The sequence below is a fragment of the Pseudomonas sp. GW821-FHT03A09 genome (assembly GCF_059421065.1).
In genome coordinates this window covers 1-57,671 of record NZ_JBWKUX010000013.1, presented here as the reverse complement: position 1 = coordinate 57,671, position 57,671 = coordinate 1, and the positions used below count along the sequence as shown (strand labels likewise).

General features: G+C 58.5%; 50 protein-coding genes and 2 tRNA genes (1 of these 52 running past the window's edge). 33 read left to right on the top strand and 19 right to left on the bottom strand.

What is annotated here, in order from left to right; all coding sequences use genetic code 11:
- The 3 genes in view from carB to AC07V4_RS21475 are tightly spaced (at most 28 nt apart) and all read left to right on the top strand, a layout consistent with a single transcriptional unit that may run on beyond the window.
- Nucleotides 1–2,567, top strand: the 3' portion of a protein-coding gene (carB, locus tag AC07V4_RS21485; protein ID WP_492638144.1) for a carbamoyl-phosphate synthase large subunit. 655 nt of this gene lie to the left of the window's left edge; the window shows 2,567 of its 3,222 coding nt (coding positions 656–3,222); its start codon lies beyond the left edge, outside the window; its stop codon occupies nt 2,565–2,567.
- A complete protein-coding gene (gene greA / locus AC07V4_RS21480) occupies nt 2,564–3,040 on the top strand; it encodes a transcription elongation factor GreA (RefSeq protein ID WP_017139258.1) in 477 nt (158 codons plus the stop codon). The genes carB and greA overlap by 4 nt, the downstream gene beginning before the upstream one ends.
- 28 nt (nt 3,041–3,068) lie before the next feature.
- Nucleotides 3,069–3,473, top strand: coding sequence for an MFS transporter (locus AC07V4_RS21475; protein ID WP_492638143.1), 405 nt, complete (start codon nt 3,069–3,071; stop codon nt 3,471–3,473).
- A gap of 6 nt (nt 3,474–3,479) precedes the next feature.
- Here AC07V4_RS21475 and AC07V4_RS21470 read toward each other — a convergent pair whose 3' ends face one another.
- Nucleotides 3,480–3,788: a YhbY family RNA-binding protein gene (locus AC07V4_RS21470; RefSeq protein WP_010206607.1), complete on the bottom strand. Its 309-nt coding sequence runs from the start codon at nt 3,786–3,788 to the stop codon at nt 3,480–3,482.
- Between the two features lie 105 nt (nt 3,789–3,893).
- On the opposite strand from AC07V4_RS21470, the gene rlmE reads away from it, so the two are divergent.
- The 16 genes from rlmE (at nt 3,894) to AC07V4_RS21390 (ending at nt 19,844) form a co-directional block, all read left to right on the top strand.
- Nucleotides 3,894–4,544: a 23S rRNA (uridine(2552)-2'-O)-methyltransferase RlmE gene (gene rlmE / locus AC07V4_RS21465; RefSeq protein ID WP_010206606.1), complete on the top strand. Its 651-nt coding sequence runs from the start codon at nt 3,894–3,896 to the stop codon at nt 4,542–4,544.
- Nucleotides 4,545–4,744: 200 nt separating this feature from the next.
- On the top strand, nt 4,745–6,655 hold the full coding sequence (gene ftsH / locus AC07V4_RS21460) for an ATP-dependent zinc metalloprotease FtsH (RefSeq protein WP_492638142.1): 1,911 nt from the start codon (nt 4,745–4,747) through the stop codon (nt 6,653–6,655).
- An 8-nt stretch (nt 6,656–6,663) separates the two neighbouring features.
- Nucleotides 6,664–7,515: a dihydropteroate synthase gene (gene folP / locus AC07V4_RS21455; RefSeq protein ID WP_492638141.1), complete on the top strand. Its 852-nt coding sequence runs from the start codon at nt 6,664–6,666 to the stop codon at nt 7,513–7,515.
- A 16-nt stretch (nt 7,516–7,531) separates the two neighbouring features.
- Nucleotides 7,532–8,869, top strand: a complete 1,338-nt coding sequence (gene glmM, locus AC07V4_RS21450) for a phosphoglucosamine mutase (RefSeq protein ID WP_431753333.1) — start codon at nt 7,532–7,534, stop codon at nt 8,867–8,869.
- Between the two features lie 66 nt (nt 8,870–8,935).
- Nucleotides 8,936–9,691, top strand: a complete 756-nt coding sequence (tpiA, locus tag AC07V4_RS21445; RefSeq protein WP_492638140.1) for a triose-phosphate isomerase — start codon at nt 8,936–8,938, stop codon at nt 9,689–9,691.
- A 4-nt stretch (nt 9,692–9,695) separates the two neighbouring features.
- Entirely contained in the window at nt 9,696–10,079 is a 384-nt protein-coding gene (gene secG / locus AC07V4_RS21440; protein ID WP_492638139.1) for a preprotein translocase subunit SecG, read from the top strand.
- 22 nt (nt 10,080–10,101) lie between these two features.
- Nucleotides 10,102–10,187, top strand: a tRNA-Leu gene (locus tag AC07V4_RS21435).
- Between the two features lie 96 nt (nt 10,188–10,283).
- A tRNA-Met gene (locus tag AC07V4_RS21430) sits at nt 10,284–10,360 on the top strand.
- Between the two features lie 140 nt (nt 10,361–10,500).
- Nucleotides 10,501–10,959, top strand: a complete 459-nt coding sequence (rimP, locus tag AC07V4_RS21425) for a ribosome maturation factor RimP (protein ID WP_032873230.1) — start codon at nt 10,501–10,503, stop codon at nt 10,957–10,959.
- 47 nt (nt 10,960–11,006) lie between these two features.
- Nucleotides 11,007–12,488, top strand: a complete 1,482-nt coding sequence (gene nusA, locus AC07V4_RS21420; RefSeq protein WP_492638138.1) for a transcription termination factor NusA — start codon at nt 11,007–11,009, stop codon at nt 12,486–12,488.
- Between the two features lie 27 nt (nt 12,489–12,515).
- A complete protein-coding gene (infB, locus tag AC07V4_RS21415) occupies nt 12,516–15,038 on the top strand; it encodes a translation initiation factor IF-2 (RefSeq protein ID WP_492638137.1) in 2,523 nt (840 codons plus the stop codon).
- A 159-nt stretch (nt 15,039–15,197) separates the two neighbouring features.
- Nucleotides 15,198–15,593 carry a 30S ribosome-binding factor RbfA gene (rbfA, locus tag AC07V4_RS21410; RefSeq protein WP_431753474.1) on the top strand — a complete coding sequence of 132 codons (396 nt, stop codon included), beginning with the start codon at nt 15,198–15,200 and terminating at the stop codon, nt 15,591–15,593.
- A 3-nt stretch (nt 15,594–15,596) separates the two neighbouring features.
- Nucleotides 15,597–16,514, top strand: coding sequence for a tRNA pseudouridine(55) synthase TruB (truB, locus tag AC07V4_RS21405; RefSeq protein WP_492638136.1), 918 nt, complete (start codon nt 15,597–15,599; stop codon nt 16,512–16,514).
- Between the two features lie 115 nt (nt 16,515–16,629).
- Nucleotides 16,630–16,899, top strand: a complete 270-nt coding sequence (rpsO, locus tag AC07V4_RS21400; protein WP_003177875.1) for a 30S ribosomal protein S15 — start codon at nt 16,630–16,632, stop codon at nt 16,897–16,899.
- A gap of 196 nt (nt 16,900–17,095) precedes the next feature.
- A complete protein-coding gene (pnp, locus tag AC07V4_RS21395) occupies nt 17,096–19,201 on the top strand; it encodes a polyribonucleotide nucleotidyltransferase (RefSeq protein ID WP_492638135.1) in 2,106 nt (701 codons plus the stop codon).
- Nucleotides 19,202–19,496: 295 nt separating this feature from the next.
- On the top strand, nt 19,497–19,844 hold the full coding sequence (locus AC07V4_RS21390; RefSeq protein WP_492638134.1) for a BON domain-containing protein: 348 nt from the start codon (nt 19,497–19,499) through the stop codon (nt 19,842–19,844).
- Nucleotides 19,845–20,036: 192 nt separating this feature from the next.
- On the opposite strand, the gene AC07V4_RS21385 is transcribed toward AC07V4_RS21390, so the two are convergent.
- The 14 genes from AC07V4_RS21385 to dksA form a co-directional block, all read right to left on the bottom strand.
- Nucleotides 20,037–22,970: a DUF748 domain-containing protein gene (locus AC07V4_RS21385; protein WP_492638133.1), complete on the bottom strand. Its 2,934-nt coding sequence runs from the start codon at nt 22,968–22,970 to the stop codon at nt 20,037–20,039.
- Between the two features lie 87 nt (nt 22,971–23,057).
- Entirely contained in the window at nt 23,058–24,074 is a 1,017-nt protein-coding gene (locus AC07V4_RS21380; protein WP_492638132.1) for a class I SAM-dependent rRNA methyltransferase, read from the bottom strand.
- A gap of 71 nt (nt 24,075–24,145) precedes the next feature.
- Nucleotides 24,146–25,015 (bottom strand): oxygenase MpaB family protein, encoded by an 870-nt coding sequence (locus AC07V4_RS21375; RefSeq protein WP_431750598.1) that lies wholly within the window; start codon nt 25,013–25,015, stop codon nt 24,146–24,148.
- 16 nt (nt 25,016–25,031) lie between these two features.
- On the bottom strand, nt 25,032–26,969 hold the full coding sequence (acs, locus tag AC07V4_RS21370) for an acetate--CoA ligase (RefSeq protein ID WP_492638131.1): 1,938 nt from the start codon (nt 26,967–26,969) through the stop codon (nt 25,032–25,034).
- A gap of 104 nt (nt 26,970–27,073) precedes the next feature.
- Nucleotides 27,074–28,738 carry a glucose-6-phosphate isomerase gene (gene pgi / locus AC07V4_RS21365; RefSeq protein ID WP_492638130.1) on the bottom strand — a complete coding sequence of 555 codons (1,665 nt, stop codon included), beginning with the start codon at nt 28,736–28,738 and terminating at the stop codon, nt 27,074–27,076.
- A gap of 214 nt (nt 28,739–28,952) precedes the next feature.
- Nucleotides 28,953–29,804 carry a pantoate--beta-alanine ligase gene (gene panC, locus AC07V4_RS21360; RefSeq protein WP_492638129.1) on the bottom strand — a complete coding sequence of 284 codons (852 nt, stop codon included), beginning with the start codon at nt 29,802–29,804 and terminating at the stop codon, nt 28,953–28,955.
- On the bottom strand, nt 29,801–30,601 hold the full coding sequence (gene panB / locus AC07V4_RS21355) for a 3-methyl-2-oxobutanoate hydroxymethyltransferase (protein ID WP_492638128.1): 801 nt from the start codon (nt 30,599–30,601) through the stop codon (nt 29,801–29,803). Before panB ends, panC begins: the two co-directional genes overlap by 4 nt.
- A 329-nt stretch (nt 30,602–30,930) precedes the next feature.
- Complete coding sequence (folK, locus tag AC07V4_RS21350) at nt 30,931–31,416, bottom strand: 2-amino-4-hydroxy-6-hydroxymethyldihydropteridine diphosphokinase (protein ID WP_492638127.1); 486 nt, start codon at nt 31,414–31,416, stop codon at nt 30,931–30,933.
- Between the two features lie 2 nt (nt 31,417–31,418).
- On the bottom strand, nt 31,419–32,807 hold the full coding sequence (locus AC07V4_RS21345; protein ID WP_492638126.1) for a polynucleotide adenylyltransferase PcnB: 1,389 nt from the start codon (nt 32,805–32,807) through the stop codon (nt 31,419–31,421).
- Nucleotides 32,808–33,516: 709 nt separating this feature from the next.
- Nucleotides 33,517–34,947: a sigma-54-dependent transcriptional regulator gene (locus AC07V4_RS21340; RefSeq protein WP_492638125.1), complete on the bottom strand. Its 1,431-nt coding sequence runs from the start codon at nt 34,945–34,947 to the stop codon at nt 33,517–33,519.
- Between the two features lie 22 nt (nt 34,948–34,969).
- Entirely contained in the window at nt 34,970–37,924 is a 2,955-nt protein-coding gene (locus AC07V4_RS21335; RefSeq protein ID WP_431751801.1) for a sensor histidine kinase, read from the bottom strand.
- A complete protein-coding gene (locus AC07V4_RS21330) occupies nt 37,908–38,084 on the bottom strand; it encodes a hypothetical protein (RefSeq protein ID WP_003176118.1) in 177 nt (58 codons plus the stop codon). Before AC07V4_RS21330 ends, AC07V4_RS21335 begins: the two co-directional genes overlap by 17 nt.
- Nucleotides 38,085–38,146: 62 nt before the next feature.
- Nucleotides 38,147–39,034: a tRNA glutamyl-Q(34) synthetase GluQRS gene (gluQRS, locus tag AC07V4_RS21325; RefSeq protein ID WP_492638124.1), complete on the bottom strand. Its 888-nt coding sequence runs from the start codon at nt 39,032–39,034 to the stop codon at nt 38,147–38,149.
- An 83-nt stretch (nt 39,035–39,117) separates the two neighbouring features.
- Complete coding sequence (dksA, locus tag AC07V4_RS21320) at nt 39,118–39,558, bottom strand: RNA polymerase-binding protein DksA (RefSeq protein WP_431751799.1); 441 nt, start codon at nt 39,556–39,558, stop codon at nt 39,118–39,120.
- A 318-nt stretch (nt 39,559–39,876) separates the two neighbouring features.
- Between dksA and AC07V4_RS21315 the strand changes: the two genes are divergently transcribed.
- Entirely contained in the window at nt 39,877–41,049 is a 1,173-nt protein-coding gene (locus AC07V4_RS21315; protein ID WP_492638123.1) for a pyridoxal phosphate-dependent aminotransferase, read from the top strand.
- Entirely contained in the window at nt 41,049–41,762 is a 714-nt protein-coding gene (gene sfsA, locus AC07V4_RS21310; RefSeq protein WP_492638122.1) for a DNA/RNA nuclease SfsA, read from the top strand. The genes AC07V4_RS21315 and sfsA overlap by 1 nt, the downstream gene beginning before the upstream one ends.
- Here sfsA and AC07V4_RS21305 read toward each other — a convergent pair.
- A complete protein-coding gene (locus AC07V4_RS21305) occupies nt 41,759–42,076 on the bottom strand; it encodes a Rieske (2Fe-2S) protein (protein WP_492638121.1) in 318 nt (105 codons plus the stop codon). The genes sfsA and AC07V4_RS21305 overlap by 4 nt on opposite strands.
- 156 nt (nt 42,077–42,232) lie before the next feature.
- Between AC07V4_RS21305 and AC07V4_RS21300 the strand changes: the two genes are divergently transcribed.
- From AC07V4_RS21300 to AC07V4_RS21290, 3 genes are read left to right on the top strand one after another with little or no spacing between them, the layout of a single operon-like run.
- Complete coding sequence (locus AC07V4_RS21300; RefSeq protein WP_492638120.1) at nt 42,233–43,111, top strand: heme/hemin ABC transporter substrate-binding protein; 879 nt, start codon at nt 42,233–42,235, stop codon at nt 43,109–43,111.
- Nucleotides 43,108–44,145 (top strand): FecCD family ABC transporter permease, encoded by a 1,038-nt coding sequence (locus tag AC07V4_RS21295; RefSeq protein ID WP_431752296.1) that lies wholly within the window; start codon nt 43,108–43,110, stop codon nt 44,143–44,145. Before AC07V4_RS21300 ends, AC07V4_RS21295 begins: the two co-directional genes overlap by 4 nt.
- Before the next feature lie 8 nt (nt 44,146–44,153).
- Nucleotides 44,154–44,912: a heme ABC transporter ATP-binding protein gene (locus tag AC07V4_RS21290; protein ID WP_492638201.1), complete on the top strand. Its 759-nt coding sequence runs from the start codon at nt 44,154–44,156 to the stop codon at nt 44,910–44,912.
- A 243-nt stretch (nt 44,913–45,155) separates the two neighbouring features.
- Here AC07V4_RS21290 and AC07V4_RS21285 read toward each other — a convergent pair whose 3' ends face one another.
- The 3 genes from AC07V4_RS21285 to AC07V4_RS21275 all read right to left on the bottom strand — a co-directional run bounded on the left by AC07V4_RS21285 (nt 45,156) and on the right by AC07V4_RS21275 (nt 47,626).
- Nucleotides 45,156–45,428, bottom strand: a complete 273-nt coding sequence (locus AC07V4_RS21285; protein ID WP_016973739.1) for a TfoX/Sxy family protein — start codon at nt 45,426–45,428, stop codon at nt 45,156–45,158.
- A 203-nt stretch (nt 45,429–45,631) separates the two neighbouring features.
- Nucleotides 45,632–45,976, bottom strand: coding sequence for a pentapeptide repeat-containing protein (locus tag AC07V4_RS21280; RefSeq protein ID WP_492638119.1), 345 nt, complete (start codon nt 45,974–45,976; stop codon nt 45,632–45,634).
- A 93-nt stretch (nt 45,977–46,069) separates the two neighbouring features.
- Nucleotides 46,070–47,626, bottom strand: coding sequence for a bifunctional aminoglycoside phosphotransferase/ATP-binding protein (locus AC07V4_RS21275; RefSeq protein WP_492638118.1), 1,557 nt, complete (start codon nt 47,624–47,626; stop codon nt 46,070–46,072).
- A gap of 118 nt (nt 47,627–47,744) precedes the next feature.
- Here AC07V4_RS21275 and mrcB point away from each other — a divergent pair, with 118 nt between their 5' ends.
- The 9 genes from mrcB to msrQ all read left to right on the top strand — a co-directional run bounded on the left by mrcB (nt 47,745) and on the right by msrQ (nt 57,566).
- Entirely contained in the window at nt 47,745–50,069 is a 2,325-nt protein-coding gene (gene mrcB / locus AC07V4_RS21270; protein WP_492638117.1) for a penicillin-binding protein 1B, read from the top strand.
- 16 nt (nt 50,070–50,085) lie between these two features.
- Nucleotides 50,086–50,823 (top strand): tetratricopeptide repeat protein, encoded by a 738-nt coding sequence (locus AC07V4_RS21265; protein ID WP_492638116.1) that lies wholly within the window; start codon nt 50,086–50,088, stop codon nt 50,821–50,823.
- Nucleotides 50,823–51,152: a YqcC family protein gene (locus tag AC07V4_RS21260; protein ID WP_124527732.1), complete on the top strand. Its 330-nt coding sequence runs from the start codon at nt 50,823–50,825 to the stop codon at nt 51,150–51,152. The genes AC07V4_RS21265 and AC07V4_RS21260 overlap by 1 nt, the downstream gene beginning before the upstream one ends.
- Nucleotides 51,153–51,583: 431 nt before the next feature.
- Nucleotides 51,584–53,308, top strand: a complete 1,725-nt coding sequence (locus AC07V4_RS21255; RefSeq protein WP_492638115.1) for an acetolactate synthase 3 large subunit — start codon at nt 51,584–51,586, stop codon at nt 53,306–53,308.
- 2 nt (nt 53,309–53,310) lie between these two features.
- On the top strand, nt 53,311–53,802 hold the full coding sequence (gene ilvN / locus AC07V4_RS21250; RefSeq protein WP_003176102.1) for an acetolactate synthase small subunit: 492 nt from the start codon (nt 53,311–53,313) through the stop codon (nt 53,800–53,802).
- Nucleotides 53,803–53,849: 47 nt separating this feature from the next.
- The gene (ilvC, locus tag AC07V4_RS21245) at nt 53,850–54,866 is read left to right on the top strand and encodes a ketol-acid reductoisomerase (RefSeq protein WP_003194132.1); all 1,017 of its coding nucleotides are present in this window, start codon (nt 53,850–53,852) and stop codon (nt 54,864–54,866) included.
- Nucleotides 54,867–55,011: 145 nt separating this feature from the next.
- Nucleotides 55,012–55,869, top strand: a complete 858-nt coding sequence (pssA, locus tag AC07V4_RS21240; RefSeq protein WP_431752851.1) for a CDP-diacylglycerol--serine O-phosphatidyltransferase — start codon at nt 55,012–55,014, stop codon at nt 55,867–55,869.
- A 63-nt stretch (nt 55,870–55,932) separates the two neighbouring features.
- Entirely contained in the window at nt 55,933–56,946 is a 1,014-nt protein-coding gene (gene msrP / locus AC07V4_RS21235; protein WP_492638114.1) for a protein-methionine-sulfoxide reductase catalytic subunit MsrP, read from the top strand.
- Nucleotides 56,946–57,566, top strand: coding sequence for a protein-methionine-sulfoxide reductase heme-binding subunit MsrQ (msrQ, locus tag AC07V4_RS21230; protein WP_492638113.1), 621 nt, complete (start codon nt 56,946–56,948; stop codon nt 57,564–57,566). Before msrP ends, msrQ begins: the two co-directional genes overlap by 1 nt.
- The last annotated feature ends 105 nt before the right edge of the window (nt 57,567–57,671 follow it).

The window sequence follows — 57,671 nt, the reverse complement described above, 5'->3', positions numbered from 1 at the left end:
AGGTTGTCCGCGATAAGAAGGACAACTGCATCATCGTCTGCTCTATCGAAAACTTCGACCCGATGGGCGTGCACACCGGTGACTCGATCACCGTGGCTCCAGCACAGACCCTGACCGACAAGGAATACCAGATCCTGCGTAACGCCTCCCTGGCGGTACTGCGTGAGATTGGTGTGGAAACCGGCGGTTCCAACGTTCAGTTCGGCATCTGCCCGAACACCGGCCGCATGGTCGTGATCGAAATGAACCCACGTGTATCCCGTTCGTCGGCCCTGGCTTCGAAAGCCACCGGCTTCCCGATTGCCAAGGTCGCGGCCAAGCTGGCTGTGGGTTACACCCTGGATGAGCTGTCGAACGACATCACCGGCGGCAAGACTCCGGCGTCCTTCGAACCGTCCATCGACTACGTCGTCACCAAGCTGCCACGTTTTGCCTTCGAGAAGTTCGCCAAGGCTGACGCGCGCCTGACTACCCAGATGAAGTCGGTGGGTGAAGTCATGGCCATCGGCCGTACCTTCCAGGAATCCCTGCAGAAAGCCCTGCGCGGCCTGGAAGTAGGCGTTTGCGGCCTGGACGAGAAACTCGACCTGAGCAATCCGGAAAGCATGAGTGTGCTCAAGCGCGAGCTGACCGTGCCGGGCGCCGAGCGTATCTGGTACGTGGCTGACGCATTCCGTGCCGGTATGACCGTCGAAGATATCTTCGGCATGAACATGATCGATCCGTGGTTCCTGGTACAGATCGAAGATCTGATCAAGGAAGAAGAGAAGGTCAAGACCCTGGGTCTGGCCAGCATCGACCGCGACATGATGTTCCGCCTCAAGCGTAAAGGCTTCTCCGACCAGCGCCTGGCCAAGTTGCTGGGTGTGACCGAGAAGAACCTGCGCACCCATCGCCACAAGCTGGAGATCTTCCCGGTCTACAAGCGCGTTGATACTTGCGCCGCCGAGTTCTCCACCGACACCGCTTACCTGTACTCCACCTATGAGGAAGAGTGCGAAGCCGCGCCGTCGGGTCGCGACAAGATCATGATCCTGGGCGGCGGTCCAAACCGTATCGGCCAAGGTATCGAGTTCGACTACTGCTGCGTACACGCCGCTCTCGCCCTGCGCGAAGACGGGTACGAGACCATCATGGTCAACTGCAACCCGGAAACTGTTTCCACTGACTACGACACCTCCGATCGCCTGTACTTCGAGCCAGTGACCCTGGAAGACGTGCTGGAAATCGTGCGCGTCGAGAAGCCAAAAGGTGTGATCGTCCAGTACGGCGGCCAGACCCCGCTGAAACTCGCCCGCGCCCTCGAAGCAGCCGGCGTGCCGATCATCGGCACCAGCCCTGATGCTATCGACCGTGCCGAAGACCGTGAGCGCTTCCAGCAGATGGTTGAGCGCCTGAACCTGCGTCAGCCGCCAAACGCCACCGTGCGCAGCGAAGACGAAGCCATCCGTGCCGCCAGCAAGATCGGCTACCCGCTGGTGGTGCGTCCGTCCTATGTGCTGGGCGGTCGTGCGATGGAAATCGTCTACGAAGAAGAAGAACTCAAGCGTTACCTGCGTGACGCGGTAAAGGTGTCCAACGACAGCCCGGTGCTGCTGGACCACTTCCTCAACTGCGCCATCGAAATGGACGTGGATGCTGTTTGCGACGGTACCGACGTGGTGATCGGCGCGATCATGCAGCACATCGAACAGGCTGGCGTTCACTCTGGTGACTCCGCTTGCTCGCTGCCGCCGTACTCGTTGCCGGTGCACATCCAGGATGAGATGCGTGAGCAGGTCAAGAGAATGGCCCTGGAGTTGGGCGTCGTCGGCTTGATGAACGTACAGTTGGCGCTGCAAGGCGAAGACATCTACGTGATTGAAGTCAACCCGCGTGCTTCGCGTACCGTGCCGTTTGTATCCAAGTGCATCGGTGTGTCCCTGGCCATGATCGCTGCTCGTGTGATGGCAGGTAAGACCCTGAAGGAAATCGGTTTCACCAAGGAAATCATTCCGAACTTCTACAGCGTGAAAGAGGCGGTATTCCCATTCGCCAAATTCCCTGGCGTGGACCCGATCCTGGGCCCAGAGATGAAGTCCACCGGTGAAGTGATGGGTGTGGGCGATACCTTCGGTGAGGCATTCGCCAAGGCTCAAATGGGTGCCAGCGAAGTGCTGCCGACAGGCGGTACTGCGTTTATCAGCGTGCGTGATGACGACAAGCCACTGGTTGCGGGCGTGGCCCGTGATCTGATCAACTTGGGCTTCGAAGTCGTGGCCACTGCCGGGACCGCCAAGCTGATCGAAGCTGCCGGCCTGAAAGTGCGTCGCGTGAACAAGGTGACGGAAGGCCGTCCGCACGTGGTCGACATGATCAAGAATGACGAAGTCACTCTGATCATCAACACCACCGAAGGTCGCCAGTCGATCGCGGACTCGTACTCTATTCGCCGTAACGCCTTGCAGCATAAGATCTACTGCACCACCACCATTGCTGCTGGCGAAGCCATCTGCGAAGCGCTCAAGTTCGGTCCGGAAAAGACCGTGCGTCGCTTGCAGGATCTACACGCAGGATTGAAGGCATGACCAAATACCCAATGACCGTCCAGGGCTTCAAGGCCCTGGAAGAGGAGCACGCCCATCTGACCAAGGTCGTCCGTCCGAAGCTGAGCCAGGACATCGGTACGGCCCGCGAGCTGGGTGACTTGAAGGAAAACGCCGAATACCACGCTGCTCGCGAGCAGCAGGGTATGGTCGAGGCGCGTATTCGTGATATCGAAGGCCGCCTGCAGAACTCGGTGGTCATCGATGTGACGACTATTCCGAAGACCGGCAAGGTGATTTTCGGCACTACCGTGGAAATCGCCAACGTCGAGACTGATGAAAGCGTGGTCTACCACATCGTGGGCGAAGACGAAGCTGACTTTAAGCTCGGCAAGATCTCCGTCGGTTCGCCGCTGGCCCGCGCCTTGATTGCCAAGGAAGAGGGTGATGTGGTGACCGTCAAAACGCCTGGCGGCGTGACCGAGTACGAGATTGTTGAAGTTCGTCACGTCTGAAAGGTGGCGCCCGCTTCGTGCGGGCGCCATGCTTTGGCAGCTTGCCCAGATGCTGTGGGTGGGTGGCCTGTGGTTGTTTCATATTGGCGTGTTGCCGGTGCTGGGTCTGATTGGCCTGGCGCCGTTGCTGATCGATGAGATCGATGGATTACTGAGTGCGCTGCTGGTGGGTTTTGCGGCGGCGTGCGTAACGCTCCAGGTGCTGGTGCTGATCAAGGCCGAAGGCTTGGGGAGTTTGTGGCAGGATATTCGCGGCCAACTGCTGTTGATGGCGCTGTATGCATGCGCAATGTTTTGCGTGGTGCATGTGTGGCTGCCGGAAGCGTTGCGCTGGCAGCTATTTAGCTATCTTGTGCTAGGGTTTTCCGGCCTGGTGCTGGTTATGCAACCGGCGCCTGGATGGAGTGGCGGGGCGCGCGAAGCACGCCCGTGACCCTTGTTACTTGAAACGGTGTACGTTCGACAGTTGCTTGTTGACGCTGAAGTTCTTGCGATACAGCAGCGCCATCTTGCCGATGACCTGAACCAGGTCCGCTTTGCCAACCTTGCACAGTTCTGCAATGGCAGCCAGGCGTGCTTCGCGATCAAGGATGTTGACCTTGATTTTGATCAGTTCGTGATCGTTCAGTGCGCGTTCGAATTCGGCTAACACACCTTCAGTCAAACCGTTGTCTGCCACAATCAGAACTGGTTTCAGATGGTGGCCAATGGATTTGTACTGTTTCTTCTGCTCTTGAGTGAGCGGCATAATCTGACCCCTGCGTCTGATCTTGTAAAAAGCGGCGGCCAGTTTACCCGAGGGAGTCCGGGACCGCCCAGTTAATCACGACCCGTTTTATTTTCGAGGTGGCCCGTGGCCCGTTCCAAAACTAGCCTTAAGTGGCTGCAAGAGCATTTCAACGATCCTTACGTCAAAAAGGCACAGAAGGACGGCTACCGTTCCCGGGCCAGCTACAAACTGCTGGAACTCCAGGACAAGGACAAATTGTTTCGTCCTGGCATGAGCGTGATCGACCTCGGCGCCGCCCCGGGTGGGTGGTCCCAGGTGGCCAGTCGTCTGATTGGTGGGCAAGGTCGGCTGATCGCGTCTGACATTCTTGAGATGGACAGCATTCCGGACGTGACCTTCGTCCATGGCGATTTTACCCAGGACGCCGTATTGGCCGAGATCCTGGAGGCCGTAGGAAATTCGCAGGTAGACCTTGTGATTTCCGACATGGCCCCCAATATGAGTGGATTACCGGCTGTTGATATGCCGCGAGCCATGTTCCTGTGCGAGTTGGCACTGGATCTGGCGGGTCGGGTATTGCGTCCGGGTGGTGACTTCCTGGTCAAGGTCTTCCAGGGTGAAGGTTTCGACGAGTACCACAAGAACATCCGCAAGCTGTTCGATAAGGTGCAGATGCGTAAGCCGGACTCTTCTCGAGACCGTTCGCGTGAACAGTATCTGTTGGCGCGGGGGTTCCGTGGCATCGAAGGCGCCGCCAGTGATGAGCGTCTTTGAAGGTTTTGACCGAGTCGATAGGTTTTTTTATATCGCTTTCGTCACGAAGCTTTACGAATATTGTGTAGTCAAAGTTTCACAAAGGGTTACAGACGGCGCCTGCCAGAGTTGTAGGTAATGTAGTAAGTTAGGCCGGTGAATATCATGCGAAGCGCGCGCCAGTAGCGGAGCTTGCTTCAGAGGGTAGTTAATTGAACGATATGGCAAAGAATCTGATCCTGTGGTTGATCATCGCGGCTGTCCTGGTGACGGTGATGAACAACTTCTCCAGCCCTAACGAGCCGCAGACCCTCAACTATTCCGACTTCATCCAGCAAGTTAAGGATGGCAAGGTCGAGCGCGTAGCGGTTGATGGCTACGTGATTACCGGTAAACGCAACGATGGCGACAGCTTCAAGACCATTCGTCCGGCCATCCAGGATAACGGTCTGATCGGCGACCTGGTGGATAACCACGTCGTTGTCGAAGGCAAGCAGCCTGAGCAGCAGAGCATCTGGACCCAATTGCTGGTCGCCAGCTTCCCGATCCTGGTGATCATCGCCGTGTTCATGTTCTTCATGCGCCAGATGCAAGGTGGTGCGGGAGGCAAGGGCGGGCCGATGAGCTTTGGCAAGAGCAAGGCGCGCCTGCTCTCCGAAGATCAGGTGAAAACCACCCTGGCTGACGTTGCCGGTTGTGACGAAGCCAAGGAAGAAGTGGGCGAGCTGGTCGAGTTTCTGCGAGATCCGGGCAAGTTCCAGCGCCTGGGTGGCCGCATTCCTCGCGGCGTCCTGATGGTAGGCCCTCCGGGTACGGGTAAAACCTTGCTGGCCAAGGCGATTGCCGGCGAAGCCAAGGTTCCATTCTTCACCATTTCCGGTTCTGATTTCGTCGAGATGTTTGTCGGTGTGGGTGCCAGCCGTGTTCGCGATATGTTCGAGCAGGCCAAGAAACACGCGCCATGCATCATCTTTATCGATGAAATCGACGCCGTTGGTCGCCATCGTGGTGCCGGCATGGGCGGCGGTCATGATGAGCGTGAGCAGACCCTTAACCAGTTGCTGGTTGAGATGGACGGCTTTGAAATGAATGACGGCATCATCGTGATTGCCGCCACCAACCGTCCGGACGTATTGGACCCAGCGTTGCTGCGTCCGGGTCGTTTCGACCGTCAGGTAGTGGTTGGCTTGCCGGATATCCGTGGCCGCGAGCAGATTCTGAAAGTGCACATGCGCAAAGTGCCGATGGGTGACGACGTGGCTCCGGCCGTGATTGCCCGTGGTACTCCAGGCTTTTCCGGTGCCGACCTGGCCAACCTGGTCAACGAGGCCTCGCTGTTCGCTGCCCGTACCGGCAAGCGCATCGTCGAAATGAAAGAATTCGAACTGGCGAAAGACAAGATCATGATGGGTGCCGAGCGCAAATCCATGGTCATGTCCGAGAAAGAGAAGCAGAACACCGCTTATCACGAAGCCGGTCACGCTATTGTTGGTCGCGTTGTGCCTGAGCACGACCCGGTCTACAAGGTGTCGATCATTCCTCGTGGTCGGGCGCTGGGTGTCACCATGTTCCTGCCCGAAGAGGACCGTTACAGTCTCTCCAAGCGCGCACTGATCAGCCAGATCTGCTCTCTGTACGGCGGTCGGATTGCTGAAGAGATGACCTTGGGCTTCGACGGCGTGACTACCGGTGCTTCCAACGACATCATGCGTGCCAGCCAGATTGCGCGGAACATGGTGACCAAGTGGGGCTTGTCGGAAAAACTGGGCCCATTGATGTACGCCGAGGAAGAAGGCGAAGTCTTCTTGGGTCGTGGTGGTGGCGGTCAGAGCGCCAGCTTCTCCGGTGAGACAGCCAAGCTGATCGACTCCGAAGTGCGCAGCATCATTGACCAGTGCTATGGCACGGCCAAGCAGATCCTGACTGACAACCGTGACAAGCTGGATGCCATGGCTGATGCGTTGATGAAGTACGAGACCATTGATGCCGATCAGATCGACGACATCATGGCGGGTCGCGCACCTCGTGAGCCTCGTGATTGGGAGGGCGGTTCGGGCACTTCTGGCACCCCGCCAGTGGTTCAGAGCGAGCGTCCTGAAACCCCGATCGGTGGCCCGGCAGCTGACCACTAAGGTTTGAAATGACTTCTGTGTTGTCCTCCACCCGGTTGCCTTGCGGCAATCGGGTTCTTGATTTGGCCCATACGCATGTCATGGGCATTCTCAATGTAACCCCCGATTCCTTTTCCGATGGCGGTCGTTTCAGCCAGCTTGATGCAGCATTGCGTCATGCCGAGGCGATGGTGGCGGCTGGCGCGACCTTGATTGATGTCGGTGGTGAATCGACTCGGCCTGGCGCCCGCGTGGTTTCTCCCTTGGAGGAGTTGGAGCGGGTGGCGCCGATAGTCGAGCGCATTGCACGCGAGCTGGATGTGATCATCTCGGTTGATACCTCAACGCCGGCCGTGATGCGCGAAACTGCGCGCTTAGGGGCGGGGTTGATCAACGATGTGCGTTCCCTTCAGCGTGACGGTGCGCTTGATGCCGCTGCCGCTACCGGTTTGCCGGTGTGCTTGATGCATATGCTGGGGGAGCCCGGCAATATGCAGGACAGTCCTCGCTATGACGATCTTGTTGGCGAAGTGAGTGGTTTTCTCGCCGAGCGGGTTGCTCAATGCGCTGTCGCGGGGATTGCTGCGGAAAAGATCATCCTCGACCCCGGCTTCGGCTTCGCCAAGACCCTGCAACACAACCTAAGCCTGTTCAAGCATATGGAGTCCCTGCATGCCCTTGGTCGGCCTCTTCTGGTCGGCGTTTCGCGCAAGAGCATGATAGGGCTGGCCCTGAATCGTCCGGTAGGTGAGCGGCTGTACGGAGGTCTTGCGCTGGCGGCACTTGCAGTAAGCAAAGGCGCGCGTATCTTGCGTGTGCACGATGTCGCCGAGACCGTGGATGTGGTGCGTATGATTGCCGCTGTAGAATCAGCCGAATAAGAATGATGGAGCACTTATGACTAAAAAATACTTTGGCACCGACGGTATCCGTGGTCGGGTCGGCGAATTTCCGATTACTCCTGATTTCATGCTCAAGCTGGGCTGGGCGGCAGGTATGGCGTTCCGCAGCATGGGCGCGTGCCGCATCCTGGTGGGTAAGGACACCCGGATTTCGGGTTACATGTTTGAGTCTGCGCTGGAGGCCGGTTTGTCCGCCGCAGGTGCTGATGTAATGCTGCTGGGCCCTATGCCGACGCCGGCGATCGCTTACCTGACGCGTACCTTCCACGCTGAAGCCGGTATTGTGATCAGTGCTTCGCACAATCCTCATGATGACAATGGCATCAAGTTTTTCTCGGGGCAGGGCACCAAGCTGCCTGACGAGATCGAGTTGATGATTGAAGAACTGCTGGATGCGCCAATGACGGTGGTCGAGTCCGGCAAGCTGGGTAAAGTGTCGCGTATCAATGACGCTTCTGGCCGTTATATCGAATTTTGCAAAAGCAGTGTGCCTACCAGTACCAATTTCGCCGGGCTCAAGATCGTTGTGGACTGTGCTCATGGTGCCACCTACAAGGTAGCACCTAGCGTCTTCAAGGAACTGGGAGCTGATGTGACAGTGCTGTCGGCCCAGCCCAACGGTTTGAACATCAATGAAAATTGTGGCTCCACCCATATGGGGCAGCTGCAGGCCGCGGTCCTCGCGGAGCATGCTGATCTTGGGATCGCTTTTGATGGTGATGGCGACCGAGTTCTAATGGTGGATCACACCGGTGCAGTGGTCGATGGCGATGACCTGTTGTTCATCATCGCTCGCGACCTGCATGAGCGTAATAAGCTGCAAGGTGGTGTTGTCGGCACGCTGATGAGCAACCTGGGCCTTGAATTGGCCTTGGCTGAGCTGGGGATTCCGTTTGTACGTGCCAATGTGGGCGACCGTTATGTCATCGCTGAGCTGTTGGAGCGCAATTGGCAGGTAGGTGGCGAGAACTCCGGGCATGTGGTCTGCTTCCAGCACACGACGACGGGAGATGCGATTATCGCGGCTTTGCAGGTTCTCCTGTCCCTGCGCCGTCGTGATGAGAGCCTGGCTCAGGCGCGTCAGGCCCTGCGCAAGTGTCCTCAGGTTCTGCTCAATGTGCGCTTTGCTGGTGGCGACAACCCAATCGAGCACCCTGCTGTCAAAGAGGCCTGCGAGCGCGTGACGCTGGCAATGGCGGGGCGTGGGCGGGTGTTGCTGCGTAAGTCCGGCACAGAGCCTTTGGTGCGTGTCATGGTCGAAGGCGAAGACGAAGTGCAGGTTCGCGGCCATGCCGAAGACCTGGCAAAACTGGTAACTGAAATTTGCGCCTGAATTCGGCTTGCCAGTGAGGGTGTGGTTGGGTAACATCTGCGCCCACTTTGACCGACGGGGTACAGCATGCGTCGCACTATGGTAGCTGGTAACTGGAAGATGCACGGTACCCGCGCCAGTGTCGCTGAGCTGATCAATGGCCTTCGTCACTTGGCCTTGCCAAGCGGTGTTGATGTCGCGGTTTTCCCGCCTTGCCTGCATATCAACCAAGTGGTTGATGGCTTGAAAGGTAAGTCGATCCAGGTTGGCGCACAGAACTCCGCAGTCGAGCCGATGCAGGGTGCGTTGACCGGTGAGATTTCGCCGAGTCAGCTGGTTGATGCGGGTTGTTCCTATGTGCTCGTTGGGCACTCCGAGCGTCGTCAGATGATGGGCGAGCGTGATGGGACACTCAATCGCAAGTTCGCGGCAGCACAGGCTTGTGGCTTGATTCCAGTGCTGTGCATAGGGGAGACCCTTGAGCAGCGTGAGTCGGGCAAAACCATTGAAGTTGTCTCGCGTCAGCTGGGCAGCATCATAGAAGAGCTGGGTGTTGGTGCGTTTGCAAGGGCAGTAATCGCTTACGAGCCGGTCTGGGCCATTGGTACCGGGCTGACTGCTACACCGCAACAGGCGCAGGATGTGCATGCAGCCATTCGCGCGCAGTTGGCGGCAGAGAATTCTGAAGTCGCACAAGGTGTGCGACTTCTATACGGCGGCAGCGTGAAGGCGGCCAATGCGGTCGAACTGTTCGGCATGCCGGATATCGATGGGGGGCTCATTGGTGGGGCTTCCCTGAATGCAGATGAGTTCGGTGCGATCTGTCGCGCCGCGGGAAACTGAAAAAATGCTGGAAACAGTCGTAGTCGTTTTTCATCTGTTGGCTGCCCTGGGCGTAGTTGCCCTGGTTTTGTTGCAACAGGGTAAAGGTGCGGATGCTGGTGCGTCTTTCGGTGCAGGTGCTTCAAATACTGTGTTCGGAAGCCAAGGTTCCTCTACCTTTCTTAGTAAGTTTACTGCTATACTTGCCGCAGGTTTCTTCATAACCAGCTTAGGGTTAGGTTACTTTGCTAAAGAGAAAGCTCATGTGCTGACTCAAGTAGGTTTGCCAAACCCAGCAGTGTTGGAAGTGCCAAAAGCAAAACCGGCTTCTGATGATGTCCCGGTGCTTCAAGAGCAAAAGTCGGCTGCTCCAGCGACTGACGTACCTCCAGCTCAAGAGCAGAAGTAAGAAGGGTTGTAATCGCTGTATTGCCGAGGTGGTGGAATTGGTAGACACGCAACCTTGAGGTGGTTGTGCCCATAGGGTGTAGGGGTTCGAGTCCCCTTCTCGGTACCAATTATCAGGAGAGCCCGCTGTTGCGGGCTTTCTTGTAGGTGGAAGGTTACATTGACCCTGTAAGGGATCGGTCGTATACTTCCGCCCCAGCTTTGTCGCGGGGTGGAGCAGTCTGGTAGCTCGTCGGGCTCATAACCCGAAGGTCGTCGGTTCAAATCCGGCCCCCGCAACCAGTTTTAGCGGAGCCCCTTTTAAGGGGCTTTTTGTTAGCTGGACACTTTCAACGCCGCTGTTCGACGGCGTTTCAAGGATGGGCGTTTCGCCCATTTTTTTATTTTGCACAGCATGCACATACATGCACGAGGGGGTTCAGGTGTCGAGCAAGCTAGAAGAGTTGCAGGCCTTGTTGGCCCCGGTGGTCGTGGCCCTAGGCTATGAATGCTGGGGTATTGAGTTTTCGGCTCAAGGTCGCCACTCAATGTTGCGCGTTTATATCGATAAAGAGGGCGGCGTGCTGGTGGACGATTGTGCCATTGTCAGCCGTCAGATCAGCGGTGTCCTGGATGTTGAAGATCCGATTTCCGTTGAGTACACCCTTGAAGTTTCCTCGCCAGGCATGGAACGCCCACTGTTCACTATCGAGCAGTTTGCTAAATATGCCGGTGAACAAGTGAAGATCAAGCTGCGTTCCCCGTTTGAAGGGCGGCGCAACTTTCAGGGCCTTCTGCGCGGTGTAGAAGAACAGGATGTCGTGGTGCAGGTAGAAGACCATGAATTCCTGTTGCCGATCGATATGATCGACAAGGCCAACATTATTCCCAGTTTTGACTGAGACGCGGATCCCGCGGATCCAATGGCTTGCGAAAGGCGAGGCGTACGATGAGCAAAGAAGTACTGCTGGTTGTTGAGTCGGTATCCAACGAAAAGGGTGTACCGGCAAGCGTGATTTTTGAAGCGTTGGAGCTGGCCCTGGCCACTGCTACCAAAAAGCGTTTTGAAGACGAAGTTGATCTGCGTGTGGAAATCAATCGCCACACCGGTGCCTATGAGACTTTCCGTCGCTGGACGGTCGTCGAAGAGGACGATCTTGATGATCCGGCTATCGAGACCTGGCCAAGCAAGGTTGCTGAAACGCACCCTGGCGCCAAGGTCGGTGATGTCGTCGAAGAAAAGATCGAGTCGATCGAGTTCGGCCGTATTGCTGCACAGACCGCCAAACAGGTCATCGTGCAAAAGGTTCGCGAAGCCGAGCGCGCTCAAGTCGTTGACGCCTATCGCGAGCGCCTGGGGGAGATCATCTCCGGCACCGTGAAAAAAGTGACCCGTGACAACGTGATCGTCGACCTGGGTAACAACGCTGAAGCGTTGCTGGCCCGCGAAGACATCATCTCTCGCGAAACCTTCCGTGTTGGCGTGCGTCTGCGTGCGCTGCTCAAGGAAATCCGCACCGAGAACCGTGGCCCTCAGTTGATCCTGTCGCGTACCGCGCCGGAAATGCTGATCGAGCTGTTCCGTATCGAAGTGCCGGAAATTGCCGAAGGCCTGATCGAAGTCATGGCTGCGTCCCGCGACCCGGGTTCGCGCGCCAAGATCGCGGTCCGCTCCAAGGACAAACGCATCGACCCGCAGGGCGCTTGCATTGGTATGCGCGGTTCGCGCGTCCAGGCAGTGTCGGGCGAGTTGGGCGGTGAGCGTGTGGACATCGTCCTGTGGGATGACAACCCGGCGCAGTTCGTGATCAACGCCATGTCGCCGGCTGAAGTGGCGGCAATTATCGTTGACGAAGATGCCCATGCAATGGACATCGCCGTTGGCGCAGACAATCTGGCTCAGGCCATTGGTCGTGGTGGTCAGAACGTGCGTCTGGCCAGCCAATTGACCGGCTGGACCCTGAACGTGATGACCGAATCGGACATCCAGGCTAAGCAGCAAGCTGAAACCGGTGACATCCTGCGCAACTTCATCGAAGAGTTGGAAGTCGATGAAGAGCTGGCTCAGGTGCTGGTAGATGAAGGCTTCACCAGCCTGGAAGAGATTGCCTACGTACCGTTGGAAGAAATGCTCAACATCGACGGCTTTGACGAAGACATCGTCAACGAGCTTCGCGCTCGGGCCAAGGATCGCTTGTTGACTAAAGCCATCGCTACTGAGGAAAAGCTGGCAGACGCCCATCCGGCCGAAGACCTGCTCTCGCTTGAGGGTATGGACAAGGATTTGGCGATGGAACTGGCGGTGCGCGGCGTAATTACCCGCGAAGACCTGGCCGAGCAGTCTATTGACGACCTGCTCGACATCGACGGCATTGACGATGATCGTGCCGGCAAGTTGATCATGGCCGCCCGAGCCCATTGGTTCGAGTAATTAGGCGCGGCCTGAGGAGAGAAGTGCATGACGCAAGTCACGGTGAAACAACTGGCCGATGAGGTCAAAACACCGGTAGAGCGCCTGTTGCAGCAGATGCGTGAGGCAGGTCTGCCGCACACCGCCGCCGATGAAGGTGTGAGCGATAGTGAGAAGCAGTCTTTGCTGACTCACTTGAAGAGCAGCCACAAGGCGAAAGTGGAAGAACCGCGCAAGATTACATTGCAGCGCAAAACCACCAGCACCCTGCGTGTTGCTGGTAGCAAGAGCATCAGCGTTGAAGTACGCAAGAAGAAAGTCTTCGTACAGCGCAGCCCGGAAGAAATCGAAGCCGAGCGCAAACGCGAACTGGAAGAACGTCGCGCAGTAGAAAATGCTGCCCGTCAGAAGGCTGAAGAAGAAGCCAAGCGTCGCGCCGAAGAAGAAGCGCGTCGCCAGCCTGCTGCTGCGCAACCTGCTACCACTGAAGCGGTTGCCGCGCCTAGCGCGCCTGTTGAAGCTGTGCGTGAGGCCGCTCCGGTTGCCGCTGCACCAGCACCTGCAGCGGATCGCAAGCGTGACGAGCCTCGTCGTCCGGACAAGCCCCGTGCCGACGATAACAATCGTCGCGGTGGTGGTGGCGATGGTGAGCGTAAAAACGCTCCGCATCGTGCCTCGGTCAAAGAGAAAGCACCTGCTCCACGCGTTGCCCCACGTACTACCGACGAAGAAAGCGATGGCTTCCGTCGTGGTGGTCGCGGCAAGGCCAAGCTGAAAAAGCGCAACGCCCACGGTTTCCAGAGCCCAACCGGCCCTGTCGTGCGTGAAGTGAAGATCGGCGAGACCATCACTGTGGGCGACCTCGCCCAGCAGATGTCGGTCAAGGCTGCTGAAATCATCAAGTTCATGTTCAAGCTGGGTACTCCGGCCACCATCAACCAGGTACTGGACCAGGAAACTGCCCAACTGGTTGCTGAAGAGCTGGGCCACAAAGTGACCCTGGTCAGCGACACCGCCCTGGAAGATTCCCTGGCCGAGTCCCTGAAGTTTGAAGGCGAGGCGGTTTCCCGTGCTCCGGTCGTGACCGTAATGGGCCACGTTGACCACGGTAAAACTTCCCTGCTCGACTACATCCGTCGTGCCAAGGTTGCTGCTGGCGAAGCCGGCGGTATCACCCAGCACATCGGCGCGTATCACGTTGAAACAGACCGTGGCATGGTGACGTTCCTCGACACCCCTGGTCACGCCGCGTTTACCGCAATGCGTGCCCGTGGTGCCAAGGCGACCGACATCGTGATCCTGGTGGTTGCAGCCGACGACGGCGTGATGCCACAAACCATCGAGGCTGTTCAGCACGCTCAGGCGGCTGGCGTTCCTCTGGTGGTTGCTGTGAACAAAATCGACAAGCCGGGCGCTGATCTCGATCGCATCCGTAGCGAACTGTCGGTTCACGGCGTGACCTCCGAAGAGTGGGGTGGCGACACTCCATTCGTACCGGTCTCCGCGAAGATGGGTACTGGCGTTGACGAACTGCTCGAAGCTGTTCTGTTGCAAGCTGAAGTACTGGAACTGACCGCTACGCCATCGGCTCCTGGCCGTGGTGTCGTGGTTGAGTCCCGTCTCGACAAGGGCCGTGGCCCGGTTGCAACCGTTCTGGTTCAAGACGGTACCCTGCGCCAAGGCGACATGGTGCTGGTTGGTTCGAACTACGGCCGTGTACGTGCCATGCTCGACGAGAACGGCAAGCCAATCAAAGAAGCTGGCCCGGCTATTCCGGTCGAGATTCTCGGCCTGGACGGTACCCCGGACGCTGGCGACGAGATGAGCGTAGTTGCCGACGAGAAGAAAGCCCGTGAAGTGGCTCTGTTCCGTCAAGGCAAGTTCCGTGAAGTCAAGCTGGCCCGTGCTCACGCCGGCAAGCTGGAAAACATCTTCGAGAACATGGGCCAGGAAGAGAAGAAGACGCTTAACATCGTCCTCAAATCTGACGTACGTGGTTCCCTCGAAGCGTTGAACGGCGCCTTGAATGGCCTGGGTAACGACGAAGTGCAAGTGCGCGTTGTCGGTGGCGGTGTCGGTGGTATCACCGAGTCCGACGCCAACTTGGCACTGGCTTCCAACGCTGTACTGTTCGGCTTCAACGTGCGTGCCGATGCTGGCGCTCGCAAGATCGTCGAGCAGGAAGGCCTGGACATGCGTTACTACAACGTCATCTACGACATCATCGAAGACGTCAAGAAAGCCCTTACCGGCATGCTTGGCAGCGACGTCCGTGAGAACATCCTGGGTATCGCCGAAGTGCGTGACGTGTTCCGTTCGCCGAAGTTCGGCGCGGTCGCCGGTTGCATGGTTGTCGAAGGCACCGTGTACCGTAACCGTCCAATCCGTGTACTGCGTGAAGACATCGTTATCTTCGAAGGCGAGCTGGAATCCCTGCGCCGCTTCAAGGATGACGCTTCCGAAGTACGTGCCGGCATGGAATGCGGTATCGGCGTCAAGAGCTACAACGACGTCAAGGTTGGCGACAAGATCGAAGTCTTCGAGAAGGTTCAGGTTGCTCGCAGCCTCTAACTCGCGCACTTCCGGAGCCACGCGGCGTGTGGGCATGCAAATGCCCCGCACAGCGTACGGACTCTAAACGCAACGCCCGGTCTGGCTTTTGTCAGGCCGGGCGTTTGCCGCTTTCAGACCCCACGGGTTTCACCGTGTGGCAGTAACAGGTAACAAGACATGGCAAAAGAATACAGCCGTACCCAGCGTATCGGCGATCAGATGCAGCGTGAGCTGGCCCAACTGATCCGTCGCGAAGTCAAAGACCCCCGCGTTGGCCTGGTCACCATCACTGCGGTTGAAGTGAGCCGTGACGTGGGTCACGCCAAGATCTTCATCACCGTGATGGGCCAGGACAACAACGAAGAAATTGCGCAAAGCATCAAGGTGCTCAACTCGGCTGCAGGGTTCCTGCGCATGCAGTTGGCCCGCGAAATGAAGCTGCGCAGCGTTCCTCAGTTGCACTTCCACTACGACGAAAGCGTCGTGCGTGGTGCGCACCTGTCGGCACTGATCGAGCGCGCCGTGGCTGAGGACAGCCAGCACCCGTCCACACCTGAAGACGCCAAGGAGTAAGCGGTGGCTCAGGTCAAACGTATCCGCCGTAATGTCAGCGGCATCATTCTGCTCGACAAGCCCATTGGCTTTACCTCCAATGCCGCGTTGCAGAAGGTCCGCTGGCTGCTCAACGCCGAAAAGGCCGGGCACACCGGCAGCCTCGACCCTCTGGCCACCGGTGTATTACCGTTGTGCTTTGGCGAGGCCACCAAGTTTTCGCAATACCTGCTCGATTCAGACAAGGGTTACGAAACCCTGATGCAACTGGGCAAGACCACCACCACGGCCGATGCCGAGGGTGATGTTCTGCAGGTTCGCGACGTGACCGTTGGTCGTGCTGATATTGAAGCGGTTTTACCCGGTTTTCGTGGGCAAATCAGTCAGATACCGCCGATGTACTCGGCGCTCAAGCGTGATGGCCAGCCTCTTTACAAGCTGGCACGTGCGGGCGAAGTAGTGGAGCGCGAACCGCGTTCTGTTACTATTGCGCGCTTGGAATTGCTCGCCTGCGAAGGCGACACCGCCCGATTGTCGGTGGACTGCAGCAAAGGCACCTATATTCGTACCCTGGTGGAAGATATTGGTGAGCAACTGGGCTGTGGTGCATACGTTGCAGAATTGCGACGTACTCAAGCCGGACCTTTCACCCTGGCCCAAACGGTCACGCTGGAAGAGTTGGAAGCAGTACACGCCGAGGGCGGCAACGAAGCGGTTGATCGCTTCCTGATGCCATCGGACAGCGGTTTGCTCGATTGGCCATTGCTGCACTTTTCGGAGCACAGCGCGTTCTACTGGCTCAACGGCCAGCCGGTACGTGCCCCGGAGGCTCCGAAGTTCGGTATGGTGCGGGTACAGGATCATAACGGTCGCTTCATCGGTATCGGTGAAGTGAGTGAAGACGGGCGCATCGCGCCGCGTCGACTGATTCGGTCAGAATGACCGGACGAGTGTGGCTGTTAACAGGCACGGTCAACACTCATTTTTAGATACAGGGATTTGTCCCTGGCCTGTTGAAACTACCCTTTGGGTGGTTTCCTGAAAAAAGGATTGCCTCATGGCTCTCGACGTTCAAGAAAAAGCACAAATCGTTGCTGACTATCAGCAAGCTGTTGGTGACACTGGTTCGCCAGAAGTGCAAGTTGCACTGCTGACCCACAACATCAACAAGCTGCAAGGTCACTTCAAGGCCAACGGTAAAGATCACCACTCCCGTCGTGGTCTGATCCGCATGGTAAACCAGCGCCGTAAGCTGCTGGACTACCTGAAAGGCAAGGATCTGGGTCGTTATCAGACTCTGATCGGTCGCCTGGGTCTGCGTCGCTAATAAGCGATTGCGCTAGAGGTTGGTTGTCTGCCGTGTGTCAGTGGGATTCCCGCTGGCTCATGGTAGGCTCCCAGCCTCAAGTTTTATCTGGATACATGTTTTACCCCTGGACCAGGTTCGGGCCGATTCCCGACATTGCCCAAGAATTTCGCAAGAAGACAAGTTCCCCCAAGAGCCACAAAGAAGGTAGGACACCGTGAACCCGGTTATCAAAAAATTCCAGTTCGGTCAGTCGACCGTTACCCTCGAGACAGGCCGTATCGCCCGTCAAGCCTCCGGCGCAGTGCTGGTTACCGTTGACGATGACGTGACCGTATTGGTGACCGTTGTTGGCGCCAAGACCGCTGACCCGAGCAAAGGCTTCTTCCCTCTGTCCGTTCACTACCAGGAAAAGACTTACGCTGCCGGTAAGATCCCTGGCGGTTTCTTCAAGCGTGAAGGCCGTCCTTCCGAGAAAGAAACCCTGACTTCCCGACTGATCGACCGTCCGATCCGTCCGCTGTTCCCAGAAGGCTTCATGAACGAAGTGCAGGTTGTCTGCACCGTCGTTTCCACCAGCAAGAAGACCGATCCGGACATCGCTGCGATGATCGGCACCTCGGCTGCCCTGGCCATCTCCGGTATTCCTTTCGATGGTCCGATCGGCGCAGCTCGCGTTGCTTTCCACGAAAGCACCGGCTACCTGCTGAACCCGACTTACGAGCAACTGAAAGCATCGAGCCTGGACATGGTCGTTGCCGGTACTTCGGAAGCCGTGTTGATGGTTGAATCGGAAGCCAAAGAGCTGACCGAAGACCAGATGCTGGGCGCCGTGCTGTTCGCCCACGATGAATTCCAAGCGGTCATCAAAGCCGTCACCGAGCTGGCTGCCGAAGCCGCCAAGCCAACCTGGACCTGGGCTGCTGCCCCGGAAGCCACTGAACTGCTGGGCGCTATCCGCTCCGAGTTCGGCGCTGCCATCTCCGATGCCTACACCATCACCGTCAAGGCCGACCGTTACGCACGCCTGGGCGAGCTGAAGGATCAGGTTGTAGCCAAGCTGTCCGGTGAAGAAGGCCAGCCTTCTTCCAGCGACGTCAAAGCGGCTTTCGGCGAAATCGAATACCGCACCGTTCGCGAAAACATCGTTAACGGCAAGCCACGTATCGACGGTCGCGACACTCGTACCGTACGTCCGCTGAACATCGAAGTCGGCGTTCTGCCGAAGACTCACGGTTCGGCGTTGTTCACCCGTGGTGAAACTCAGGCTCTGGTAGTCGCGACCCTGGGTACTGCCCGTGACGCACAGCTGCTGGACACCCTGGAAGGCGAGAAAAAAGACCCGTTCATGCTGCACTACAACTTCCCTCCGTTCTCGGTGGGCGAGTGTGGTCGTATGGGGGGCGCTGGTCGTCGCGAAATCGGTCACGGTCGTCTGGCCCGCCGTTCGGTACAGGCCATGCTGCCTGCTGCTGACGTGTTCCCGTACACCATCCGCGTTGTATCGGAAATCACCGAGTCCAACGGTTCCAGCTCCATGGCTTCCGTTTGCGGTGCCTCCCTGGCGCTGATGGACGCTGGTGTGCCGATGAAGGCGCCGGTTGCCGGTATCGCCATGGGCCTGGTTAAAGAAGGCGAGAAATTCGCCATCCTGACCGACATCCTGGGCGACGAAGACCACCTGGGCGACATGGACTTCAAAGTAGCCGGTACCGCCAAAGGTGTGACCGCGCTGCAGATGGACATCAAGATCAAGGGCATCACCGAAGAAATCATGGAAATCGCTCTGGGCCAAGCCCTGGAAGCGCGCCTGAACATCCTCGGTCAGATGAACCAGATCATTGGTCAGTCCCGTACCGAACTGTCGGAAAATGCTCCGACCATGATCGCGATGAAAATCGACACCGACAAAATCCGTGATGTTATCGGTAAAGGCGGCGCGACCATTCGTGCGATCTGTGAAGAGACCAAGGCTTCGATCGATATCGAAGACGACGGCTCGATCAAGATCTTCGGCGAAACCAAGGAAGCGGCTGAGGCTGCACGCCAGCGCGTTCTGGGCATCACCGCCGAGGCAGAGATCGGCAAGATCTATGTCGGTAAAGTTGAGCGCATCGTCGACTTCGGTGCATTCGTCAACATCCTGCCGGGCAAGGACGGTCTGGTGCACATCTCCATGCTGAGCGACGCTCGTGTTGAGAAAGTGACCGACATTCTGAAAGAAGGTCAGGAAGTGGAAGTGCTGGTACTGGACGTGGACAACCGCGGCCGTATCAAGCTGTCCATCAAGGACGTAGCAGCAGCCAAGGCTTCGGGCGTTTAATCACCCTTAAGCTGCACGCTGAAAAAAGGACTCTTCGGAGTCCTTTTTTTATGGCGACTGGAATGTGAGGCGAAATTAGCCGTTTAGCCTGAACCAAAAGCCGCAACTTGCATGCAGGAACGATGGGGTTCATGCAACTTGCACGATTTCGAAGAAAGTAAAACTCTATAACTCATTGTTTTTAAATGACTTTGTTTTGTCATGATACTTGGCACAGCGCCTGCAACAGTACTGGTAGCCCTGCGGCATTAACGTTGAAACGCTGCAGACCTCAGAAAAAACAGGAGTTACTCGTATGAAGAAGTTCGCTATTGCTGCTGCAACTGCCACCGCGCTGACCCTGACCATGGCTAACGTTGCGTTTGCCCAAACTTCCCAGTCTCCTATGGTTGTAGCCGCTGGTGAAGTGACCAAGGCCAAAGAAGCGACCTCCGACACCTGGATCACCACCAAAGTGAAAAGTGACCTGGTAACCGAGAAAGGCATTCCTGGCACCGACATCAAAGTCGAAACCAACAAAGGTGTGGTTTCCCTGTCGTCGACTGTCGCAGTGACCGCAGCACAAAAAAACACCGCGGTGAACATCACCAAGAATATCAAGGGCGTTAAAGCTGTATCGGCCGACGGCCTGAAAGTAGAGTAACGCTCAACGAATCGTCTGAACTAGGCGGCGGCGGCGCGTGAGTTAGTTATCCACTCAATGCACCTCCGAGGTTCATGCGACCGACCACACGGATGTGGTCATTACAGGCCCCGGCACTTGTGCCGGGGCCTGTTCTATTGTGGGGTAAGTAAAAGCGCCAAGACTAAGTGTGGGAGCTGTACTGCCTGGTGATTATTCGGCATCCAGATGCATCGGTGTTACCACCCGACCATCTTTCTCCGCCTGCCCCAGATTGGCATCGATGAAGTACACCCGATCATCTTCCAATTGCGCTTTATCCACCAGATAGTCCTTGATGGCGCTGGCCCTGTCCTGGCCCAGTTGGCGCAACAGCACATCACTGGTGCTCCAGAACTTGATCACGCCGTCTTTGAGCTTCGCGGTGCGGTCATTGCTGCTCAGGTCTTTCCATTCGGCCGGCGGTTGTTGTTTCAAACGTGTGCGGTAGATGCCTTCCAGCAATGGCGCCTTTTCCTTCTCCGGCACAACCAACAATGAGGCCTGGGCCGGGACTTTGTCGCCACGACGTTGCAGCATCTTGTAGTAGTTGTATTGGTATTCACGCTCCAGGCGCTCGGCGGCCAGGAACGGGCCGTCGCTGCTGGCCGCTGCGGTACCTTCGATTTCCAGGCGCAGGGCAGGGCGCTCTTTAAGTGCCTTGGCCAAGGTGTTCAAGGCGCCTTCGGCCTCCTTGCTCAACGCGCTGGAGCCGGCATCGAAAGACACATTGCCGAGGTCTTCCGGGCCGCCGCCGGTAATCAGTCCACCAATGAATTTGAATGGCGCTGTTGCTGCGCGTACCACCAGGTTGCGCAGGGTCTGCCACACAATTGGCATCACGCTGAATTGCGGATTATTCAGGTCACCGGTCACCGGCAGTTCGATGGAGATTTTGCCATCACTGTCTTTGAGCAGCGCAATCGCCAGGCGAATCGGCAAGTCCACGGCATCGGCGCTGTCGACTTTCTCACCCAGTTGCAGTTGCTCAACCACCACTTTGTTTTCAGCCTTCAACTGGCCTTTGGTGATCACATAGTGCAGGTCGAGGTTCAAGCGGCCCTTGCGGATGCGGAAGCCGGCGAACTTGCCCGAGTACGGCGTCAACGTCGTCAGCTCGACCCGCTTGAAGCTGGTGGCAATATCCAGTGCGGCCATCGGATCGAACGGGTTCACGCTGCCTTTGATGGTCACTGGTGCGTAGCGGTCCACCTTGCCGTTGATGTCAACGCTGGCCGGTTTGGCCTGGCGGCTGTCGATGGTGCCGATTTGCCCGTTGAGCTGTTGAATGGCTGTGGCGAAATTGGGTGTGAGGCTGAAGTCGGCAAAGTTGGCCGAGCCGTCGTTGATCGCAATCTGCCCGATGTGAATGCCCAGAGGCTTCTCATTGCTCGCTGTCGGTTTGGCAGCAGACTTGGCGCCGCTGCTGGCCGGTTGTGGGATCAGCAAGTCATCGACGTTGGTGGTGCGGTCATCGTTGATCATGAAGCGCACGTAGGGCTGCAGCAGGTTGACCTTGTCGATCGACAGGCTCTGGCCGTGTTGATAATTCACGCCTTCCAGCACCAGGCGCTGCCACTTCAGGAAGTCGCGGGTCTTGAGGGTGTCCAGCGTATGCAACTGGTCGACTTGTGCACGGCCAGTGACTTGCAGGGCCAGTGGCTCGGTGCTTTTGAGGTTCACATCGAGGTTGCTGCCCAGCATGCCGCTGCGCAGTTCAAGGCGAATGAATGGGCTGATGTAGGACTGGGCGACCCGCAGGTCGATGTCCTGGGTGTTCACTTTAAGCTTGGCGCTGACCGGGCTGAGGTTGACCTCACCGGTTGCCTGGATCTTGCCTTGCTTGCCCAAGCCAGTGTCGACTTTCAGGGTGAAGGGGCTTTGGTTGAGGCTGTCGAAGTTCTGCACGTCGACATTCAACGGGCCCAGTTCCAATGCTACCGCTGGCTTGACCGCACGGTCAGCCAGGTGCACCTGATAATTGCGCAGTTGCACATCCTTGAGCAGCACTTGCCAGGGTTTGCTCGGCGCAGCGGGTTCGGGTTTTGGTGCGTCGGCAGTGGCTGGCGCGGTTGCCGGTTCCGGCGCCTTGGCCGGTTTGCTTGGCTGGCTGGCGAACAGTTTCTGCCAATCCAATTGCCCATCGGCTTCGCGGGCGGCCCAGGTTTCCAGCTTGTTGCTGCGGATCTTGCCCACAACCACTTGCTGCTTGGCCAGGTCTACCGAGGTCTCGCTGACATCCAGACGTTCCAGGCGTGCCAACGGGCGGCCGTCCGGGGCCTTGATCGCAAAGGGCGCGATGCTGGCAGCGGTGTTGGTCAGGTTCAGTTCGGTTTCTTTGGCCAGGCTGAATGTGTAGTCGGTGCTGAAGTTGAGTACACCATCTTCAAGCACCAGTGGTAGGGCGTCACGGACATAGGGCCACCAGGCTTTCATCTTGCCATCGGTGACTTTCAGCGTGCCCTGAGACGTGATCGGCACCAGGCTGAAATTACCTTTCCAGTCGATTTGCCCACCTGCGGGCCCTGCGGCCACCAAGGTCATGTCGGCATTGTCTTCGGGCAAGGTGCTGAGGTTTTTCAGCTCGAAGTCGAGTTTGTCGTAGAGGAACTCGATGGGCTCGCTAGGGCGCAGGTCTTGAAAATGTACATAGCCGCTCGCCAGTTTGATGCTGTCGATGCGTACAGGGAACGGTTTGGCGTTGGGGTCGGCCGGGGTCGGTTCGCTCGGCGGCAGCTTGAACAGCTGCGCCAGGTTCAACTGGCCGGACTTGTCGAACAGAAGCTCGGTCTTGGGCTTGTCCAGCTGTACGTCGGCCAAGTGCAGGGCGCGGGTCCAGAGACTGTCGATCTGCAGGTTGGCATAAAGGCGTTCGAAGCCCACTTGTTCCTTGCCGGGTTCGCCGATCTTCAGGCCCCATGCCGTGACTTCCAAGCTGAATGGGTTGAGTTCGATACGCTCAAGGCGTGCCGGCACCGTGGCGTAATTGGCCAACTGTTGGTTGGCGATGCGAAGAGCAATGCCGGGCAAAATCAGGAAGCCCAGCAAGCTGTACAGGGCTAGAGCAGTCAACACGGCGCCGATGGCGCGAATCAATCCTTTGGGCATGGGTGACGCCATCTATATCGAACGAGAGTGCCTTGGAGTATGGCACGGGATTTCGGTTCCGAAGAACAGGGCTTGTTGGGATAACTCTTACAGTTGCAGGATCAAGGTCTTCAACGGAGGCTGTTGGTCCTGTGAGGGGAAGTCCGCCCCGGGTGTCATGATCTGCCAATCGCGTACCGGGCGGCCGGCCTTTTCGGCGCAGCGCAGCACCTGTTCGCGCCAGTCGTCCATGCTGACTTTTGCCAGGTTGTTGCAGCAGATCAGCACGCCGTTGTCGGCGGTGGCCAGCAGTGCAGGCTTGAGCAGGCTTTGATAGTCGCGCAGCAGGTCGACGGTGCCGAAGGCGCTTTTGGCCCAGGCCGGTGGGTCGAGCAATACCAGGTCATATTGGCGTTGCTCAAGGCGCGGATAGCTCGGCAGCTTCTGCCCTCGGCGCTGGGTGATCGGCAGGCCTGCCAGCTGGCGAATTGCCGGGAAGTAATCGGATTGCACAAATTGCATGGTCGGCAACTGGGGGTTCAACAGGCCGTTTTCACGACCGACCGCCAGGTTGCCCTCGGCGAAGTCCAGGTTGCACACCTCACGTGCGCCACCGGCGGCTGCGCTCAAGCCTACGCCGCAGGTATAGGCGAACAGGTTCAGTACGCTCTTGCCGGCGCTGTGGTTCTTGACCCAGCCACGGGTATTGCGCAAGTCGAGGAATAGCAGCGGGTCCTGCCCGGCATGGCGCCCGCGCACACGGTAATTGAGGCCCCACTCATGGCCGACCAGGTCTTCCAGCGCCGCAGGCTCGGCGCGGTACACCGTGTCTTCGCGGTCGATCCGCGAGTTGCCACGGGAACGGTCGTTGTACACCAGCAGCAATTCCAGGCCCATGAACTGGTTGATCAGTTGATGCAGGTCCAGCAGCTCGTTGGTTTCCAGTGACTGGTGAAAGCTCTGCACCAGCAATTGCGGGCCATAGCGGTCAATGGCCAGGCCACCGGCGCCTTCCTGGCTGCCGTGGAACAGGCGATAGCAGTCGGTGCCTTGGGCATGCAGTTCGTTGATCAGGTCTTGGCGTTGATCGAGAGCGGCGCGCAGCGCCTGATTCAGGGGGGACATGGAGCGCGCCTTGCTTGTTAGGGAAAAGAAGATAAATAAGGCCGCGGAGTTTAACAGCTATGAACGGCCCCCTACATCAACCCCATCCGCCGATGGGCGCGCTGCACCGAACCATCACGCATCGCCCAACGCAACAACGGCGCGCTGCGCTTGACCCCGGCGCGGATTATCTGGCGTTGCAGCGGGCTTTGGTGTTGCTCGAGCATGGCGCTGGCCCAGTCCGGCAGCAGGTCGATGCCGGCCTGCATCATCAGGCTGCCGAAAGGCTTGGCCAAGGTGCTGGGAGCAGGGGCGTTGACCAGTAAGCGCAGGACTTCACGACTGCGCTCGTCGCACAGCAGCTGTGGGCGGATGCGTGCCAGATAATCCGAGACTTCCTGCCGTGAGCGCGGCACATGCCGTGCACCCAGACGCTCGGCCACCAAGGCTATTTCGCTGTAATACCGATCCTGGTCCCGTCCCGGCAGATGTGGGTTGCGATAACGCAGGTGCGCCGCCAGGAAGTTGCTGACTTCTGCCACATGCACCCAAGTCAACAGCTCAGGGTCGCTGGCCGCATAAGGTCGACCATCTGGCGCATGGCCGACCACTTGCAGGTGAATGGTTCGAACCTTCTCGATCAACCATTCGGCATCTTTGCGTGAGCCAAACGTGGTGCCGGAAATAAACTGCGAGGTGCGGCGCAGGCGCCCAAGCATGTCCTGGCGGAAGTTCGAGTGGTCCCACACCCCGGCCAAGGCCAGCGGATGCAAGGCTTGCAGCATCAACGCGCTGATGCCGCCGATAAGCATGCTGCTGAAGTCGCCATGCACTTGCCAGCTCACCGAATCCGGCCCGAACAGGCCGGGATCGCCCTTGGGGTTTTCCAGGTCCAGTTGGCCCAATGACAGACCGGTCAGGCTCATCAGTTGGGTTTCGATACGGCTGCGTATGAATTCCATGGCGACTCGAGGTTTCCTATCGGTTCAGGCGTTTGTCGATGAGGCCGTCGACGACGCTGGGGTCGGCCAGTGTTGAAATATCACCGAGGCTGTCCAGTTCGTTGCAGGCGATCTTGCGCAAGATACGCCGCATGATCTTGCCCGAGCGGGTTTTCGGCAAGGCCGGTGCCCATTGGATCAGTTCCGGTTTGGCAAAGCTGCCGATTTCCTGGCTCACCAGCTCCAACAAATGTTTTTTCAGGGCGTCGTTGGGCTCGACGCCGTTCATTGGCGTGACGAACGCATAAATGCCCTGGCCTTTGACGTCATGGGGGTAACCCACCACGGCGGCTTCTGCCACCTGGTCATGCAGCACCAGGGCGCTTTCCACTTCAGCGGTGCCGATCCGATGGCCGGACACATTGATCACGTCGTCGATACGCCCAGTGATCCAGTAGTCGCCGTCTTCATCGCGCCGTGCGCCGTCACCGGTGAAGTAGTAGCCGGGGTAGGGTTTGAAATAGGTGTCGATCATGCGCTGCGGGTCGCCATAGACGCTGCGGATCTGTCCCGGCCAGCTGGCTTTGATCGCGAGCACGCCACTGCCGGCGCCGTTGAGTTCCTTGCCGTGCTCATCCAGCAGCACCGGCTGCACGCCAAACATGGGTTGGGTCGCGCAGCCAGGTTTGATGCGCAGGGCGCTGACCAACGGGCTGAGCATGATGCCTCCGGTTTCGGTCTGCCACCAGGTATCCACGATGGGGCAGCGCTGCTCGCCCACCGCATTGAAGTACCAATCCCAGGCTTCCGGGTTGATCGGCTCGCCGACACTGCCCAGCAGGCGCAGGCTGGCGCGTGAAGTGTTTTCCAGTGGTCCGTGGCCCTCACGCATCAGGGCGCGTAGCGCGGTGGGGGCGGTGTAGAAGATATTTACCTGATGTTTGTCGATCACCTGCCAGAAGCGGGAACTCGTGGGGTAACTCGGCACGCCTTCGAACATCAGTGAGGTGGCGCCGTTGGCCAGCGGGCCATACACGATGTAACTGTGGCCGGTGACCCAGCCCACGTCGGCGGTACACCAGAACACTTCGCCATCGCGGTAATCCAGCACGTACTTGAAGGTCATCGCTGCTTGCAGCAGGTAGCCGCCGGTGGTGTGCAGCACGCCTTTGGGTTTACCGGTGCTGCCGGAGGTGTAGAGGATGAACAGCGGGTCTTCGGCGTCCATCGGCTCGGGCGGGCAGTGGTCGCTGGCGGCATCCAGGGCTTGTTGATACTTGAGGTCGCGGCCTTCGCCCCAATTCACGGAAGCGCCTGTGCGTTCTACCACCAACACGGTGCTGACGTTCGGGCAACTGGCCAGGGCCTTGTCGACGTTCTTTTTCAGCGCCACCGGTTTACCGCCGCGCACGCCTTCATCGGCAGTAATCACGGTGCGGCAGTCGGCGTCGAGAATGCGGTCACGCAGGGCATCCGGCGAAAACCCACCAAACACCACCGAGTGCACGGCGCCGATTCGCGTACAGGCCAACATGGCGTAGGCGGCCTCCGGAATCATCGGCATGTAGATGCATACCCGGTCGCCCTTCTTCACACCACGGCTTTTCAGCACGTTGGCCAAGCGGCTGACGTTTTGGTGGAGTTGGCGGTAGGTGATGTTGGAAGACGTTGCCGGATCGTCACCTTCCCAGATGAAGGCGGGTTGATCGGCGCGTTGCGCCAGGTGGCGGTCGATGCAGTTGTAACTGACGTTCAGTTGGCCGCCGGCAAACCATTGGGCTGCACCGGTGTTGATGTCTGAATGCTGGACGGTGTGCCAGGGTTTGATCCAGTCGAGAAAGGCTTTGGCCTGTTCGGCCCAGAAGAGGTCCGGTTGCTCAGCGGATTGGCGGTAGAGGCGCTGGTAGTCCTCCTGACTGAGCTGCGCAGCCCGGCGGACGGCATCGGCATGGGGAAATGTGCTGATATCGAACATGAGCGGTCCTTATTCTTGTTTTGGGACAAGTCATAAAGATGCACGCTGGGGGAAGAGGGTTCAAGGCCAACGTCCAAACGGGCGTTGGCCTTGGATGACCAGCATCAGCCGCGGTGACGACCGCGGAAGTAGTTGATCAGGCCCTGGGTCGAAGCGTCCTCGGCCGAGGTTTCCTCGGAACCGGTCAGGCGGTTGTAAACGCCTTTGCCCAGCTCTTTGCCCAGCTCAACGCCCCATTGATCGAAGGCGTTGATGCCCCAGACCACGCTCTGCACGAACACTTTGTGCTCATACATCGCCACCAGTGCACCCAGGCGGCGGGGGCTGATGCGCTCGACCACAATGGTGTTGCTCGGGCGGTTACCCGGGATCACCTTGTGCGGGGCCAGCTTCTGGACTTCAGCTTCCGGAAGACCCTTCTCGCGCAGCTCGGCTTCGGCTTCGCTGCGGGTTTTGCCAAGCATCAGCGCCTGGCTCTGGGACAGGCAATTGGCATACAGCCACTGATGGTGGTCGGACACCGGGTTGAAGCTGACGATCGGCACGATGAAGTCGGCCGGGATCAGTTGAGTCCCCTGGTGCAGCAACTGGTGGTAAGCGTGTTGCCCGTTGCAGCCCACGCCGCCCCAGATTACCGGGCCGGTATCGGTGGACACTGGCGTGCCGTCCTGACGCACGCTCTTGCCGTTGGACTCCATATCCAGCTGCTGCAGGTGCTTGGTGATGTTACGCAGGTAGTGGTCGTATGGCAGGATCGCATGGCTCTGCGAGCCCCAGAAGTTGCCGTACCACACGCCGAGCAGGCCCAGGAGCACCGGCATGTTCTGTTCGAACGGGGCATTCTGGAAATGCTGGTCCATGGTGTAGGCACCGGACAGCAGCTCCTTGAAGTTGGACATGCCGATGGCCAGGGCGATTGGCAAGCCAATGGCCGACCACAGCGAGTAACGGCCGCCGACCCAGTCCCACATCGGGAAGATGTTTTCTTCGCGGATACCGAAAGCCACGGCCGCCGCGTTGTTGCTCGATACGGCGATGAAGTGACGGTACAGCTCGGCTTCCGAACCACCCTGGGCCAGGTACCAGGCGCGGGCGGCCTGGGCATTCTTCAGGGTTTCGAGGGTGTTGAAGGATTTAGACGAGACGATGAACAGCGTGGTCTCGGCGCGCAGCTTCATGGTCAGCTCGTGGAACTCACTGCCGTCGATGTTCGCCAGGTAATGGCAGCGCACGCCTTTATGGGCGTAGGACAACAGCGCTTCGGAGACCAGCTCCGGGCCGAGGAACGAGCCACCGATGCCGATGTTCACCACGTCGGTGATCGGCTTCTCGGTGTAGCCACGCCACAGGCCGTCGTGGATACGACCTACCAGGTCAGTGATCTGGTTCAGCACCTTGTGTACGTCCGGCATGATGTTCACGCCATTGACCGACAATTTGTCGCCCACCGGGCGGCGCAGGGCAGTATGCAGGGCTGGGCGGCCTTCGGACGAGTTGACCGGCTCGCCAGCGTACAGTGAGTTGATTGCGTCCTTGAGGCCGACTTCCTTGGCCAGACCCACCAGCAGGTCACGGGTCTCGCTGGTGATCAGGTTTTTCGAATAATCGAGGAATAGCCCGCAGCTGCTCAAGGTGAACTGGGAAAAGCGCTGGGGATCGGCATTGAATGCCTCGCGCATGCTGAAATCCTGCATGGCTTGGCGATGTTGAATGAGCGCTTGCCAGGCGGGCAGAGCGGTAACGTCATGAGGAGTGCGGTAGTACGCCATCGCTGCGGGTTTCCTTTTATTACGGGGACTGCCTTTTAGGACACTTCAAAGTCCGGAACGTCCTGCCTTTGATCAAGTGGCCGTTGCCGGACAGCGCTAACCAAGAGCGCAGGGCGATTACATTAAACCTAGCGTGTCGATATGTCTTGGCTTTGTCTGCGCTGTAGCCGGTACTTTTTTATACCGGCACAGCGAGGGGGGCAACTGAAGGCGATCAGTTAAGTGTCAGATGCAGGTTGTCGATGAGACGAGTAGCACCCAGATAAGCGGCTACCAGGATCACGATATCTCGATCCTCGACGGTGGCCTGGCGCAGATGCACGCCTTGGCGCACTTCGAAATAGTCCATGCGCAACCCGGCAGCTTCGATCTGCTGTACCTGTTCGGCACGCAGCTTGGCGAAGTCGTGGTCACCGGCCTTGATCGACGCCGCGATCTGGCTGAGGCTGCGATACAGCACCGGGGCAATGGCACGTTGCTCATCGGTGAGGTAACCATTGCGCGACGACAGCGCGAGGCCGTCTTCGGCACGCACGGTGGGCTCGCCGATGATCTGGATCGGCATGTTCAGGTCTTGGACCATGGCACGAATCACGGCTAACTGCTGGTAGTCCTTCTGACCAAACACGGCCATGTCCGGCTGGACCATGTTGAACAACTTGCTGACCACCGTGGCCACGCCTTCGAAATGCCCAGGGCGGCTGGCGCCGCACAGGCCTTCGGACAACTGTGGGACGCTGACACGGGTCTGGCCCGTCATGCCGCCTGGGTACATTTCCTCGACGGTAGGCGCAAACAGCAGGTTGCAGCCGGCTTGCAGCAGCTTCTCCTGGTCGGCGGCCAGGGTGCGTGGGTACTTGTCCAAGTCTTCACCGACGCCGAATTGCAGCGGGTTGACGAAGATACTCGTTACCACGAAGTCCGACTGCTGAGCCGCCTTGGTGACTAGGGTGGCATGGCCGCTGTGCAGGTTGCCCATGGTCGGCACAAAGCCGATGCGCTTGCCCGCACTGCGGGCGTGAGCCACAGCGGCCCGTAGTTCACGTACGGTTTTTACGGTGTTCATGCAGAGAATCCGTGTTCGGCACCCGGGAAGGTGACAGCTTTGACTTCGCTGACATAGGCGCTCAATGCCGCGTGAATGCTGTCCTGGCCGGCCATGAAGTTTTTCACGAACTTGGGCACATGGCCGCTCATGGACAGGCCGAGCATGTCATGCACCACCAGTACCTGACCATCGGTCGCGGAGCCGGCACCGATGCCGATGACCGGTACTTTGACGGCCTGGGTGATTTCTGCAGCCAGTTCACTCGGAACGCACTCCAGCACGATCATTGCCGCGCCCGCCTGTTCCAGGGCAATGGCATCGGCGCGCATCTGACGTGCCTGGGCTTCATTACGGCCTTGTACCTTATAGCCGCCGAGGATATTCACCGACTGGGGCGTAAGGCCCATATGCACGCAAACCGGAACGCCGCGCTCAGCCAGCAGGCGGATCGAATCGGCAAGCCACACGGCGCCTTCGATTTTGACCATGTGCGCGCCGGCTTGCATCAATTTGCCCGCGTTCTGGAACGTCTGCTCGACGGTGGCATAACCCATGAACGGCAGGTCGGCGATGATGAGCGCGCCGTCGTTACCGCGCTTGACGCTGGCGGTGTGGTAGGCAAGTTCGTCGGTGGTAACAGGCAGGGTGCTGTCATTCCCTTGAAGAACCATGCCCAGGGAGTCGCCCACCAAAAGCACCTCGACCCCGGCCTGGCAGCTGGCGTGGGCGAAGGTGGCGTCGTAGCAGGTCAGCATGGTGATTTTTTCACCTTTGAGCTTGAGGTTCTGCAAGGTGGTCAGGGTAATGCTTGGCATGAAAAGGGTCCTCGTTCAGGCGCTTGGAAACAGCGAGTAACGCGCGTGAGTCTTCGTTTATACAGGCGCACTGTCTTGAGAGCAGTGCTTATAAGGCCTGGATTGCGCCCTTCAGCGCCGGTATGGCGGTAGCGGGACGCCTATAGTCGTGAGGAGGACACGGGAAGTCAATTGGATGTGTTACCGCATTGTTACGATGGTGGTGTTACCGCTGTTACTGACGCGATTCAGCCTGTGGGAGCTGGCTTGCCTGCGATGGCATCACCTCGGTAAGACGGGTAGACCGAGTCGCTTGTATCGCAGGCAAGCCAGCTCCCACATTGACCGGGTCAGACTTGATGGAGGCGTTCCAGGCCGACAAACGGGCAGGCTTCAAGCAGGGCGAGGAGTCGCTGGCCGTCGGGCAGCTGCAGGTCGGCAGGCGCCAATTCGGCTAGGGGATACAGCACAAACGCCCGCAAATGCATTTGGTAATGCGGCACCTTCAGGCGCGGCTCATCGATCAGGCGATCGCCGAACAGCAGGATGTCCAGATCCAGCGTACGCGGGCCCCAACGCTCCAGGCGTTCACGACCCTGTTCGTTCTCGATGGCTTGCAGCGCATCGAGCAGTTCCAGTGGCGCCAGGCTGCTATCCAGGGCCGCGACGGCATTGGTGTAGCGCGGCTGGCCCGGGAGCAGGGAGTCACTTTGATAGAACGTCGATACGCCGGCGAGAGTTGTACCTGGCAATAGCGCCAACGCCTGGATGGCGCTGCGCAATTGCTGTTGCGGGGCTGCGAGGTTGCTGCCCATGCCGACGTAGATCCGTTCCACGTTTATTCGCCCGAAGCATCGGCGCCGCTGCGCTTGCGCTTGGTACCACTGCGTCGACGTTTTTTCGGGCCTTCGCCTTCACCTTTGCTGCCGAGGTCGCGAATCATGTCGCGGCGCTGGCTATCGTTGGCGTCCTGGTAGTCCGTCCACCATTCGCCCAGGCCATCGGTCTGTTCGCCGGCGCTTTCGCGCAGCAACAGGAAGTCATAGCCGGCTCGGAAACGCGGGTTGTCCAGTAGCAAGTCGGCGCGTTTGCCGCTGCGGCGCGGCAGGCGCTCCTGCATGTCCCAGATCTCGCGGATTGGCATGGTGAAGCGTTTCGGAATGGCGATACGTTGGCACTGCTCGGCGATCAGCTCGTGAGCGGCTTCCTGCATCGCAGGAATAGGCGGCATGCCACGGTCCTGCAGGCGCAGTACACGCTTGGGCAGTGCCGGCCACAACAGGGCGGCAAACAGGAACGCAGGGGTTACCGGTTTGTTCTGCTTGATGCGCAGGTCGGTGTTGATCAGCGCTTCGCTGATCAACGTGTGGGTGTACGTCGGGTTGTGTTCCAGGGCCTCGGCGCTGGCCGGGAACAGGGGATCGAACAACTGCAGGTCGACAAGCATCTCGAACGTGTCGGCGGCGTAGCCCGAGAGGAACAGCTTCAGCACTTCCTCGAACAAGCGCGCCGAAGGAATTTCGCGCAGCATAGGCGCCAGTTCGCGAATCGGCGCGGCGGTGTGCTTCTCGATGCCGAAGTTCAGCTTGGCGGCAAACCGCACCGCTCGCAGCATGCGTACCGGGTCTTCCTGGTAGCGCTGAACCGGGTCGCCGATCAGGCGGATCAGGTTGTTGCGAATGTCGTGTACGCCATTGGCGTAATCGAGGATGCGCTCGCTGACCGGGTCGTAATACAAGGCGTTGATGGTGAAGTCGCGGCGTTGCGCGTCTTCTTCAAGGGTGCCATAGACGTTATCCCGCAGGATGCGCCCGCTTTCGTTGCGGGAAGACTGGTTGGTGTCTTCCTCTTCATCGTTTTGCGGGTGGTTGGCGCGGAACGTCGCGACCTCGATGATTTCACGACCAAAGTGGATGTGCACCAGTTTGAAGCGGCGGCCGATGATTCGCGCATTGCGAAACTCGGCGCGCACTTGCTCGGGCGTGGCGCTGGTGGCGACGTCGAAGTCCTTGGGCGTGATATTGAGCAACATGTCGCGTACACACCCGCCCACCAGGTAAGCCTGGTAGCCGGCGTTCTGCAAACGTTCGACGATGTTCACTGCATAACGGCTGAATTGAGCGCGTTGCAGCGAATGCTGGCTGCTATTGAGCACTTCAGGCGTGCTGCGTTTGTGTTGCGTACGACGCAAGGGAGAACGGAATGACTGGAACAACTTCTTCAGCATGGGATGCACTGTTTGAAGGAATGTTCGGCCATAACGAAGAATGACCGCATGATGGGCGGGGATTCTAGCATTTAGTCAGGGGATGGTGTAGGAACAAGCTGCAAGGCTTGAGCCAGAAGCCTAAAGATGTTGCGCAGGGGGGCAAATTGCAGAAACTACAAGGGGAGCCGAAGCTCCCCCAGAAGTAGTTGCGTGCTCTATTTTTATTATTGATTTCGGGCTTCTTGTTTTTGTTGATCGCCCTCGCCATGAAGCTTCACCTTCATGACACTCCCAATCGGGAGTCAAGAGCAAACGGATTGCTTTGGTCGCTGTGTTGCTGATCTACGATCCAACCAGTTCAGGCTCTGCCTTAGGGCAGTTTTTGTTGTTCTCGGCCTGGTTGCGGGGCAAGCCCCAAATGCAACGCCTCTCCAAAAGAATCAGTTAGCTGCGCCTCCGCCGTGTTGTTTTTGTTATGCGTGAGTCGATTCGTCTTATTTTTATTGTCTGGTACAAAGCTTGTTATTGTTTTTGTACTAAGCATATAGCAGGGTGCGTGCCAACTTTTGTCCCGTCCAGCAAAAACGGGGGCATGAAGGGCTTTCAGGGTTCTGGCAGGCGAAAAAAAGCCGGGGCTTCGTTACCGTAAGCCCCGGCTTTTGTTACGCAAAAGTTCTGCGGTAACAGTTTTTTCACATCTGAGGGTGTTACCCGTGGGCGCGCGACCTCAACTCTCGCTGGCAACCCCGGTCTTGCGCCGTGGAATGCCCAGGCGCTGACGTCGTTCCCACAGGCACTTACGGCTCACGCCCAGTTTGCGGGCCAGTTCGGTCTCGGTCATATGGTCCTGATGCTCAAGGACGAAGTGCTGGAAGTAATCTTCCAGTGACAAATCTTCCGTCGGCTCATGGCTGGTATTGCTACCGCCGCCATGCTGTGGGGCCAGGCCAAGGAAATCGTCGTCTTCCAAGTCGCTGAGCTCGATATCGATACCCAGCAGTTCGGCGGAAATTTCCGGGCTTTCCGACAGAATCACCGCACGCTCGACCGCATTTTCCAGCTCTCGCACGTTACCTGGCCACGAGTAATGCCGAATCGCCTGCTCGGCGTCTGCAGCAAACTTCAGGTCAGTACGGTTGATGCGCGCGCTTTGGCGCAACAGGAACGCGTTGGCGATCTCGTTGACATCGGCGCCACGCTCGCGCAGTGCCGGCAATTTGAGTGCGATCACATGCAGGCGGTAGTACAAGTCTTCACGGAACTGGCCGATCTTGGCCAGGCTCTTGAGGTCACGGTGGGTCGCTGCGATCAGTCGCACATCGACCTTTTGTGACTGCACCGAGCCGACGCGGCGAATTTCGCCTTCCTGCAACACACGCAGCAGTCGCGCCTGGGCTTCGAGGGGCAGTTCGCCGATTTCATCGAGGAACAACGTGCCGCCGTCCGCGGCTTCCACCAGACCCGCGCGTCCGGCGCTTGCGCCAGTGAACGCGCCTTTCTCGTGGCCGAACAGTTCGGACTCGATCAGGGATTCGGGGATCGCCGCGCAGTTCACCGAAATCATCGGCGCCTTGGCGCGCTTGGACAGGTTGTGCAAGGCACGGGCCACCAGTTCCTTACCGGTGCCTGACTCGCCCTGGATCAATACATTGGAGTCCGTAGGCGCGACTTTGCGAATCTTGCTGTACAGATCCTGCATCGGTGGGCACGAGCCGATGATGCCGATCTCGCCGTTGCTGTTATCAGCCCCCGGTTTGTCGGTGGCCTTTCCGGCTGGACGAGGTTCGGCAGGTGCACTGCCAGCCGACTGGTGGTCGCGCAGGATACGGGCCACTGCCTGGAGCATTTCATCGTGGTCGAAGGGCTTGGCGATGTAGTCCACCGCGCCCATCTTCATCGAGTCCACCGCCGAGCGCAGGCTGGCGTAGCTGGTCATGATCAGCACCGGAGTGCCCTGGCCAAGCTTGATCAGCTCGGTGCCAGGCGCGCCTGGCAGGCGCAGGTCGCTGACAATCAGGTCGAACGTGGGAATGCTGAATCGCTCTTGGGCTTCCTGCACCGAGCCGGCTTCGCTGACCTGGTACTGATTACGTTCAAGCAGGCGACGCAAGGCAGAGCGGATAATGGTTTCGTCTTCGACGATCAAAATGTGCGGCATTGATTCAATTCTCTCGACGGTCTCAGTTCACAGCGGACGTCGCTTCGACATGACGCGGCAAGGTCACCCGGATACGGGTGCCGCGTTGGCTTTCAGGGTCAGCCGGGCTGTCGATGGTGATTTGTCCATAATGCTCTTCAACGATGGAATAGACCAGTGCAAGGCCCAGACCGGTACCTTCACCTGGGTCCTTGGTGGTGAAGAAGGGTTCGAACAACCGGTCCTTGATGTTCTGTGGAATGCCGCTGCCTTCGTCCTCCACGATCAGGTCGATCGTGTGCTCGAAAGCCTCGCTCTTGACGCGTACCGCGCTGCCGGCCGGTGAGGCGTCACGCGCGTTGGATAGCAGGTTGATCAACACCTGCGCCAAGCGTTGGGAGTCGCCGTCGACCCAGTGGTCCGGGTCGCACAAATTGAAAAACTGTACCTCGAAATTGCGCCGGTTCAACGCCAGCAGCCCAATGGCATCCTGTGCCACTTCGGCCAGGCACACCGCTTCATCCTGGTTCTGATGAGCGCCAGAGTGGGCGAAGCTCATCAGCGATTGCACAATGCGCGAAACGCGCTTGGTCTGTTCGAGGATCTGCCCGCTGATCTCGGTGATTTCGCCGTCTTCTTCGCGCTCTTCCCGCAGGTTCTGCGCCAGGCAGGCGATACCGGTGATCGGGTTGCCGATTTCGTGGGCCACACCGGCCGCGAGGCGACCAATGCTGGCCAGGCGCTCGGAGTGCACCAGCTTGTCTTCGAGCATCTGGGTTTCGGTGAGGTCTTCCACCAGCAGCACCAGGCCGCTGTTGCCGGGGGCGAGGGGTTCGTCAATCGCAGCTTTGTGCAGGTTGAGCCAGCGGGTCTGGCCGTCGAGGGCCAGATGTTGCTTGTGCAAGTGTTCGTCGGGCAGGTTGATGAAGCCTTGCAGCAGTTCTTTCCACGGTTCGCCCAGGGTATTCAAACGCGAACCCACCACCCGCTGGGCGGCGATGCCGGTGAGTTCTTCCATGGCCTTGTTCCACATCAGGATCTCTTGATCCTTGGCCAGCGAACACACGCCCATTGGCAATTCCTGCAGGGTTTGGCGGTGGTAGCGCCGCAGGGCATCGAGTTCGGCGGCAAGGCCGGTGAGGCGTGAGTGGTAATCCTCCAACCGGCTTTCGATGAAATGGATGTCTTCGGTGACGTAGTTTTCGCCGCCCGCCTTGTAGGGCAAGAACGTTTCCACCATGTCCTGGGACACGCTCGGCCCCATCAGGCCGGAGAGGTTGGCTTCGATACGGTCACGCAGGCGACGCAGCGCATAGGGACGCCGCTCGTCAAACGGCAGGTAGAGATCGCGCAATGCTTGTTCGACTTCTTTCTGGGCCGCCTTGGCGCCTAGCGGCTTGGCCAGTTGCGTGGCGAATTCCTGGGGCGAGGCGGCGTGCAGTTCGCGGCGCTGCGGGCGGCGCACGTTGTCCACTGCGCAGGCTTCGGCGGCGCTGGTTTCTTCGGGGCTGGCGTTGGTGAACAGCGAGATCAGGGTGAACATCAGCACGTTGGCGGCCAGGGAGGCGATTGCCGCCATGTGCCAACTGGTGTCGTCCAGTACGTAAATCATGTTCAGCAACGGAATGTAGAAGCCCTGCAGGTTGCCGACCAATGGCAGCAACATGGTGACGATCCACACCAGAATGCCAGCCAGCAAGCCGGCGATGAAACCACGGCGATTGGCGGTCGGCCAGTACAGCACCGACAACACGCCCGGCAGGAACTGCAAGGTGGCGACGAACGCGACGATGCCGAGGTTGGCCAGGTCTTGCCCGGCGCCCAGCAGCAGGTAGAAACCATAGCCGGCCATGATGATGGCGACGATCAGCGCCCGGCGCGTCCATTTCAGCCAACGGTAGATATTGCCTTCGGCGGGCGGCTGGTACAGCGGCAGCACCAGATGGTTGAGCGCCATGCCCGAGAGAGCCAGGGTGGTGACGATGATCAGGCCGCTGGCTGCTGATAAGCCACCGACATAGGCGAGTAGCGCCAGGGCCGGGTTATTCGCAGCGATGCCGACGCCAAGGGTGAAGTATTCCGGGTTGGTGGTGGCTCCCAGTTTCAGGCCAGCCCACAGGATCAGCGGCACTGCCAGGCTCATCAGCAATAAGAACAGCGGTAGGCCCCAGCTGGCACTGACCAGTGAACGTGGGTTGAGGTTTTCGGTGAAGGTCATGTGGTACATGTGCGGCATCACAATTGCCGAGGCGAAGAACACCAGCAGCAGTGTGCGCCACGGGCCTTCCTGCAAAGGCGTGTGCAGGGCGGCGAGGGCGGTCTGGTTTTGCAATAGCCACATTTCCAACTGCTGCGGGCCGTCGAATACGCCATACAGTGCATAGAGGCCAACACCGCCGATGGCGATCAGTTTGATGACCGATTCGAAGGCAATCGCAAACACCAGCCCTTCGTGCTTTTCGCGGGTGGCAATATGCCTCGAGCCGAAGAAGATCGTGAACAAGGTGATCAGCGCACAGAAGGCCAGGGCGACACGGTGCTGCACCGGCTCGCGGGTCAGGATGCTGATGGAGTCGGCCACCGCCTGGATTTGCAGGGCCAGTAAGGGCAACACACCAATCAGCATGAAGATGGTGGTGAGTGCGCCAGCCCAGGTGCTGCGAAAGCGAAAAGCAAACAGGTCCGCCAGGGACGACAGCTGGTAGGTGCGCGTGATCTTCAGGATCGGGTACAGCAACACGGGCGCCAGCAGGAAAGCCCCGGATACCCCGAGGTAACTGGAGAGGAAGCCATACCCGTACTGATAGGCCAGGCCCACCGTGCCGTAGAACGCCCAGGCGCTGGCATAGACGCCCAGGGACAAGGTGTAGGTCAGTGGATGGCGAATGATCGCCCGCGGAATCATTCCGCGCTCACTGATCCAGGCGACACCGAACAACGCAGCCAGGTAGGCGGCGCTGATCAGCAGCATCTGGGTCAGGCTAAAGCTCATCGGCATCTTTTTGGCTCTGCAGGATGAAGGTCACGACGATCAGGATCAGCCACAGCAGATAAGGGCGGTACCAGGCGCCCGTGGCGTCGATCCACCAATCCATGATGGCGGGGGAAAACAGGTAGATCCCGACGACCAGCAGCAGGACCAATCGATAGATGTACATGTTGGCCTCTGTGTGAAAACGTGCGGCGATGGTAACGGATGGCTGGCAAGCTGCAAGAGCCTTCAGCTCAATTGCGCTTCAGCCAGTGTGAGTAAGCGTGGGATCTTTGTGGCATCCCAGTGTGCAATCCCCCAATCCAGCAGTTCCCGTGGGGTGGTGTGAAGCAGTTCGTTGCCGGGTTGTTGGCCAAGCGCGCGCAATGCCCTCAATAGCAAAGGCGTGGCCTGGTCGGGTGTCAACGGCGGAGAACGGTAGGATTTGCCCAGTTTGTTACCGTCCGGCTGGATGATCAGCGGCACATGCAGGTAGCGCGGTTGGCGCAGGCCCAGCAGCTCTTGCAGATACAACTGGCGTGGTGTGGAGTCGAGCAAGTCGGCACCGCGCACGATATCGGTCACGCCTTGCCACGCATCGTCGAGCACTACGGCCAACTGGTAGGCGTAGAGACCGTCGCGACGACGGATGATGAAGTCGCCTACGTCGCGGCCCAGGTGTTGTCGGAATTCGCCTTGTACACGATCGGTAAAGTGGTACTCCAGCTCTGGAACACGCAAGCGTATAGCGGCGTCCTGCTGATCGTGACCGGCATTGCGGCACAGGCCTGGGTAAACCCCGTTGTAGGCCTCCAATTGTTTGCGTGAGCAGGTACAGGCGTACGCCAGGCCGTGATTGAACATGTCGTTCAGCACTTTGGCGTAGGCATCATGCCGCTCGCTTTGTCGGACCAGTTCGCCATCCCACTCAAAGCCGTAGCTTTCCAGAGCATGCAGAATCGCCGCCTGGGCACCGGGTTCTTCACGGGGTGGGTCGAGGTCTTCCACGCGCATCAGCCAGCGGCCGTTATTGGCGCGAGCATCGAGGTAGGAAGCGAGAGCGGCGACCAGCGAGCCAAAATGCAAATGGCCGCTGGGCGTGGGGGCGAAGCGCCCGATATAGGTAGAGGCTGTCATGGGCCGGATACTACTGGAAAATCGGTAAACGCCAGAAACAAAAATGGGGCGTTTGCACGCCCCATTCGTTCAGCTCGGCAGGATTACTTGCCGACCTGCTTTTCTTTGATTTCAGCCAGGTTTTTACAGTCCACGCACATGTCGGCGGTAGGACGGGCTTCCAGGCGACGAATGCCAATCTCGACACCGCAGGTTTCGCACCAGCCGTATTCTTCGTCTTCGATCAGTTGCAACGTCTTGTCGATTTTCTTGATCAGCTTGCGTTCGCGATCGCGGGCGCGCAGTTCGAGAGCGAATTCCTCTTCCTGGCTGGCACGGTCTGCCGGGTCCGGGAAGTTGGCGGCTTCGTCCTTCATGTGGTCAACGGTGCGGTCGACTTCTTGCATCAATTCCTGCTTCCACTTCTGCAGGATCTTGGTGAAGTGCTGGCGCATGGGCTTGCCCATGTACTCCTCACCCTTCGCTTCGACGTAAGGTGTGAAGCCGCTGAGGCTTTGCTGCTGTTGCTTTGCTTGGGTGGACATGAATAGACCGCCTCTCACTCTTCTAATCCATTGCGCAGGATTGCAACGTCACCGACACCTGCCGGCCCTGCGGCTGCAAGCGGGCGAACTTACCAGATAGATTCGGGGTGCGCCACTCCCGGTTGTCGAGGCCCATTGCGCCGGGGTTGCAAACTGCAGCAGCCCGCCGTGGCTGGGTATGAATCATCTCGAATGTTAATTTTAGTCGTTTTGTGCGCGTGTGCCGGACCGTTCAGGTGGCCGAGCAGGCAATAGAACATGTTTTACCGTGCAGGTTCGGTAGAATCCGAACTTTGTCCTCACGGTTAAGGAAGGCTAATGGCTCAGCCCTATAGTGCGCGCAGTCGCGCCATCGAACCTTTTCATGTCATGGCATTGCTGGCGCGAGCCAATGAGTTGCAGGCGGCCGGCAATGATGTGATCCATCTGGAAATCGGTGAGCCGGATTTCACCACGGCCGAGCCGATCATCCAGGCGGGACAGGCGGCGTTGGCCAACGGCAAGACCCGCTATACCGCGGCGCGTGGCTTGCCTGAGTTGCGTGAAGCAATCAGCGGCTTTTACCAGCAGCGCTACGGGCTGAGTGTCGACCCTGAGCGCATTCTGATCACTCCGGGTGGCTCTGGCGCGTTGCTGCTGGCGAGCAGTTTGCTGGTGGACCCGGGCAAGCACTGGCTGCTGGCTGACCCTGGCTACCCCTGCAACCGGCATTTCCTACGGCTGGTGGAAGGCGCGGCGCAATTGGTACCGGTAGGTCCGGAGGTGCGTTACCAATTGACCGCTGACCTGGTTGCCAGGTACTGGGATCACGACAGTGTCGGTGCACTGGTGGCGTCGCCTGCCAACCCCACCGGTACAATTCTGACGCGTGACGAGCTGGCTGGGCTTTCGAGTGCAATCAAGGCGCGTAACGGCCACTTGGTGGTCGACGAGATCTATCATGGCCTGACCTACGGCACTGATGCCGCCAGCGTGCTGGAAGTCGATGACGATGCCTTTGTACTGAATAGTTTTTCCAAGTATTTCGGCATGACCGGCTGGCGCCTGGGTTGGCTGGTCGCACCGCCCGCTGCAGTCGGGGAGCTGGAGAAACTGGCGCAAAATCTCTACATCAGTGCGCCAAGCATGGCCCAGTACGCTGCCTTGGCCTGTTTTACCCCACAGACCCTGAGCATTCTGGAAGAGCGTCGTGCCGAATTCGGTCGCCGTCGCGACTTTCTGCTGCCCGCTTTACGCGAGCTGGGGTTCGGTATTGCTGTAGAGCCTGAGGGCGCTTTCTACTTGTATGCCGATATCAGCGCGTTCGGCGGTGATGCCTTCGCGTTCTGTCGTCATTTCCTTGAGACCGAACATGTAGCCTTCACGCCTGGGCTTGATTTCGGCCGCTATCAGGCCGGTCATCATGTGCGTTTTGCCTACACGCAGAACATTGATCGGTTGCAAGAGGCGGTGGAGCGGATTGCCCGTGGTCTGCGGAGCTGGCAAGGCTGATGCGCTTTCATCCTCCTCTGGAACAAGGGCGGCTGATTCGCCGCTACAAGCGCTTTCTTACCGATATCGAAACCGTTAGCGGCGAGTTACTGACCATTCACTGCCCAAACACCGGTTCGATGCTCAATTGCATGGTGGAGGGCGGGCAGGTCTGGTTCAGCCGTTCCGATGATCCCAAGCGCAAGCTGCCAGGCACTTGGGAAATCGCCGAAACGCCTCAAGGCCGACTGGCATGCGTCAACACGGCGCGCGCCAACCCAGTGGTCGAAGAAGCGTTGCGCGCCGGGGTCGTCACTGAGCTCAACGGTTTTACCGCGTTGAAGCGAGAGGTGCCTTACGGCCAGGAAAAAAGCCGTATCGACTTTCGCCTGGAGTACCCGCAGGGCGCGGCTTATGTCGAGGTGAAAAGCGTCACGTTGGGTTTCGACGGCTCTGTGGTGGCAGCCTTTCCCGATGCAGTGACCCAGCGTGGCGCCAAGCATCTGCGTGAGTTGGCGCATTTGGCGCGCGACGGTGTGCGGGCGGTGCAGCTGTATTGCGTCAATCTCTCCGGGATCGAGGCGGTGCGTCCGGCGGTGGAAATTGATGCCGGTTATGCCGCTGCATTGCGTGAGGCCAAAGCCGCGGGCGTAGAGGTGTTGGCCTATGGTGTGCGCATCACGCCGGAGGAAATTTACATCGACCGTCGGTTGGATGTACTGCTGGACGACTAGAGTTCAACCCATAAGCCTTGTTCGTCTTCACGGCCGGGCAGGGGAGTGAGGCTTTGACCGGCACAGGGGCCGGCGATGCATTCGCCGCTCTCGATCAGAAACAGCGCGCCGTGGGTGGCGCACTGGATCAAGCTGGCGCTGGAGTCCAGGAACTGGTCGGGCTGCCACTCCAGTGGAATGCCGCGATGGGGGCAGCGGTTGATATAGAAGTAGGCAATGCTGTCTCGGCGCACGGCCAACAGTTTGTAACCATCGATCTCAAAGCCGCGGCTGCTGTTGGGTGCGATGGTGTCGGAGGAGCAGACAAACTTCATTTCAATCCTTAAGTGCCTTGACGTTCAAATGCAAACAATTATCAAATGCCCGCTTCGCCCGTCGGCTGACCGGGTGCTCCTTACGATGCCAGGCAGGTGCAATCTGTCACATCGATGAGCACTTGAGTGGCCCTGCCTTTGGAAGGAAACCCTGTTATGCGCCTGAGTACCAGTGCTATTGCGCTCGTTGCCTCACTGCTGGTCAACCATGGGGCGCAAGCCTCTGAACTGCCACAACGCTGGGTCAGTGCCGGTGGGGCGTTGTCGGAATGGGTGACGGCCTTGGGCGCTGAGTCGAAGCTGGTGGGGGTCGATACCACTAGCCAGCATCCTGAGTCGCTCAAGGCGCTACCGAGCATAGGTTATCAGCGGCAGTTGTCGGCTGAAGGCATCCTCAGCCTGCGTCCGCAAATCCTCGTTGGTACCGAGGAAATGGGGCCGCCGCCCGTGCTGGCGCAAATCCGTGGCGCCGGTGTGCAGGTGGAGATGTTCTCGGCCCAGCCGGATTTGCCCACCTTGAAAGGCAACCTGCAACACCTAGGCAAATTGCTTGGCAGCGAGGCCAAGGCCAACGAATTGTTTACTGGGTATGAACAGGCTCTTGAGCAGCAGAAGCGTTGGGTCGCCAAAGCGCAGGCCACGCAAAAGGCACCGGGTGTGCTGTTGTTGCTGGGCCACGCAGGCGGCAAGCCGCTGATTGCGGGTAAAGACACCGCCGCCGATTGGCTGTTACAGCAGGCGGGCGGCCACAACCTGGCAACCCATACTGGCTACAAGCCGTTTTCGGTCGAGTCGCTCGCGGGTCTGAGCCCTGACGTGCTGGTGTTTGCCGATCGTGCGTTGACCGGTGATGCGGCGCGTGCGGCCCTGTTCAAAGAGAACCCGATCCTGGCCTCCACTCCCGCGGCCAAGGCCGGACGGGTGTTTGAAGTGGACCCGACCCTGCTGGTCGGTGGCCTTGGGCCTCGTTTGCCGCATAGCCTGGCTGATCTGTCTGCCGGGTTCTATCCATCCCAGGCCAAGCCTGCCCCATGACCACATTGGTAAAGCCGAAGACGCTGTTTGTCGGGTTGTCGCTGTTGTGTGTATTGGCGATCTGGCTTTCGTTGGCGCTGGGGCCTGTCAGTCTGCCGTTGCTGGATACGCTCAGGGCCGCGTTGCGTCTGATGGGCGTGCCGATTGAGGCGCAGGGCCTCGAGCAGGCTGAGTTGATCCTGGGGCAAATCCGCCTGCCGCGCACGTTACTGGGCTTGGCGGTGGGCGGTGTGCTGGCGTTGTCGGGTGTGGCGATGCAGGGTTTGTTTCGCAACCCGTTGGCTGATCCCGGGTTGGTTGGGGTGTCTAGTGGCGCGGCATTGGGCGCGGCGATCGCGATTGTCGGTGGTGCGTTTTTTGGCGGGCTGCCGGAGGCTTTCGGGCCTTATTTATTGTCACTGTGTGCGTTTCTTGGTGGCTTGGGTGTTACCGCGCTGGTGTATCGATTGGGGCGTCGCAATGGCCAGACCAATGTCGCGACGATGTTGCTGGCCGGCATCGCGCTCACGGCGCTAGCGAGTTCTGCAGTGGGCCTGTTTACCTATTTGGCGGACGATGCCACGTTGCGCACACTCACCTTCTGGAATCTGGGCAGTCTCAATGGCGCCAGCTACTCGCGGCTATGGCCGTTGCTGCTGGTGAGTGCGGGTGTGGCGCTTTGGCTGCCGCGTCGGGCCAAGGCGTTGAATGCCCTGTTATTGGGGGAGTCCGAGGCCAATCACCTGGGGATCGATGTCGAAGGGCTCAAGCGCGAATTGGTGTTCTGCACGGCGTTGGGGGTGGGCGCTGCGGTGGCGGCGGCAGGGATGATCGGGTTTGTCGGGCTGGTGGTGCCGCATCTGGTGCGGCTGTTGGCGGGCCCGGATCATCGGGTGCTGTTGCCGGCGTCTGTGCTGGCAGGCGCAAGTCTGCTGCTGTTTGCCGACTTGGTGGCGCGCCTGGCTCTGGCGCCGGCGGAGCTGCCGATCGGCATTGTGACTGCGTTCATTGGCGCACCGTTCTTTCTATATCTGTTGTTGCGGGGGCGTGCCTGATGCTGCGTGTGGAAGGGCTGCAGATTCGGCGCGGTCGCAAGACTGTATTGACGGATATCACGCTGGACCTGTTGCCGGGCGAAGTGCTCGGTGTGTTGGGGCCTAATGGTGCTGGCAAGAGTACCTTGCTCGGTGCGTTGTGCGCAGAGCTGCATCCGGATCAGGGCGACGTCCGGCTGGATCAACAGGCGTTGGCGCACTGGAGCGGTTCGCAGCGTGCGCAGCGCCTGGCGGTGTTGCCGCAGACGTCGACCCTGGACTTCGCTTTCCGCGTCGAAGAGGTCGTCGGCATGGGTCGCTTGCCCCATCAAACAGGGCGGGTGCGTGATGATGAAATCATCATGGCTGCCTTGGCGGCGGCGGATGTCGGGCATTTGAGTGGTCGTAGTTATTTGGCTTTGTCCGGCGGCGAGCGCCAACGTGTGCACCTGGCGCGGGTGTTGGCGCAGCTATGGCCGGGCGAAGCAGGGCAGACCTTGCTGCTGGATGAGCCGACTTCGATGCTGGACCCACTGCATCAACACACGACGTTGCAGGCTATCCGTCGTTTTGCCGACCGAGGGGCGGCAGTCTTGGTGATTCTGCATGATCTGAATCTGGCGGCCCGCTATTGCGATCGTATTTTGTTACTGGAAAACGGCCGCCCACATGCCTTGGATACACCGTCGAATGTGTTGCAACCAGCGTTGCTCAAGGAAGTCTTTGGTCTGGATGTACTGGTTCAACCGCATCCCGAGCTCGGGCATCCGTTGATTATTGCGCGCTGAGAGCAGCTTTATTACAGGTAAAAAAAGACCCGGCAAGAGCCGGGTCAAATAACCGTGATTAGCCTGATGAGGAGATAATCTGAGAGTCCGAACCAAGGGTCTTTCAGTTATCGGCTGATCTCGCGACCAGTTGTGATAATCATAACGATTCTCATTTGAGAGTCAACGTTTGTTTTTACAACCTTTCGAGTTTTCTCAAACGAATGTTTGGAACGCCTGTAAACATTGGGTTTTGTAGCAAATCTAATTTTTCTGGCGCGCTGAAATCGCATCCAGCTGACGGTTCAATGCCTCTTTACGCTCCGTTGGAATGTCGTTCCAATGCACATCCATCAATGCCCCTTCAATCGCATACAACAGTACTTTTGATGCCCGGAAACCGCGGGTCCTCACGGCTCGGTAGGCATCAACCGCCCCCAGGCGGCGCAAGTCGGAAGCACTGTGGATGCCCACCGCATGCAGCCACTGCGCTGACGTCTTGCCAAGGTTTTTCAGGTGTTGCAGCTCATCGTTCATCAAGCCTCCTTGCGACGGCCGAATGGTGCGGTGGGTATCGTGACCAGGCAAGCCTGAAAAGGAGTGTAGCGCTCAGTAGGAAAAGCGTGGTTCTTTGGTCAGAAACGGCTGAAAAGCTATAAGAGTGACGCAGATATTTTAGCGACAAGCAGGCGAGGACTGCCCGGCGCATTTGAAGCCGGGCCGGAGCTTGGAGGGCGGTGCTACTTGGTGCGGTAGCGAAGGCGGGTGCCGAAGTTGACGGACATCAGGATCTCGTCAGCAGTCAACTCGGGTGGAAAGTAGGTGCCGGAAATCTGTGCATGGGCCAGGCTGGCACCTTCCAGTGAGCAGTCGCGCAAATCCAGGCCACGCAGGTCGGCGGAACGGAAATAGGCGTCGGTGAAGTCCACGCCCGTGGCATTCAGGTCGCGCAGGTCCAGCCCTCGGAAGTCGCCACCGCGCATGTCGATGGCGCCATCTTTAGGACGTTCCTGGTTGAAGCCGCGGATGTCGTCTTTATGTAGGAGGGCGTAGAGCGGAGTATCAAGAAGTTTGGGATGACTCATGATGGCGACTCCTGTTGGAATTATGACGCCATTATAGTGCTACTATTGCTTGGCCGTGCACCGTAGATCGGTGACACGACCAAGAAATATTTCTTACAGGCCGGGCAGGCGTTGGCGAATGTGCGCCACGAGTGCGTCGAGCGTTCCGCTTTCGTTAGTTTCTACACGCTTGCTCAAGAGCTGCTCTTCGGCAGTCAGCGGGTCGCGGTGGGCTTGCTGCTCTTCTATAACGGTAAGTGTCGCGTCAGACGGGTCGTTTTTATCTGCCTGACGTTGCGCCAACCAACTGGCGATAACGGCTTGCGGTGCATTGCAATCCAGGATCAGGAAGGGAGCGCCCGTGGCCTCGGCAATCTTGGCTGCTGCGTCACGTTGTTCGCGTTTCAGGAATGTGGCATCCAGCACAACTGGGAAGCCGGCGCGCAGAATGGTGCTGGCAATTTCGTTCAGGCGCGCGTAAGTCGCAGCACTGGCGTCGTGGCTATAAATGCCGGCCTGCGGCGTGTTCTCGACCTTTTGCTCACCAAACAGGCGCTTGCGTTCCACATCCGAGCGCAGGCGCACGGCACCCAGTGCTTCAACCAGGCGCATGGCGACGTGGCTTTTACCCACTGCCGAAACACCATGGGTAATCGCCAGGAAGCGCGACGGAATGGTGCTGTAGCTCTCCGCCAGGTTGGCGTAATTACGGTACTGACGCAGAGTGGTGGCACGTTGCACGGGGTCGGCTTCGCTCGGCATGCTGAACAGCGCAACCTTGGCGCGCACCAGTGCGCGGTAGGCTTTGTAGAAGTTCAGTACTTCAAGGCCCTGATAATCGCCAGTCAATTCCAGATATTGGCTGATGAAGCGTCGAGCCAGGGATTTGAGACCGCGGTCTTCCAGGTCCATGGCCAGGAAACCGGTGTCGGCGTACACGTCGGTGAAGCGGAACGGTTCGTTGAACTCGATGCAGTCGAAGATCACGACCTTGCCATTGATCAAGGTGGCATTACCCAAATGGATGTCACCGTGGCATTCGCGGGTGAAGCCATCGCGCTTGCGTTGTGCCAGCAGCGGCTTGAGGCGTTCAAAGCTGCTTTCGGCCCAGGCTTGCAGTGCCTCCAGTTGAATCAGGTCGGCCTTGTCGCTGAGGAACGGGCGGATCTGTTCGAAGTTCTGGCGTACTGGCGCCATAACCTCATCTGGGGTGCCGGCAGCATGGCTTTGAGGAACCTCCGGTGCGCTGAGGTGGAAGTGTGCGATTTGCTTGGCCATTTCATCGATGTGCGCGCTGGTCAGCTCGCCGTTCGCCTGCAAGGTGCTGAGCATCTGGCTTTGCGGGAACTGGCGCATTTTCAGCGCGTACTCGATCACCGGGCCTGCGCCGCCCAATTGCGGGGCTTCGGCAGTGCCGGTGATCGGCAACACTTCAAGATACAGATCTTCGGTCAGGCGCTGGTTGAGGCGCAGTTCTTCCTTACAGAAGTGGCCGCGATCGTCCAGATTTGTAAAGTTCAGAAAACCGAAGTTCATCGGTTTCTTCAGTTTGTAAGCATAAGGACCGGTCAGGATCACCCAGGAAATATGGGTCTCGATGACTTGAAACGCTTCAACCGGGTGAGGGTATAAAGCCGGGTTTTGCAGGGCTGCGATCAGGAACTGGCTCACGGGCGATCCTTCAAAGTCTGGGGGAAATCATGGCGGGCATTATGGCGGCTACGGCCGGTCGTGCAAACCGCTGTCCGGCTCATGTTGATCATCAATAAAGTGCGTATAATCCGCCGCCATGACTCGAACCCGATCTCCCCGTTCCCGTAAAAAACCTCCTTCCCGTGGCCTGCGTCCCTGGTTGGGCTGGGCGCTCAAGCTCAGTCTGGTAGGCCTTGTGGTACTTGCCGGCTTTGCGGTGTACCTCGACGCTGTGGTCCAGGAGAAATTCTCCGGCAAGCGCTGGACCATTCCGGCCAAGGTGTACGCACGCCCGTTGGAGTTGTTCACCGGCCAGAAGCTGAGCAAGGATGACTTCCTCACTGAGCTCGACGCGCTGGGCTATCGCCGCGAACCTGTGAGCAACGGCCCGGGGGCGGCAGCTGTCAGCGGTAACACCGTCGACCTGAATACCCGCGGCTTCCAGTTCTATGAGGGCCTGGAAAAAGCCCAGCCTGTCCGCGTGCGCTTCTCCGGCGACTATGTCGCCGAGCTTTCGTCGCTCAATGGCTCGAAGTTGCCAGTGGTTCGCCTGGAACCACTCCTGATCGGCGGTATTTACCCGAAAAATCTTGAGGATCGCATCCTGATCAAGCTCGATCAGGTGCCGCCTTACCTGCTGGAAACCCTGGTTGCCGTAGAAGACCGTGATTTCTACAGCCACTGGGGCGTGTCGCCGAAGTCGATCGCCCGGGCCATCTGGGTCAACACGTCTGGCGGCAAGATGACTCAGGGTGGCAGTACGCTCACGCAACAATTGGTCAAGAACTTCTACCTGACCAACGAGCGCAGCCTGACCCGCAAGCTCACCGAAGCCATGATGGCGATGTTGCTGGAACTGCATTACAGCAAGCAGGAAATTCTTGAGGCCTACCTGAACGAGGTATTCGTCGGTCAGGATGGGCAGCGTGCGGTGCACGGGTTTGGCCTGGCCAGTCAGTTCTTCTTTGGCCAACCGTTGTCTGAGTTGAAACTGCATCAAGTCGCGTTGCTGGTGGGGATGGTCAAAGGGCCGTCCTATTACAACCCGCGTCGCAACCCGGAGCGCGCCCTTGAACGCCGTAATCTGGTGCTCGATGTGTTGGAGCAACAGGGTGTCGCCACTGCCGAACAAGTGGCCGCAGCGAAAAAAATGCCACTGGGCGTAACCACCCGCGGCAAGCTGGCCGACAGCTCTTTCCCGGGCTTTATCGACCTGGTCAAGCGCCAACTGCGTGAAGACTATCGCGACGAAGACTTGACCGAAGAAGGCTTGCGGATCTTCACCAGTTTCGACCCGATTCTGCAGATGAAGGCTGAAGCGTCCGTCAACGACACCTTCAAGCGTCTGACGGGCCGCAAGGGCTCTGATGAAGTGGAAGCCGCCATGGTCGTGACCAACCCGGAAACGGGTGAAGTCCAAGCCATGATCGGCAGCCGCCAAGCCAGTTTTGCCGGTTTCAACCGTGCGCTGGACGCTGTGCGGCCGATTGGCTCGCTGGTCAAGCCTGCGGTTTACCTGACAGCATTGGAGAAACCGAGCAAATACACCCTGACCAGTTGGCTGTCGGATGACCCGCTGTCGGTCAAAGGTGCTGATGGCCAAGTGTGGACCCCGCAGAACTTCGACCGTCGCTCCCACGGTACGGTGTTCCTGTATCAGGGGTTGGCGCACTCCTACAACATTTCCACCTCGCGCCTTGGGCTTGAGGTGGGCGTGCTGAACGTGCTGAAAACCCTGGGGCGCCTGGGCATCAGTCGTGAGTTCCCGGCGTTCCCTTCGATGCTGCTGGGTGCCGGTGCGATGACCCCGATGGAAGTGGCCACGATGTACCAGACGCTAGCCAACGGTGGTTTCAATACGCCGATGCGCGGCATTCGCAGTGTGCTGACCGCCGAGGGTGAGCCGCTCAAACGCTATCCGTTTCAGATTCAGCAACGCTTCGATGCGGGCTCCATCTACCTGATCCAGAACGCCATGCAGCGCGTGATGCGTGAAGGTACCGGGCGCTCGGTCTACAGCGTATTGCCGTCCAACCTGACGCTGGCGGGCAAGACCGGTACTAGTAACGACTCGCGTGACAGCTGGTTCGCCGGGTTCGGCCAGGATGTGCTGGCGGTGGTGTGGCTGGGTCGCGATGACAACGGCAAGACGCCGTTCACCGGTGCCACCGGTGCATTGCAGGTCTGGACCAGCTTCATGCGTAAGGCCGACCCACTGCCGCTGAACATGCCGCAGCCAGACAACATCGTGCAGGCGTGGATTAATCCGCATACCGGCCAAGGTTCCGATGCCAACTGTCCGGGCGCGGTACAGATGCCGTATATTCGCGGCAGCGAGCCACCACCCGGCGCCGCGTGCGGTGGCAGTGCCCCGGCTGATGCGGAATCGGTGATGGATTGGGTCAAGGGCTGGATGAATTAAGCAAAGAGGGTTTCAAGTGAACAAGTGGTGGATTCCAGCTATTACAGCTCTGGCTTTGCTCAACGGTTGCTCCAGTGTGCAGCGCGGTTCGATTCCCGTGGTGGATTCGAGCACGACTGTTTCCAGCAACGACCGGATTTCGGCCACTGGCGGCTTCCGTCAGACCGTGACTAACCGTCCTGCACAAGCCAAGCCTCAAGCCATGCCGCAGGATTCGGGTGTGGTGGTTATGGTGCCGGGCGCGGGTGCTGCTACGTCGGCACCGATCAGCGCCGAGCCGTGGAGACCTGGGCCGAGCACTTCGGGTCCAATTGATTCCACACCGATCCAGGCAGCACCGATCAACCAGGGCACTTACAACATGCCGCCGTCGACCCCGAGCGGGATTCCGTCGACTTCGAATGCTGGCGGCCTGTCGGCTGACGAGCAACTGGACGGTCCGGTCCTGGCTTTACTAACCACCGCCCAGCAACAGCAGGCCGGTGGCGACTTGAACGGTGCATCGTCGAGCCTTGAACGTGCACAGCGTGTCGCACCTCGTGAGCCGCAAGTGCTGTATCGACTCGCTCAAGTGCGCATGGCACAGGGTGATGCACCGCAAGCCGAGCAGTTCGCCCGCCGTGGCCTGACCTTGGCCAATGGTCGGCCCGACTTGCAGGCGAACCTGTGGGCCTTGATTGGTGATGCGCGTGCCGCTCAGGGTGATGCCGCCGGCGCTGCCCAGGCACGGCAGAAAGCCAAGGTCAGCCTCTGATGGATGTGCGTTTCCCCGCGATTGCCGAACAGTTATTGCTGATTGAGCGCGAGCTGCGTGTGCAGGGCTGGTGGGACGAGGTGTCCCCCGGCGTCGAGGCGCTCAGCAGTGTCGAGCCCTTTTCGGTCGATACCCTGGACTTTCACCAGTGGCTGCAATGGATCTTCCTGGCGCGCATGAAGCAGATCCTCGAACAGGACCTGCCGTTGCCGAATGCGTCGGGGATCCTGGAAATGGCGGAAATGGTGTATGCCGACCGTCCGCGAGAGAGCCTTGGCTTGCGTAACGCGCTGAAAAAGTTCGACCAATTGATCGTCGACGCTCGTTAATTGCCTGACTGCCGGGTTTTCCGGCAGTCTTGCGCACATTTCTACCGCGTGACGACATTCAGGCGAGTTTTATCCCTCCTCAAACCCCTTTCTTCTACGTTCTCGTGCGCTTAGTTGGAAAAAAGCGCAATTATTACTTGACTTGAAGAGGCTGAAACAGAAGAATCCAAAGTCCGCTGTATCGGGACTGCCAGAAGCAGGCCCGCTCGGCAGATCATGAGGCGCATATCCGCGCCGACCTGTAACACCCGCAACGCGTTACCTCGCGCTGGGTGGGAAAAGCCCGCAACACTTGGGACGATCCCAATACTTGCTCAGTCAGTGCTGACGTAGTCGGCGACCACCGTCGCTCATGCTCTGTTGAGAAGTAAACCTATTAAGACCCGTCGGTTTTCAACGGACGGTATTCTGGCGTTTTAGAGGTGAACAACGTGGAGCTTTTATCTGGTGGTGAGATGCTCGTCCGCTTTTTGCGTGACGAAGGCGTCGACTATATCTACGGGTACCCAGGTGGTGCTCTGCTGCATGTCTACGACGCGCTGTTCAAGGAACCGGCTGTTAATCACATCCTGGTTCGCCACGAACAGGCCGCGACCCATATGGCTGACGGTTATGCCCGTGCCACCGGTAAAGCCGGTGTGGTACTGGTAACGTCCGGCCCAGGCGCAACCAATGCCATTACTGGCATCGCGACTGCGTATATGGACTCCATCCCGATGGTGATCATTTCCGGCCAGGTGCCAAGCACCATGGTGGGCACCGACGCATTCCAGGAAACCGACATGATCGGTATCTCCCGGCCGATCGTGAAACACAGCTTCATGATCAAGCATGCGTCGGAAATCCCGGAAGTCATGAAAAAGGCGTTCTACCTTGCACAGTCCGGTCGCCCGGGTCCTGTGGTGGTTGATATCCCGAAAGACATGACCAACCCGGCGGAAAAATTCGAATACGTCTTCCCGAAGAAAGCCAAGCTGCGTTCCTACAGCCCGGCCGTTCGTGGGCACTCGGGGCAAATCCGCAAGGCGGCAGAAATGCTCCTGGCGGCCAAGCGCCCTGTGCTGTACTCGGGCGGTGGCGTGATTCTGGGCGGCGGTTCCGCACCGTTGACCGAACTGGCCAAGTTGCTCAACCTGCCGGTGACCAACACCCTGATGGGCCTTGGCGCATTCCCGGGCACCGACCGTCAGTTCGTCGGCATGCTGGGTATGCACGGCAGCTACACCGCCAACCTGGCCATGCACCACGCCGACGTGATCCTGGCAGTCGGTGCACGTTTCGATGACCGCGTGATCAACGGCCCGAGCAAGTTCTGCCCGAATGCCAAGATCATCCACATCGACATCGACCCGGCGTCCATCTCCAAGACCATCAAGGCCGATGTGCCGATCGTAGGTCCTGTGGAAAGCGTGCTGACCGAAATGGTTGCTGCGCTGAAGGACATCGGCGAAACGCCGAACAAGGAATCCGTTGCCAGCTGGTGGAAGCAGATCGACGAATGGCGCGGTGACCGTGGCCTGTTCCCTTATGACAAGGGCGACGGCAGCGTCATCAAGCCACAAACCGTGATCGAAACCCTGTGCGAAGTGACCAAGGGCGACGCCTTTGTAACCTCCGACGTGGGCCAGCACCAGATGTTCGCCGCGCAGTACTACAAGTTCGACAAGCCAAACCGCTGGATCAACTCCGGTGGCCTGGGCACGATGGGCTTTGGTTTCCCGGCGGCCATGGGTGTGAAGCTGAGCTTCCCGGACACCGACGTTGCATGCGTGACCGGTGAAGGCAGCATCCAGATGAACATCCAGGAATTGTCGACCTGCTTGCAGTACGGCCTTCCGGTGAAGATCGTCTGCCTGAACAACGGCGTACTGGGCATGGTTCGTCAGTGGCAGGACATGAGCTACAACAGCCGTCACTCCCATTCCTACATGGAATCGCTGCCGGATTTCGTAAAATTGGTTGAAGCCTATGGCCACGTCGGCATTCGTATCACCGATTTGAAAGATCTGAAGCCGAAAATGGAAGAAGCGTTCGCCATGAAGGATCGCCTGGTGTTCATCGATATTCAGGTGGATACCAGCGAGCACGTCTACCCGATGCAAATCAAAGACGGCTCTATGCGTGACATGTGGCTGAACAAGACGGAGCGTACTTAATCATGCGGCACATTATCTCCCTGCTTCTGGAGAACGAACCCGGCGCTCTGTCTCGTGTTGTCGGCCTGTTTTCGCAACGCAACTACAACATCGAAAGCCTGACCGTGGCTCCGACCGAAGACCCGACCCTGTCGCGCCTGACGTTGACCACTGTGGGTCACGATGAGGTGATCGAGCAGATCACCAAGAACCTCAACAAGCTGATCGAAGTGGTCAAGCTGGTCGACCTGTCGGAAAGTGCCCACATCGAGCGTGAGCTGATGCTGGTTAAGGTCAAGGCCACGGGTGCCCAACGTGCCGAGATCAAACGGACCACCGACATTTATCGTGGGCAGATCGTCGATGTGAGCGCCAGCGTTTATACCGTTCAACTGACCGGTACGAGCGACAAGCTGGACAGCTTCATCCAGTCGATCGGGACGGCCTCGATTCTGGAAACGGTACGCAGTGGTGTCACCGGGATTGCCCGTGGCGACAAAGTACTCAGCATCTAACCCAAATTAGCGAATGGCCTTACGGCCTGGATATATAGAGGAACCTCATGAAAGTTTATTACGATAAAGATTGTGACCTGTCGATCATCCAGGGCAAGAAAGTCGCCATCATCGGCTACGGCTCCCAGGGGCACGCACAAGCTTGCAACCTGAAAGATTCCGGCGTTGACGTGACTGTCGGCCTGCGTAAAGGTTCGGCCACTGTTGCCAAGGCTGAAGCCCACGGCCTGAAAGTGACTGACGTTGCTTCCGCTGTTGCGGCTGCCGACCTGGTCATGATCCTGACCCCGGACGAGTTCCAGTCCTCGCTGTACAAGAACGAAATCGAGCCGAACATCAAGAAGGGCGCCACCCTGGCCTTCTCCCACGGCTTCGCGATCCACTACAACCAGGTTGTGCCGCGCGCTGACCTCGACGTGATCATGATCGCGCCGAAAGCACCGGGCCACACCGTGCGTTCCGAGTTCGTCAAAGGCGGTGGTATCCCTGACCTGATCGCGATCTACCAGGACGCCTCGGGCAACGCCAAGAACGTCGCCTTGTCCTACGCTGCTGGCGTGGGTGGCGGTCGTACCGGCATCATCGAAACCACCTTCAAGGACGAGACCGAAACCGACCTGTTCGGCGAACAAGCCGTTCTGTGCGGCGGTACCGTTGAGCTGGTGAAAGCCGGTTTCGAGACACTGGTTGAAGCTGGCTACGCGCCGGAAATGGCCTATTTCGAATGCCTGCACGAACTGAAACTGATCGTTGACCTCATGTACGAAGGCGGTATCGCCAACATGAACTACTCGATCTCTAACAACGCCGAATATGGCGAGTACGTGACTGGTCCGGAAGTGATCAACGCCGAGTCCCGTCAGGCCATGCGCAATGCCCTGAAACGTATTCAGGATGGTGAGTACGCCAAAATGTTCATCAGCGAAGGTGCAACCGGCTACCCTTCGATGACCGCCAAGCGTCGTAACAACGCTGCTCACGGTATCGAAGTCATCGGCGAGCAACTGCGCTCCATGATGCCGTGGATCGGTGCCAACAAGATCGTCGACAAAGCCAAGAACTAAGTCGTACGTCTCAAGAGAAAACGCGGCCTAGGCCGCGTTTTTTCGTTTGGAAGGGCGGGTTCTGGTATAAAGCTGCATCGTTTGCGGGCGAACACGCGCCGCAAGTAGTTGTCGAATTTTTTCACACCGTTGCAAGGTAAAGTCCATGAGCGAACGTCCCGAAGAGCCAAACCAGGCCTCTGACGCCGAAAGCCTGCTGCCGATCGATGAGCATGTCGAAGAAGGGCATGACGCGGAAGGCCGCAAGGTCCGGCATCGTGGCATCTATCTTCTGCCCAACCTGTTCACCACGGCGAACCTGTTTGCCGGGTTCTATTCCATCATCAACTCCATGAGCGCCCAAAGTGCCCTGGCTGCGGGTGATGCTGCGAGTGCGAGCAAGTACTTCGGTTTTGCCGCCATCGCGATTTTCGTGGCCATGGTGCTCGACGGCCTGGATGGCCGTGTGGCGCGCATGACCAATACCCAGAGCGCGTTTGGTGCCGAGTACGACTCGCTGTCGGACATGGTGGCCTTCGGTGTTGCGCCAGCGCTGCTGGCGTTTGCATGGGCGTTGGGTGATATGGGCAAGGTCGGCTGGATGGTTGCCTTTATCTATGTAGCCGGTGCAGCCTTGCGTCTTGCCCGCTTCAACACCCAGGTGGGGACTGCCGACAAGCGTTACTTTATTGGTCTCGCTAGTCCTGCTGCTGCGGGAGTGGTGGCAGGTATCGTATGGGCATTCAGTGACTACGGTATCCAGGGTTCGAAGATGTCGTTCCTGGTGGCCTTGATGGTGGCGGCGGCCGGCATGTTGATGGTCAGCAATATCAAGTACAACAGCTTCAAGGAGTTCGACCTCAAGGGGCGCGTGCCTTTCGTGGCGATCCTGGTGGTGGTGTTGGTGTTCGCTGTAGTGTTCAGCGATCCGCCACGTATCCTGCTGCTAGCCTTCCTGGTTTACGCCGCTTCTGGGCCGATTCAGTACTTGCTGCATCTGCGCCGGGACAAAACATTGTCTTAATGTAATTTCCCCCATACTCCGCAGTCTATTGGTGCATCAGTTCTCCAATGCTGCGGAGTTGCCATGCTAATCAAATTGTCCAAAGCGTCCGATTGTCACGAATCGGATATCACGCCTGAATCCTTCTACCTTTCTCGCCGTCGCTTGCTCGGTGGTGCGCTAGCCGGTATCGCTGCCAGCAGCTTGCCGCGCTGGGCCAGTGCCGATGATGCTTCGCGTTATGCCGATGTTGAGTCTGGCAAGGCGCCGACCTGGTTTACGGAGAAGCTGCCAGGCACCAAATGGCAGGCGGTTACGGTAAAGGACGAGGCTATTACGCCTTTCAAGGACGCTACTCACTACAACAATTTCTATGAGTTCGGTACCGACAAGGGCGACCCGGCAGCGAATGCGGGCTCACTCAAGACCGAGCCCTGGAGTGTGGTGATTGATGGTGAGGTGGCGAAACCAGGGCGCTATGCCTTGGAGGACTTCATGAAGCCTTATCAATTGGAAGAGCGGATCTACCGTTTGCGTTGTGTCGAAGCATGGTCGATGGTTATTCCGTGGATCGGCTTTCCGATCGCCGCCTTGCTCAAGCAGGTTGAGCCGACCTCAAAAGCCAAGTACATCCGTTTTGAAACGCTTCAGGACCCTAAGAGCATGCCGGGTCAACGTTCGAGTTTTGGTTTGATCGATTGGCCCTATATAGAGGGGCTTCGCCTGGATGAGGCGATGAATCCTTTGGCGATCCTTGCTGTTGGTATGTATGGGCGGGAGTTGCCTAACCAGAATGGTGCGCCGTTGCGCTTGGTGGTACCGTGGAAGTATGGTTTCAAGAGTGTGAAGTCCATTGTGCGGATCAGTCTGGTGGCCGAGCAGCCTAAGACGACTTGGCAGAGTATTGCCGCCAACGAATACGGGTTCTACGCAAACGTTAACCCCACAGTCGATCATCCTCGTTGGACTCAGGCGCGGGAGCGGCGCTTGCCGAGCGGCTTGTTCAGTCCGAATGTGCGTGAGACGCAGATGTTCAACGGCTATTCGGATGAGGTCGCGTCTCTTTATACAGGTCTCGATCTGCGGAAGAACTACTGATGCGTTATCCGGCCTGGCGCATTGGCGTCTTCATAGTGGCGGCAATATGGCCGTTCTTTTGGCTGTATGAAGCGTGGAGTTCTGTGCTCGGGCCCGATCCAGGGAAAGTACTGATGGATCGGCTGGGGCTTGGGACGTTGATCCTGCTGCTGATCACCTTGGGCATGACGCCGATGCAGAAGCTCAGCGGTTGGGCGGGGTGGATAGCTGTCCGCCGACAACTGGGGCTCTGGTGTTTTGCGTATGTAGTTTTGCACTTGGCAGCTTATTGCGTGTTTATCCTTGGGCTTGATTGGTCGCAATTCGGGGTGGAGCTGCGTAAGCGGCCCTACATTATTGTAGGGGCTCTGGGGTTTCTTTCCTTATTGGTGCTGGCGGTGACGTCTAATCGCTATAGTCAGCGCCGGTTGGGCAGCCGTTGGAAGAAGCTGCATCGCCTGGTGTATGTGATTCTTGGGCTCGGTTTGCTGCATATGCTGTGGATCGTGCGAGCTGACCTGAAGGAGTGGGCGATCTATGCTTCTATAGGTGCCTTGCTTCTGTTGTTGCGATTACCTCCAGTGATGCGTCGGATTCCTCGCCTTATTGCGAAAAAAGCACCTTCTGCAACAAAAGCGTAATTAAAGGTTGACGGCAGATTCTAGAGGCCTATAATTCGCCCCACTTCCGGCGCAGTCGAAACGGAAAACTCCTTTTTAAACAATGAGTTATGATGTTTTCGGCAG

Coding starts and splice junctions, on each gene's coding strand:
- sfsA (WP_492638122.1), top strand. CDS start 41,049: ATGCGCTTTCATCCTCCTCTGGAACAAGGGCGGCTGATTCGCCGCTAC.
- AC07V4_RS21260 (WP_124527732.1), top strand. CDS start 50,823: ATGGATGTGCGTTTCCCCGCGATTGCCGAACAGTTATTGCTGATTGAG.
- pgi (WP_492638130.1), bottom strand. CDS start 28,738: ATGGCGTACTACCGCACTCCTCATGACGTTACCGCTCTGCCCGCCTGG.
- AC07V4_RS21300 (WP_492638120.1), top strand. CDS start 42,233: ATGCGCCTGAGTACCAGTGCTATTGCGCTCGTTGCCTCACTGCTGGTC.
- secG (WP_492638139.1), top strand. CDS start 9,696: ATGCTGGAAACAGTCGTAGTCGTTTTTCATCTGTTGGCTGCCCTGGGC.
- AC07V4_RS21335 (WP_431751801.1), bottom strand. CDS start 37,924: ATGCCGATGAGCTTTAGCCTGACCCAGATGCTGCTGATCAGCGCCGCC.
- ilvN (WP_003176102.1), top strand. CDS start 53,311: ATGCGGCACATTATCTCCCTGCTTCTGGAGAACGAACCCGGCGCTCTG.
- panC (WP_492638129.1), bottom strand. CDS start 29,804: ATGAACACCGTAAAAACCGTACGTGAACTACGGGCCGCTGTGGCTCAC.
- AC07V4_RS21475 (WP_492638143.1), top strand. CDS start 3,069: ATGCTTTGGCAGCTTGCCCAGATGCTGTGGGTGGGTGGCCTGTGGTTG.
- rpsO (WP_003177875.1), top strand. CDS start 16,630: ATGGCTCTCGACGTTCAAGAAAAAGCACAAATCGTTGCTGACTATCAG.
- AC07V4_RS21285 (WP_016973739.1), bottom strand. CDS start 45,428: ATGAACGATGAGCTGCAACACCTGAAAAACCTTGGCAAGACGTCAGCG.
- tpiA (WP_492638140.1), top strand. CDS start 8,936: ATGCGTCGCACTATGGTAGCTGGTAACTGGAAGATGCACGGTACCCGC.
- AC07V4_RS21330 (WP_003176118.1), bottom strand. CDS start 38,084: ATGTACATCTATCGATTGGTCCTGCTGCTGGTCGTCGGGATCTACCTG.
- dksA (WP_431751799.1), bottom strand. CDS start 39,558: ATGTCCACCCAAGCAAAGCAACAGCAGCAAAGCCTCAGCGGCTTCACA.
- AC07V4_RS21345 (WP_492638126.1), bottom strand. CDS start 32,807: ATGCTGAAGAAGTTGTTCCAGTCATTCCGTTCTCCCTTGCGTCGTACG.
- ftsH (WP_492638142.1), top strand. CDS start 4,745: ATGGCAAAGAATCTGATCCTGTGGTTGATCATCGCGGCTGTCCTGGTG.
- AC07V4_RS21280 (WP_492638119.1), bottom strand. CDS start 45,976: ATGAGTCATCCCAAACTTCTTGATACTCCGCTCTACGCCCTCCTACAT.
- AC07V4_RS21305 (WP_492638121.1), bottom strand. CDS start 42,076: ATGAAGTTTGTCTGCTCCTCCGACACCATCGCACCCAACAGCAGCCGC.
- AC07V4_RS21340 (WP_492638125.1), bottom strand. CDS start 34,947: ATGCCGCACATTTTGATCGTCGAAGACGAAACCATTATCCGCTCTGCC.
- pssA (WP_431752851.1), top strand. CDS start 55,012: ATGAGCGAACGTCCCGAAGAGCCAAACCAGGCCTCTGACGCCGAAAGC.
- AC07V4_RS21315 (WP_492638123.1), top strand. CDS start 39,877: ATGGCTCAGCCCTATAGTGCGCGCAGTCGCGCCATCGAACCTTTTCAT.
- AC07V4_RS21375 (WP_431750598.1), bottom strand. CDS start 25,015: ATGGAATTCATACGCAGCCGTATCGAAACCCAACTGATGAGCCTGACC.
- AC07V4_RS21380 (WP_492638132.1), bottom strand. CDS start 24,074: ATGTCCCCCCTGAATCAGGCGCTGCGCGCCGCTCTCGATCAACGCCAA.
- AC07V4_RS21295 (WP_431752296.1), top strand. CDS start 43,108: ATGACCACATTGGTAAAGCCGAAGACGCTGTTTGTCGGGTTGTCGCTG.
- acs (WP_492638131.1), bottom strand. CDS start 26,969: ATGTTCGATATCAGCACATTTCCCCATGCCGATGCCGTCCGCCGGGCT.
- AC07V4_RS21390 (WP_492638134.1), top strand. CDS start 19,497: ATGAAGAAGTTCGCTATTGCTGCTGCAACTGCCACCGCGCTGACCCTG.
- msrQ (WP_492638113.1), top strand. CDS start 56,946: ATGCGTTATCCGGCCTGGCGCATTGGCGTCTTCATAGTGGCGGCAATA.
- msrP (WP_492638114.1), top strand. CDS start 55,933: ATGCTAATCAAATTGTCCAAAGCGTCCGATTGTCACGAATCGGATATC.
- AC07V4_RS21385 (WP_492638133.1), bottom strand. CDS start 22,970: ATGCCCAAAGGATTGATTCGCGCCATCGGCGCCGTGTTGACTGCTCTA.
- greA (WP_017139258.1), top strand. CDS start 2,564: ATGACCAAATACCCAATGACCGTCCAGGGCTTCAAGGCCCTGGAAGAG.
- nusA (WP_492638138.1), top strand. CDS start 11,007: ATGAGCAAAGAAGTACTGCTGGTTGTTGAGTCGGTATCCAACGAAAAG.
- rbfA (WP_431753474.1), top strand. CDS start 15,198: ATGGCAAAAGAATACAGCCGTACCCAGCGTATCGGCGATCAGATGCAG.
- ilvC (WP_003194132.1), top strand. CDS start 53,850: ATGAAAGTTTATTACGATAAAGATTGTGACCTGTCGATCATCCAGGGC.
- gluQRS (WP_492638124.1), bottom strand. CDS start 39,034: ATGACAGCCTCTACCTATATCGGGCGCTTCGCCCCCACGCCCAGCGGC.
- AC07V4_RS21470 (WP_010206607.1), bottom strand. CDS start 3,788: ATGCCGCTCACTCAAGAGCAGAAGAAACAGTACAAATCCATTGGCCAC.
- glmM (WP_431753333.1), top strand. CDS start 7,532: ATGACTAAAAAATACTTTGGCACCGACGGTATCCGTGGTCGGGTCGGC.
- panB (WP_492638128.1), bottom strand. CDS start 30,601: ATGCCAAGCATTACCCTGACCACCTTGCAGAACCTCAAGCTCAAAGGT.
- folP (WP_492638141.1), top strand. CDS start 6,664: ATGACTTCTGTGTTGTCCTCCACCCGGTTGCCTTGCGGCAATCGGGTT.
- mrcB (WP_492638117.1), top strand. CDS start 47,745: ATGACTCGAACCCGATCTCCCCGTTCCCGTAAAAAACCTCCTTCCCGT.
- infB (WP_492638137.1), top strand. CDS start 12,516: ATGACGCAAGTCACGGTGAAACAACTGGCCGATGAGGTCAAAACACCG.